Source organism: Carboxylicivirga marina (assembly GCF_016612505.1).
GTDB classification, from domain to species: Bacteria; Bacteroidota; Bacteroidia; order Bacteroidales; family Marinilabiliaceae; genus Carboxylicivirga; species Carboxylicivirga marina.
The window spans coordinates 1-57,671 of record NZ_JAENRR010000011.1 but is presented as its reverse complement, the minus strand read 5'-3'; the positions used below and the strand labels follow the sequence as shown (position 1 = coordinate 57,671).

Annotated in this window: 44 protein-coding genes (1 of these 44 running past the window's edge); 14 read left to right on the top strand and 30 right to left on the bottom strand. The window is 38.7% G+C overall.

Translation table 11 applies throughout. The features are described 5' to 3' along the window. A protein-coding gene (locus JIV24_RS06690) for a hypothetical protein (protein WP_200464253.1) crosses the window boundary here: on the top strand, positions 1-200 show its 3' end. It extends 259 nt beyond the left edge of the window; 200 of the gene's 459 nt are visible here — the last part of the coding sequence; the start codon falls outside the window, past its left edge; it ends in the stop codon at positions 198-200. Positions 201-294: 94 nt separating this feature from the next. Here JIV24_RS06690 and JIV24_RS06685 read toward each other — a convergent pair whose 3' ends face one another. After that, positions 295-684, bottom strand: a complete 390-nt coding sequence (locus tag JIV24_RS06685; protein WP_200464252.1) for a cupin domain-containing protein — start codon at positions 682-684, stop codon at positions 295-297. A 279-nt stretch (positions 685-963) separates the two neighbouring features. Beyond that, positions 964-2,067 carry a nickel-binding protein gene (locus JIV24_RS06680; protein WP_200464251.1) on the bottom strand — a complete coding sequence of 368 codons (1,104 nt, stop codon included), beginning with the start codon at positions 2,065-2,067 and terminating at the stop codon, positions 964-966. A 348-nt stretch (positions 2,068-2,415) separates the two neighbouring features. On the opposite strand from JIV24_RS06680, the gene JIV24_RS06675 reads away from it, so the two are divergent. The 4 genes from JIV24_RS06675 (at position 2,416) to JIV24_RS06660 (ending at position 10,097) form a co-directional block, all read left to right on the top strand. Beyond that, the gene (locus tag JIV24_RS06675) at positions 2,416-2,796 is read left to right on the top strand and encodes an HYC_CC_PP family protein (RefSeq protein ID WP_200464250.1); all 381 of its coding nucleotides are present in this window, start codon (positions 2,416-2,418) and stop codon (positions 2,794-2,796) included. A 99-nt stretch (positions 2,797-2,895) separates the two neighbouring features. After that, the gene (locus JIV24_RS06670; protein WP_200464249.1) at positions 2,896-6,699 is read left to right on the top strand and encodes an efflux RND transporter permease subunit; all 3,804 of its coding nucleotides are present in this window, start codon (positions 2,896-2,898) and stop codon (positions 6,697-6,699) included. A gap of 3 nt (positions 6,700-6,702) precedes the next feature. Further along, on the top strand, positions 6,703-7,935 hold the full coding sequence (locus JIV24_RS06665) for a TolC family protein (protein ID WP_200464248.1): 1,233 nt from the start codon (positions 6,703-6,705) through the stop codon (positions 7,933-7,935). Between the two features lie 41 nt (positions 7,936-7,976). Next, positions 7,977-10,097, top strand: a complete 2,121-nt coding sequence (locus JIV24_RS06660; RefSeq protein WP_200464247.1) for an efflux RND transporter periplasmic adaptor subunit — start codon at positions 7,977-7,979, stop codon at positions 10,095-10,097. 528 nt (positions 10,098-10,625) lie between these two features. Here the strand turns inward: JIV24_RS06660 and JIV24_RS06655 are convergent. Next, the gene (locus tag JIV24_RS06655) at positions 10,626-11,921 is read right to left on the bottom strand and encodes an amidohydrolase (RefSeq protein WP_200464246.1); all 1,296 of its coding nucleotides are present in this window, start codon (positions 11,919-11,921) and stop codon (positions 10,626-10,628) included. Between the two features lie 205 nt (positions 11,922-12,126). Here JIV24_RS06655 and JIV24_RS06650 point away from each other — a divergent pair, with 205 nt between their 5' ends. Next, on the top strand, positions 12,127-14,316 hold the full coding sequence (locus JIV24_RS06650) for an amino acid permease (RefSeq protein WP_200464245.1): 2,190 nt from the start codon (positions 12,127-12,129) through the stop codon (positions 14,314-14,316). A gap of 14 nt (positions 14,317-14,330) precedes the next feature. On the opposite strand, the gene JIV24_RS06645 is transcribed toward JIV24_RS06650, so the two are convergent. The 6 genes from JIV24_RS06645 to JIV24_RS06620 all read right to left on the bottom strand — a co-directional run bounded on the left by JIV24_RS06645 (position 14,331) and on the right by JIV24_RS06620 (position 20,170). Continuing rightward, positions 14,331-16,514, bottom strand: a complete 2,184-nt coding sequence (locus tag JIV24_RS06645) for a KamA family radical SAM protein (RefSeq protein WP_200464244.1) — start codon at positions 16,512-16,514, stop codon at positions 14,331-14,333. A gap of 185 nt (positions 16,515-16,699) precedes the next feature. Then, a complete protein-coding gene (locus JIV24_RS06640) occupies positions 16,700-17,497 on the bottom strand; it encodes a 4Fe-4S binding protein (protein WP_200464243.1) in 798 nt (265 codons plus the stop codon). Positions 17,498-17,700: 203 nt separating this feature from the next. Beyond that, positions 17,701-18,090 carry an SRPBCC domain-containing protein gene (locus JIV24_RS06635; RefSeq protein ID WP_200464242.1) on the bottom strand — a complete coding sequence of 130 codons (390 nt, stop codon included), beginning with the start codon at positions 18,088-18,090 and terminating at the stop codon, positions 17,701-17,703. Positions 18,091-18,339: 249 nt separating this feature from the next. Beyond that, entirely contained in the window at positions 18,340-18,711 is a 372-nt protein-coding gene (locus JIV24_RS06630; protein WP_200464241.1) for a hypothetical protein, read from the bottom strand. Between the two features lie 89 nt (positions 18,712-18,800). Beyond that, positions 18,801-19,760 carry a biotin synthase BioB gene (gene bioB / locus JIV24_RS06625; RefSeq protein ID WP_200464240.1) on the bottom strand — a complete coding sequence of 320 codons (960 nt, stop codon included), beginning with the start codon at positions 19,758-19,760 and terminating at the stop codon, positions 18,801-18,803. 53 nt (positions 19,761-19,813) lie between these two features. Further along, the gene (locus JIV24_RS06620) at positions 19,814-20,170 is read right to left on the bottom strand and encodes a hypothetical protein (RefSeq protein WP_200464239.1); all 357 of its coding nucleotides are present in this window, start codon (positions 20,168-20,170) and stop codon (positions 19,814-19,816) included. Between the two features lie 249 nt (positions 20,171-20,419). Here JIV24_RS06620 and JIV24_RS06615 point away from each other — a divergent pair, with 249 nt between their 5' ends. Continuing rightward, complete coding sequence (locus JIV24_RS06615; RefSeq protein ID WP_200464238.1) at positions 20,420-21,829, top strand: amidophosphoribosyltransferase; 1,410 nt, start codon at positions 20,420-20,422, stop codon at positions 21,827-21,829. Positions 21,830-21,899: 70 nt separating this feature from the next. Here JIV24_RS06615 and JIV24_RS06610 read toward each other — a convergent pair whose 3' ends face one another. From JIV24_RS06610 to JIV24_RS06575, 8 genes are all read right to left on the bottom strand, one after another. Further along, positions 21,900-22,454, bottom strand: a complete 555-nt coding sequence (locus JIV24_RS06610; RefSeq protein WP_200464237.1) for a 2-oxoacid:acceptor oxidoreductase family protein — start codon at positions 22,452-22,454, stop codon at positions 21,900-21,902. Between the two features lie 28 nt (positions 22,455-22,482). Continuing rightward, complete coding sequence (locus JIV24_RS06605; protein ID WP_200464236.1) at positions 22,483-23,247, bottom strand: thiamine pyrophosphate-dependent enzyme; 765 nt, start codon at positions 23,245-23,247, stop codon at positions 22,483-22,485. Positions 23,248-23,250: 3 nt separating this feature from the next. After that, on the bottom strand, positions 23,251-24,333 hold the full coding sequence (locus JIV24_RS06600) for a 3-methyl-2-oxobutanoate dehydrogenase subunit VorB (RefSeq protein ID WP_234445732.1): 1,083 nt from the start codon (positions 24,331-24,333) through the stop codon (positions 23,251-23,253). A gap of 31 nt (positions 24,334-24,364) precedes the next feature. Beyond that, a complete protein-coding gene (locus JIV24_RS06595; protein ID WP_200464235.1) occupies positions 24,365-24,601 on the bottom strand; it encodes a 4Fe-4S dicluster domain-containing protein in 237 nt (78 codons plus the stop codon). Between the two features lie 128 nt (positions 24,602-24,729). Then, positions 24,730-26,049 (bottom strand): aminotransferase class I/II-fold pyridoxal phosphate-dependent enzyme, encoded by a 1,320-nt coding sequence (locus JIV24_RS06590; RefSeq protein WP_200464234.1) that lies wholly within the window; start codon positions 26,047-26,049, stop codon positions 24,730-24,732. 90 nt (positions 26,050-26,139) lie between these two features. After that, complete coding sequence (locus JIV24_RS06585; RefSeq protein WP_200464233.1) at positions 26,140-26,664, bottom strand: flavodoxin; 525 nt, start codon at positions 26,662-26,664, stop codon at positions 26,140-26,142. A gap of 72 nt (positions 26,665-26,736) precedes the next feature. Then, positions 26,737-27,438 carry a hypothetical protein gene (locus JIV24_RS06580; RefSeq protein ID WP_200464232.1) on the bottom strand — a complete coding sequence of 234 codons (702 nt, stop codon included), beginning with the start codon at positions 27,436-27,438 and terminating at the stop codon, positions 26,737-26,739. A 347-nt stretch (positions 27,439-27,785) separates the two neighbouring features. Continuing rightward, positions 27,786-29,846: an acetate--CoA ligase family protein gene (locus tag JIV24_RS06575; protein ID WP_200464231.1), complete on the bottom strand. Its 2,061-nt coding sequence runs from the start codon at positions 29,844-29,846 to the stop codon at positions 27,786-27,788. A gap of 245 nt (positions 29,847-30,091) precedes the next feature. Between JIV24_RS06575 and hydE the strand changes: the two genes are divergently transcribed. Then, the gene (gene hydE, locus JIV24_RS06570) at positions 30,092-31,186 is read left to right on the top strand and encodes a [FeFe] hydrogenase H-cluster radical SAM maturase HydE (protein ID WP_200464230.1); all 1,095 of its coding nucleotides are present in this window, start codon (positions 30,092-30,094) and stop codon (positions 31,184-31,186) included. Positions 31,187-31,207: 21 nt separating this feature from the next. Continuing rightward, the gene (locus JIV24_RS06565; protein ID WP_200464229.1) at positions 31,208-32,437 is read left to right on the top strand and encodes an exo-beta-N-acetylmuramidase NamZ family protein; all 1,230 of its coding nucleotides are present in this window, start codon (positions 31,208-31,210) and stop codon (positions 32,435-32,437) included. Positions 32,438-32,836: 399 nt separating this feature from the next. On the opposite strand, the gene JIV24_RS06560 is transcribed toward JIV24_RS06565, so the two are convergent. Then, positions 32,837-33,040: a hypothetical protein gene (locus tag JIV24_RS06560; protein ID WP_200464228.1), complete on the bottom strand. Its 204-nt coding sequence runs from the start codon at positions 33,038-33,040 to the stop codon at positions 32,837-32,839. After that, complete coding sequence (locus JIV24_RS06555; RefSeq protein ID WP_200464227.1) at positions 33,033-34,574, bottom strand: Fic family protein; 1,542 nt, start codon at positions 34,572-34,574, stop codon at positions 33,033-33,035. The genes JIV24_RS06560 and JIV24_RS06555 overlap by 8 nt, the downstream gene beginning before the upstream one ends. A 378-nt stretch (positions 34,575-34,952) precedes the next feature. Between JIV24_RS06555 and JIV24_RS06550 the strand changes: the two genes are divergently transcribed. After that, a complete protein-coding gene (locus tag JIV24_RS06550; RefSeq protein WP_200464226.1) occupies positions 34,953-37,748 on the top strand; it encodes a T9SS type A sorting domain-containing protein in 2,796 nt (931 codons plus the stop codon). A 707-nt stretch (positions 37,749-38,455) separates the two neighbouring features. Here the strand turns inward: JIV24_RS06550 and JIV24_RS06545 are convergent. The 10 genes from JIV24_RS06545 to JIV24_RS06500 all read right to left on the bottom strand — a co-directional run bounded on the left by JIV24_RS06545 (position 38,456) and on the right by JIV24_RS06500 (position 52,375). Next, complete coding sequence (locus tag JIV24_RS06545; protein WP_200464225.1) at positions 38,456-39,319, bottom strand: S1 family peptidase; 864 nt, start codon at positions 39,317-39,319, stop codon at positions 38,456-38,458. Between the two features lie 126 nt (positions 39,320-39,445). Further along, a complete protein-coding gene (locus tag JIV24_RS06540) occupies positions 39,446-40,858 on the bottom strand; it encodes a TlpA family protein disulfide reductase (protein ID WP_200464224.1) in 1,413 nt (470 codons plus the stop codon). A gap of 44 nt (positions 40,859-40,902) precedes the next feature. Beyond that, a complete protein-coding gene (locus tag JIV24_RS06535; RefSeq protein WP_200464223.1) occupies positions 40,903-41,817 on the bottom strand; it encodes a S1 family peptidase in 915 nt (304 codons plus the stop codon). A 45-nt stretch (positions 41,818-41,862) separates the two neighbouring features. Then, complete coding sequence (locus tag JIV24_RS06530; protein WP_200464222.1) at positions 41,863-43,275, bottom strand: TlpA family protein disulfide reductase; 1,413 nt, start codon at positions 43,273-43,275, stop codon at positions 41,863-41,865. Positions 43,276-43,311: 36 nt separating this feature from the next. Next, positions 43,312-44,745 (bottom strand): PKD-like family lipoprotein, encoded by a 1,434-nt coding sequence (locus JIV24_RS06525; protein WP_200464221.1) that lies wholly within the window; start codon positions 44,743-44,745, stop codon positions 43,312-43,314. 20 nt (positions 44,746-44,765) lie between these two features. Next, positions 44,766-45,473: a DUF4843 domain-containing protein gene (locus JIV24_RS06520; RefSeq protein ID WP_200464220.1), complete on the bottom strand. Its 708-nt coding sequence runs from the start codon at positions 45,471-45,473 to the stop codon at positions 44,766-44,768. A gap of 3 nt (positions 45,474-45,476) precedes the next feature. Next, positions 45,477-46,916: a RagB/SusD family nutrient uptake outer membrane protein gene (locus JIV24_RS06515; protein WP_200464219.1), complete on the bottom strand. Its 1,440-nt coding sequence runs from the start codon at positions 46,914-46,916 to the stop codon at positions 45,477-45,479. Between the two features lie 17 nt (positions 46,917-46,933). Further along, the gene (locus tag JIV24_RS06510; protein WP_200464218.1) at positions 46,934-50,233 is read right to left on the bottom strand and encodes a SusC/RagA family TonB-linked outer membrane protein; all 3,300 of its coding nucleotides are present in this window, start codon (positions 50,231-50,233) and stop codon (positions 46,934-46,936) included. Between the two features lie 102 nt (positions 50,234-50,335). Continuing rightward, complete coding sequence (locus JIV24_RS06505) at positions 50,336-51,505, bottom strand: FecR family protein (RefSeq protein WP_200464217.1); 1,170 nt, start codon at positions 51,503-51,505, stop codon at positions 50,336-50,338. Positions 51,506-51,772: 267 nt separating this feature from the next. Beyond that, positions 51,773-52,375, bottom strand: a complete 603-nt coding sequence (locus tag JIV24_RS06500) for an RNA polymerase sigma-70 factor (RefSeq protein ID WP_200464216.1) — start codon at positions 52,373-52,375, stop codon at positions 51,773-51,775. A gap of 970 nt (positions 52,376-53,345) precedes the next feature. On the opposite strand from JIV24_RS06500, the gene JIV24_RS06495 reads away from it, so the two are divergent. The 4 genes from JIV24_RS06495 to JIV24_RS06480 all read left to right on the top strand — a co-directional run bounded on the left by JIV24_RS06495 (position 53,346) and on the right by JIV24_RS06480 (position 56,037). Beyond that, the gene (locus JIV24_RS06495) at positions 53,346-54,101 is read left to right on the top strand and encodes a hypothetical protein (RefSeq protein WP_200464215.1); all 756 of its coding nucleotides are present in this window, start codon (positions 53,346-53,348) and stop codon (positions 54,099-54,101) included. A gap of 231 nt (positions 54,102-54,332) precedes the next feature. Continuing rightward, positions 54,333-54,527 carry a hypothetical protein gene (locus JIV24_RS06490; protein WP_200464214.1) on the top strand — a complete coding sequence of 65 codons (195 nt, stop codon included), beginning with the start codon at positions 54,333-54,335 and terminating at the stop codon, positions 54,525-54,527. 411 nt (positions 54,528-54,938) lie between these two features. Next, a complete protein-coding gene (locus JIV24_RS06485; protein WP_200464213.1) occupies positions 54,939-55,412 on the top strand; it encodes a hypothetical protein in 474 nt (157 codons plus the stop codon). A gap of 169 nt (positions 55,413-55,581) precedes the next feature. After that, complete coding sequence (locus JIV24_RS06480) at positions 55,582-56,037, top strand: DUF5675 family protein (protein ID WP_200464212.1); 456 nt, start codon at positions 55,582-55,584, stop codon at positions 56,035-56,037. 351 nt (positions 56,038-56,388) lie between these two features. Here the strand turns inward: JIV24_RS06480 and JIV24_RS06475 are convergent, their stop codons facing one another. Continuing rightward, the gene (locus JIV24_RS06475) at positions 56,389-56,661 is read right to left on the bottom strand and encodes an HU family DNA-binding protein (RefSeq protein ID WP_200464211.1); all 273 of its coding nucleotides are present in this window, start codon (positions 56,659-56,661) and stop codon (positions 56,389-56,391) included. Between the last annotated feature and the right edge of the window lie 1,010 nt (positions 56,662-57,671).

Below are 57,671 nucleotides of genomic sequence, written 5' to 3'. Positions count from 1 at the left end.
AAACATCTATTGATGGTGTCATTCAAACGCATCAAATGCATAAAAATAAAGGATGGGGATATGTTGCCAGGCAACTTGGAATAAAACCTGGTTCAGAAGAGTTTCATCAGTTAAAAAACAACTCAAAAAATAAAGCTTCAAACCATAAGCATCCGAAAGCTAAAGGTAAAAGCAAAGGTAAAAGTAAGAAAAAAGCATAATAGGTTTTCTAATGATAATGCGAGTTAAAATATCGGCAGTATCCACTTTCCGGTATTTTAACTCGCATTATTAATCTGTGCATAAAGCTATATGTTACGATACAGCCATTTTACCAAGTATATGGTCAATCACTTCACAGTGTTCATCCTGAGGGCTAAACATGATAAAATTCGAATCTTCACCAGCCATTACCGTATGTCCAGGAGGCCAATAGAATAAATCACCTGTTGTTACGGTTTCTCTCGTATTGTCTGAAAAAAGAACTGTTATCTTACCTTCGAGTACATATCCCCAGTGAGGGGTTTGACACATATTTTCTTTCAGCCCTTCAAGGAGAGGCGAAATATCTGTGCCAGCTGAAAGGGTGAAAAACTCACCACTAATCTGGCCATAACCAGTAGAATCACCAAAGCCTGTTTTTTGACGTGCTATTGCTACCGGGGTATCAATCTTAACCGGTACATCTTCTTTTGCAATTTTCATAATATCTAGTTTTTGTGATTAACAATTTCAATGACGATTATTAAAGCTCCTTCCTCCTCCCTGTTTTTATTATACTCAGTATTGTCCGGAAGAATCAATCTTCCACAAAAACGAGTTTTAATTCAAATATTGATAACTGATTAATGCTATTTGTGGAATTTTTCATGATACCTGCTTTTATTTCTGCTAAGGTATGAGAGAATACAAATGAAGGATTACCAAATTCAATTCAAAGAATGGTAATTTTAGGTCAAGCAGGTCGGATAATATCTTTGCTGTTTAGATATCGTAATATAATGATGGTAGAATACCATATCGCTTTTTAAAACATTTTGAAAAATACGACGGACTACTAAAACCTGTTTCATATGCTATCTCTGAAATACTATGCTCTTGCTTATCAAGTAAACTCATTGCCTTATTCAGTCGAAACTCTTTGACAAAATCGTTCGGTGATAATGCTGTCAATGCGATTAGCTTACGATACAGTTGAGATTTACTAACCCCTATTTCCTGCGCCAGATTTTCCAGTCTGAAGCCCTCTATTTTCCATGACTTCTCCATAATAAGAAGCAACTGATCAATGAAGTTTTCTTGCGTACCATTCAGTATTACTATTGCACCTTCCTTCTCCAATCGCTGTAAATTATCATTACTGCAATGTTTAACGACAGTAGATGCCAGCGTTATTTGATCGCTATTCGACATATAACACAGGTGTTTGGCCAACTGTATCGTCTGACCAAAAAAATCATTGTTTTCTGTTATTGGGCTACCCGCACTGATACCTAATTGGATGGCCATTGGATTGAAATGTTTCTCATTTAAGCTGATGAAGCTGTTCCTGATCTCGATGGCACACATTACAGCTTGAGAAACAGAAATAAAAGAACACAAAACACATTGGGCGTTATGCACTGCTTCTCTTCCATTATGCTTAACAGTTATTTGTCTCACAATTTCTTCATGTCGTCGGCGGCTGGAAATGGTATCTTTTATATTCAAGCTCTGGTTTATAGCAGTTGAGTACTTTAAGTTAGTAGCTAAAATAACCCTGAATGCCGATTCATTATGTATAAAAGGCTCATTCGTATCTTTAACCTGACGGTCTTCAATTCTACCAAGAAAAGATTCCACTACCTGGTTGTTCACTTCAATAATCTGGTGCGGAACCAAACCGTGGGCATGTTCGTGCATTGCTTTTACTGCCCCTTTATCCGGTGCTTCAATTAAACAAAAAGCCGTTTGTCTCTCTTCATCAAACCAATAGGTGATTGCACGGCAACCATAATCATCTTGTATTTTTAAATCTTTCTGATGTGCTTCAGCCACATCTTTGGCTGTTACTCCCGGTAGGTCATGTCTATCCATGTAAATCGGCATATCGTCACTTTTAATGGATGAATACTTTATCAGTAGATATTTAAGCAAATAAAAACCTAACTAACAATGCAATATACTTAAATGAAAGCAGGAAGGAAACACCTGAGTCAGGCAGAGCAAGCGAAAGTAGATTTGTAATAGAAACCAGGCTGAAAACTAAATCAAAAAAACTCTAGTACTTTTAGAACAATTTGATGCTAAATAAGAATATTGTCTCAACAAACGCACATTCTTCTATTCTTGTCTAAATAGTTCTTATAAATTACGGTTAATGATTTGTTAAAGGTAATAGTTAACTCAACCTTTACTACCTTTTATTGTTTCTTTGTATAAAGCTTTACAAAAACTATGCTTAAACAAATCAGTCATATACTATTGATAAGCGTGTTGTTGATTTCCACAACAGGCATGACTGTTTCTAAACATTATTGTGGAGGCAGCTTGATTGACGTCAAAATTTTTAGTGAACTGAAGACTTGCTGTGATGACATAGGAACTTCAAAATGTTGTCATAATGAATCAGAACACTTTGAACTGGATGAAGATTTTGTAGTTGAAACAAATAATGTAGAATTTCAAGAAGCTATATTAGACCTTTTATTGCCATTTATTCAAAGTTTTGTTATCAATGAGAATGAGCAACAGGATTTTGAATTAGTGAGACTTAATCCACCGCCGCCCCAAAAGGTTCTTGCCTTTCTTTCTAATATACAAGTGTATCGTTTGTGATTTTTTCGATGTGATTATTAATTGACTTAACGCACTTTAATTGCGATACTTGTGTCAAATCAATAACTTATTTCGAATTTTAATCATAAATGAATTGATATGCTTAATTCTATCATTCGCTTTTTTCTAGAAAATAAGCTGGTTACTTTTTTAGTATTGCTTGTTTTTATTAGTTGGGGAATAATAACTTCTCCATTTGGCTGGGATACTGGTATTTTACCTACTGACCCGGTTCCTGTTGATGCAATACCAGATATCGGCGAAAATCAACAAATCGTATATACCGAGTGGTCTGGACGCTCACCACAGGACATTGAAGATCAAATCTCATATCCATTAACCACCTCCTTATTGGGGATACCTGGTGTTAAAACCATAAGAAGTAATTCTATATTTGGTGTATCTAGTATTTACATCATTTTTGACGAGGATGTGGAATTTTACTGGAGTAGAACCCGCATCCTGGAAAAACTAAATTCATTACCAAGTGGCACATTACCAGATGACGTATCTCCATCTTTAGGACCTGATGCAACTGCCTTAGGACAAATCTATTGGTACACTCTCGAAGGCCGGGATAAGGATGGAAAACCTGCAGGAGGATGGGATCCTCACGAACTACGAACCATACAAGATTTTTATGTGCGCTACTCATTAACATCAGCCAAAGGTGTTGCCGAAGTGGCTTCCATAGGTGGTTTTGTAAAGGAATATCAAGTTGATATAGACCCCAATGCAATGAAGGCACATGGTGTTAATATTGCGCAGATAATGAATGCTGTTAAAAGCAGTAATCTGGATATTGGAGCACGCACTATTGAGTTTAACAGAGCTGAGTATTTGGTACGTGCCATTGGTTACATTAAAAACCTGGAAGACCTTGAAAAAAGTGTTGTAACTGTGCGTGATAACGTGCCTATACGCCTGAAGGATGTGGCCAAGATAAATTTTGGTCCGGCTACAAGGCGAGGTGGACTGGATAAAGGAGGTGCTGAAGCTGTAGGTGGAGTTGTGGTTGCTCGTTATGGTGCCAACCCACTTCAGACCATTGAAAATATGAAGGCCAAGATTGCTGAGATAGCACCTGGCTTGCCTTCCAAAACATTGGCTGATGGTACTGTTTCCAAAGTAACCATTGTGCCGTTTTATGACCGTACCGGATTAATTAAGGAAACACTGGGAACATTGGAAGAAGCTATCTCGCTGGAATTGCTGATTAGTATTCTTGTAGTAATCGTCCTTGTCTTTAATTTGCGAGCTTCGTTTCTCATCTCCAGCTTACTGCCAATCGGTGTATTAATCACTTTTATCACCATGCGACAGTTTGGGGTTGATGCCAATATTGTAGCCCTTTCAGGTATTGCCATTGCCATAGGTGTGATGGTTGATGTGGGGGTGGTTTTTGTCGAAAATATAATCCGGCACATTGAGATGCCTGAAAACAAAGGGAAGCGTGGAAAGGAACTGTTAAATGTCGTATACCAGGCAACCATTGAAGTGGCCGGAGCTGTCATCACTGCATTATCAACCACCATTATTAGTTTCTTGCCTGTGTTTGCCATGGAAGCAGCCGAAGGAAAATTGTTTAAGCCATTAGCCTTTACAAAAACCTTTACGATGATTTCTGCTTTACTCATCGGACTTATTATAATCCCAACCTTATCGCACTTAATTTTTTCCATTAAGATTGATAAAAAGCGATATCAACGATTAGGTAACTTTATACTAATTGCTGCCGGAGTTGTTCTATCAATCGTTTCAGGCAATTATATTGCTTTAGCTATTTCTGCTTACGGCATTAATGGTTTATTGGCCTATCGATGGAAAGAGCATCAGAAAAAATGGATAAACCTGATTAATATAGCCATCACTATCGTTGTAGTTGTATTTTTCCTCACTAAGGCCTGGATGCCTCTTGGGGCGCAAAATAGCCTGTTTGCCAATTTCCTATTTGTAATAGCCATTATAACAACCGTATTGGGCAGTTTATCAATGGTGGTGGTGTTTTATTCCCGAATATTAAATTGGTGTTTAGATAATAAATGGACTTTTTTGGTTGTACCCATTTTTATTGTACTGTTTGGAATGACCAGCTGGCAAGGTTTTAATAAGCTGTTTGGTTTTATGCCTCAGTTTATTAAAGACACCGATTCATATGCTTATTTGGATAAAAAACTACCGGGTATAGGTAAGGAGTTTATGCCATCATTGGATGAAGGCTCATTTTTGTTAATGCCAACGACCATGCCGCATTCCGGTATCGAAGAAAACCTGGAAGTCATTCGGATACTGGATAAACAGGTTAACTCCATACCTGAAGTTGAAACGGTGGTTGGTAAATGGGGACGTGTGAATTCGGCACTGGACCCGGCTCCTACTTCTATGTATGAGAATGTTATTAACTATAAACCAGAATACATACTGAATAAAAAAGGGCATCGCATGCGCTTTAAAACCAATAAAGAAGGCGCCTTCTTATTAAAAGATGGTTCTGCTTACCATCCAAAGGAAGAAGCATTCCGTTTGATTGATAAGGAGGATTTGACGGAGGATAAAAACGGGGAGTATTTCAGGCAGTGGCGCGATGAAATTAAATCACCTGATGATATCTGGCAGGCTATTCTTGATAAAAGTAGCATACCGGGTCTGACATCCGCACCAAAGTTACAACCTATTTCCACACGTTTGGTAATGTTACAAACAGGTATGCGTGCGCCAATGGGTATTAAGGTGTATGGTCCCGACCTGGAAAGCATCGAAAAAGTAGGCTTTGAGCTGGAAAAACAATTAAAGCAGGTTGATGGAGTGCAAGGCATGTCTGTTTTTGCCGACCGTGTGGTAGGTAAACCGTATTTGGAGATGGAAATTGAACGAGACGCCATCGCCCGATATGGATTGACCGTTCAGAATTTACAAGCCGTTATTGGAAGTGCAATTGGAGGAATGCCCTTAACTACCACCGTTGAAGGACGTGAACGTTTTCCTGTACGACTGCGTTATGCCCGTGAGTTCAGGGATAATCCAGAGGATTTAAAACGCATTTTAATTCCTACACCTTCCGGAGCTCAAATACCTCTTGGTGAATTGGTCACTCTAAATTATGTCAGAGGCCCTCAGATGATAAAAAGTGAGGATACTTTCCTGGTGGGCTATGTGATTTTCGATAAAAAAGAAGGTTATGCCGAAGTCGATGTGGTTGAAAATGCCCAGGAATACTTAAAGAAAAAAATGAATAGTGGTGAATTTTCTCTACCTGCCGGGGTGAGTTATAAATTTACCGGAAACTATGAAAATCAGATACGTGCTACCAAGCGCCTAATGATAGTTATTCCAATTTCTTTAATTATCATCTTCCTGATACTGTTCTTCCAGTTCAGGTCGGTTATTTCAACCACTTTGATTTTCTCAGGCATTATTGTGGCATTATCGGGTGGATTCATCATGCTTTGGTTGTACGGTCAGCCTTGGTTTATGGATGGTTCTATAGCCGAAATGAGTTTACGCAATCTATTTCAGGTTAGCACCATCAACCTGAGTGTTGCGGTTTGGGTTGGGTTTATTGCTCTGTTTGGTGTAGCTACTGATGATGGAGTATTAATCAGTACTTACATCAAACAACTACAGGACAAACGACAACCAAAAACCGTTAAAGAAGTCAGGGCTTTGGTATTGGAAGCTGGTTCAAAAAGAGTACGCCCTGCCATCATGACCACTGCGACAACAATTATCGCACTATTACCCGTATTAACATCCACAGGAAAAGGGTCTGATATAATGGTACCAATGGCCATTCCTCTATTTGGTGGTATGACCATTGAGGTTTTAACCATGTTTGTTGTTCCGGTGCTTTACAGTATGTGGCAGGAAGCGAAAATAAAGAAGAATAACCCTGAAAAAGCATAAGACATGAAACGCATTAAGATTTATATATTATTTGTGCTATTAGGTTTGTCAGGTGTGAGTCATGCACAGGATGAACTCAATCACTATTTGGTAGAGGCCGCAGAGAATAATCCGGCTTTAAAAGCCTCATTCAACAAATACCTGGCTGCCCTCGAAAAGGCTCCACAGGTCGGCGCATTACCTGATCCGCAACTAGCCTTTGCCTATTTTATACAACCTGTTGAGACCAGAAACGGTCCTCAGGAGTTCAGGCTGTCAGCCACACAAATGTTTCCCTGGTTTGGAACATTAAAGGCTAAGGAAAATACCAGTATAGAAGAAGCCAAAGCCTTGTATGAATTATTTGAAGAAAACAAGTCGAAACTATTTAATGAGGTAAAGGCTAATTGGTATAATCTGTATTTCAATAACAAGGCTACTATTATCACCCTGGAAAACATAGAGATACTCAATACTTTTAAAAAGCTGGCTATTGTAAAGGTTGAAGCTGGCTTAGTGTCGGCGGTTGACCAGTACCGGATTGAGATGGAAATAAACGATTTGGAAAATCAACTGGCACTCTTAAAGGACAAGCAAGAGGTGTTGGAAGTCTCATTCAATAACCTTCTAAATTTAGATAAAAAGAGGCTTATCACTTTTCCTGATGAGTTGTGGTCGACAGATATTCTGTACACAAAGGTGGCAGTATTGGATTCTATTCAATTAAAGAATCACCAACTCTTAAGCATCGATTTGCAAAAGAGTGCGCTGGTATTTAAAAAGCAAGCGGCCAAAAAACATGGAGCTCCAACATTCAGCCTTGGTATTGATTATATTTCAATTGGAAAAGGTGATAATAATTTATCGGGTAAGGATGCCATCGCATTCCCAAAGGTAGGATTAACCATTCCCCTGTATCGAAATAAATATAAGAGCATGGTTCAAGAAGTCATTTACCTGGAAACTGCCAAGGATTATGAGCGTGCAGATAAGGTAAATGTGCTGGAAACCGTATTTGAGAATTCCTGGAAAGATTATCGTGATGCCCATCGTCGAATTAAGTTATTTGATAAGCAACTGACCATCGCTCGAAAATCCTTAAAATTATTGGAAACAGAATATGCTTACGCCAATAAAAGTTTTGAGGAAATTTTACGGATGGAAAGGCGCTTGTTAAAATACAATCTGGAATTGGAAAAGGCCAGAACAGATAAGCAGGCAGCCATAGCTTTTATCCATTACCTAATGGGTAAATAGCGAAAGTATTCATCAAGTGATAACGTTTTAATGACAGAGAAATGAAAACAATATTTCAAAATATAAAAAGCAATTACAAATTAGTCCTTGGCGTATTAATAGTCGGACTGGCTATTGGATGGATAGTTTCACCATCCGGTAATGCAAATGGTGCCGGAGACGAACATGCGGGCCATAACCACGATGAAGAACCCACTACCTGGACTTGTTCCATGCATCCGCAAATTAAACAGGACAAGTTTGGCTTATGCCCCATTTGTGCCATGGATTTAATTCCATTGTCGTCGATGGGGGGAGGTGAAAATGCTGACCCCAATGAAGTTGTCATGAGTGAAGCAGCCGCCAAACTGGCAGAGATACAAACATCAGTTGTGGCCATTGGAGAGCCCAATAAGTCCATCTATGTGCAGGGGAAATTACATGTAGATGAACGACGTATTGCCGAACTGACTGCTCGCTTTGGAGGACGTATCGAAGAGCTCTTTGTTAATTTTACAGGACAAGAAGTTCGTAAAGGTCAGAAGTTAGCCACTATTTACTCACCTAATTTGGTGAGTGCTCAACGTGAATTAATTGAAGCTTCCGAATTTAAAGAAGACAATCCCTCCTTATACAAGGCATCAAGAGCTAAACTTAAATCGTGGGGTTTGACTGAAAGACAAGTTAACAAAATTGAAGCCTCCGGTGAACCTGAAGTTAATTTTAACGTTCTGTCGCCAATAACCGGAACAGTAACTATGCGCCATGTAGCATTAGGAGACTATGTAAAAGAAGGAACAGCCTTATTAAAAGTTGCCGATTTAAGCAAATTGTGGGTTTTATTTGATGCCTATGAAACAGATTTACCGTGGATGAAAATTGGTGACAAGGTGAATTTTACTTTGCAGGCTCTGCCAGGTGAAAAATTCAAAACAAAGGTGACCTATGTTGACCCTTTTATTGATGCCAGAACAAGAGTTGCCAAGGTGCGGGCCGAAATCAACAACAAGGAACTACGCTTAAAACCTGAGATGTTTGCAAGCGGCGTACTGGAGTCTAAAATAGCGAATGAACAAAAGGCTGTTATTATTCCAAAGTCAGCGGTGCTATGGACAGGTAAAAGATCAGTGGTATACTCTAAAGTTCAAGACCGAGAATCACCCACATTCTTATATCGTGAAATTGTATTGGGACCTGAAGCAGGTGCTTTTTATGTGGTGAAGGAAGGATTGGAGCCAGGCGAGGAAATAGCCACAAATGGTGTATTTAAGATTGATGCTGCAGCCCAGTTAGTTGGATTGCCAAGCATGATGAATGCACCCGATTCGAAGAATCTTAAGAAGGAAACATTTATCGTCGCTGGCAATTGCGAAATGTGTAAAGACAGAATTGAGAAAGCCGCCAAAACGATTTATGGTGTTAGCTCTGCTATATGGAATGCGGATTCGCAGACCATAACTATCCAGTTTGACCCTGAGAAAGCTGAGCTCCATGACGTGCATAAAGTCATTGCCAATTCTGGTCATGATACTGAGATGCATAAGGCCGATGATAATGTCTATAGTAAATTGCCCGGCTGTTGCTTATATGAGCGATTGGATAATACATCAAAGGACTCTTCCGGTGCAGCTGCACACGCCATGCTACAAGTTTCAGGAAATTGTGATATGTGTAAAGAACGCATCGAAAAGGCTGCATTATCAGTTGTAGGCGTAACCAAGGCTAATTGGAATGCCGACAAGCAAGAGTTGCATGTTAATTATCAATCGAACAAAGCCAACACGGATAAAATACAAAAAGCCATTGCCAAGGTTGGTCATGACACTGAAAAGTATAAAGCCGATGATGCAGTTTACGATGCGCTTCACGGTTGTTGTCAATACCCTCGCATGGAACAACTAAAGAGCAATAATGAAAAACAGCATGTGATGTTTAATGTTGGAGGCAACTGTGGCATGTGTAAAGACCGTATTGAAACAGCAGCACTAACTGTTGAGGGCGTCCTTGATGCCAACTGGGATAAAGAAACTAAAAAGATACACATTAACTTTTCTGCCCCGGCTACAGAGGATGGCGTTCAGAAGGCAATAGCCAAAGCCGGACACGATACCGATAAATACAAAACCGATGATGCTGTATACGAACACTTACATAGCTGTTGTAAATATGAGCGATTAAAATAGTTACTGGAAAGTCCGGATAGTATTCAACAATTTGATGTTGTATTTCTATACTCAGGGGAGTGTCAGTTCCAAAACTGATTGCGCTCTATACGGAGTTAGGGCTTTAGGTATCTTGGTCGAAAAGAAATTTTATACTCTCTAGCCTCATTCTTCAGAATGAGGCTTTTTTCATTTTCGGCCAATCATCGTGGGCCATCTATCCAACCATAAAGGGCAATGTGCCCAAAGATATTGGGTAGCTTACCGAAAATGATTGGGCAGTGTACCCATGTCGAAGGGGTGCACCGCCCAATAAAAAAAATGTTACCATTAATTGCAGTTGGCTAAACAGCACAAGCTCAACTAGCAGGCCACCAAGCCGCAAGGTTTTTGATTTGTGATAAATACATATTACCTCAACAGTAAAAGTCCAGAGGGAGAGTTTTATATCACTAGCTGTACTCTTCGGAGTGAGGCTTTTTTTGTAATTATACTAGAAGTAGTTTATTACAGCCTCAGATAGCCCGCAAGTAATGAAACTCAAAACATTCATTTAGACATACTCAATTCTGCCAATACACTAACCATCTTCATCATCACCTCTTCGTCAATATCAAAGTTAGTTTGGTGATGGGTGCCTGCCTTATTGGATGCTCCAATACCCATAAACGCAGCTTTACCACCTGTATTCTGCACATGGTTCATCAGGGTACAGAAATCTTCACTATAAGTATTGTGTAATTCTCGTTCTGTGCAATGTGTAAATAAGCCAGTATCCGTCACAAATTGTTTAATGCTTTTGGCAAGATCGATTGAGCTGGAAGCACTTTCAGCTTCACCTACCAAATTGATATTGCAGGTACAAGCATATTTCTTTGTGATCTCTTCAATTATTCTGATGGAAGCATTGAATAGTTTATCTCGTGTGATTGTGTCACCTGCCCTTGTTTCAATCTTTAAAAGCGCATCAGGACAGATAATATTACGGGCTGTACCTGCTTGCATCTGACCAATATTTAATCGAATATGTGATGGAAAATCAGCTTTTAGCCTTTCTAAGCTTAATATAATTTCTGCAGCAGGAAGCATGGCATTTATTCCTTTTTCAGGTGCTAAAGCAGCATGAGAGGCCTTGCCTTTTATTTCCACATCGAACTTCTTACTGGCAAGCTGACCATAGGTTCCGCAAATAAACTCATTTGGTTCTTTATTTGCCCACACATGAAAGCCATATGCTTCATCCACTTTTTCGAAAATCGAATGTTTTACCACTGCAGCCATTCCACCCAAGCCTTCTTCTGCCGGTTGAAACAATATGATTATTTTTCCCTGAAGACTGCCTTTGCTTGTAGAAAGGTATTTTGCTAATCCCAAACCAATAGCGGTGTGAGCATCATGTCCACAAGCATGCATAAAGCCATTATGAACAGATGCAAACTTCTCTCTAACAGGATAATGATCATTTAATTGACTTTCATTAATGGGAAGTGCATCCATATCAACACGAAAAACTTTTACTGGGCCTTCACCATTGTTAAGTACGCCTGCAACAGCTGTGTAGCCTCCCTTCGTGTGTTCCAACAATTCTTTGTCCAAATCATATCTTTCCAGTGCTTGAGTATAGAATTTATTCAGGGTCTCCTGTGTAGGTAGGTTCATACGTTTATCACAAATCAAATCCTGCCCCATATATACAGTGAAGCCCCATTTTTTCAATGATTGTGCGACAAATGTAGCCGTTCTAAATTCACACCAGGCAGGCTCAGGATACTTGTGAAACAAGCGACGCCATTGAATCATTTCTTCCTGCAGTTGTTTAAAGTTGTTGGAAACACTACTCATCATACACAATTATTTTGTACAAAGATAAAGAGAATAGTGTATATTTATGGCTTAGGATTAAAGACCTCCACAAAGTCATACAAAAACCTACCACTGTTGCTCATTCTGCAATAAATTGACTGGATCTTCTACTAATTTTAGTGTCATTGTTTGCCATTATTTGAGTTTAGGTACAAAAAATTCCTATTTTAGATGTATCTAAAAGCCTATGGACAAAACACACACTCTTAAAAAGTTCGGGACCTTTGGAGGGGTTTTCACCCCTACTCTACTTACTATCATTGGTGTAATAATGTACCTGCGTTTGGGTTGGGTTGTTGGAAATGCAGGATTACTAGGGGCCTGGCTCATCATAATTATTTCGTTTTTAATAACACTAACCACGGCGCTATCCATGTCGTCCATCACCACCAACATAAAAATTGGGGCCGGTGGAGCTTATGCCATCATCTCGCAGTCATTGGGGCTCGAGATTGGTGGAAGCTTAGGTATACCGCGTTATGTTTCACAGGCCCTGGCCGTTACCATGTATATATTCGGATTCAGGGAAGGCTGGCTCTCAATTTTCCCCACTCACCCGGCTTTCCTGGTTGATGTTACGGTCTTTATCGTGCTCTATGCTATTGCTTATAAAAGTGCCAATTTGGCCATTCGTACCCAATACCTTATCATGTCCATAATTTTTGCTTCACTGGTAGGAATGGCATTGGCGGCTTATTACGGTTCGATGCAAAACAGTATCAACGATACACTCATCTGGGGTAATTTTGCTGGTTCTATTGAAAATAATTTTTCAGGCTCCAACTTCTGGATAGTCTTTGCAGTATTTTTCCCTGCTGCCACTGGTATTATGGCTGGCGCTAATATGTCAGGCGAATTAAAGAACCCCAAAAAGAGTATTCCGGTGGGCACCCTATCAGCTATAGGCGTTAGTTTTGTGGTGTATATGGCCGTAGCTTTCTGGTTAGCCAAGTCAGCCAGTACCGAAGAGTTATTAACAAACTACAATATATTAATTGATAAATCCTTTTTCCCACCTATGGCGATTGCCGGGGTCTTAGGTGCCACATTTTCATCTGCTTTGGCATCCATGGTCGGTTCCTCACGCATCTTATACGCCATGGGCCGCCATCATGTATTGCCTGCCGGGCCGTGGCTAGGACGAACCGACAAAATGGGACAGCCACGCAATTCAATGATTGTAACCGGCACACTGGTGTTTTTAACCATGTTACTGCGCGACCTTAATGCCGTAGCACCACTGGTAACCATGTTTTTCCTGATTACATATGCCATGTTAAACGTAGTGGTTATCATTGAGCAAAACCTTGGTTTAATAAGCTTCCGCCCCATGTTCAGGGTATTAAAATGGGTGCCTTGGTTAGGTTTAGTCAGTTCGGTTGTTGCTATGTTTATCATTAATTCAACCATCAGTCTGGTATCATTTGCCCTGGTATTTCTGGTTTATGCTGTATTGTTACAACGTAAACTAACCACACCTTTTGATGATGTTCGAAGTGGCTTTTTTGTATCTGTAGCCGAATGGGCAGCCAAGCGAAGTGCCCGCTTAACGCAGCGTCAGGAACGCTCCTGGAAACCAAACTTATTAGTTCCGATCAGACATCCCGACACTATTAAAAGTTATTTCTCATTTTTAAAGAATGTAGCTTATCCACAAGGCTCCATCAAACTGCTTGGTCTGGGTTCCAAAGAAAAGTGCCCCGAATTAGGAGATAGCATCAGTAAGCTTTCTGACGAATACAAAGACAGCAATGTGTTTTCATCGTGGGCTGTTATCCGTACTGAGGATTATTCGCAAGGCGTTAATTTTGCCAACCAGGCCTACCGCGGCTCTTTTATCAAGCCTAATATTACTTTTTTAAACAGGATGGACCTTAATGAGCATTCTGTGGATTTTAGTGAGATTATAAATGAGGCTGCACGCTTGCAGCTAGGTGTTCTTATTTATGCTCAACATCCCGATGCCGGCATGAGAAAGCGACAGGTAATTAACGTATGGATCAGAAACCGAGCGCCAGAATGGAAAATCTCCTGGGATATTGGCAACCTTGATCTCTCTATATTGGTGGCTTATAAACTAAAACGTAACTGGGGTGCCAAAATTCGTCTGGTTACAGTGGTCGATAACGAAGAGCAAAAAGCACAGGCTCATCATTTTATGACAGAATTGATTGACCATGCCCGATTACCTAAAACGGAGATTAGTATTTACATCAACAATTTTAATGAGCTGATTAAAAATGCGCCCGAAGCCGATCTAAACATTTTCGGTTTGGAACCTCATCCTAATTTTAAATTTATGGATAAGATGGTTGAAGAAACACATACCACTTGCTTGTTTATTCGTGATTCGGGTCTTGAAAATATTTTTGCCTAAGTGTTAGCCTCCTCTTACAGGTTAGTAAAGTCTTGTGTTAGCTGATAGTCGTAATCTGGGTAATCGTATATTGGAATCCGTTGCTCGGTTTCACCTATTGAGTATCCCCAAATGCTTTCATAATCTTCAAATTCCTCCCCCAGATCCTGCATCTGGCGTTGGTATTCACTAATAGATTTGGATTCGATAATAATGACCTTGCTCATTTGCTGCATAGCCGGACTGTGGTTTCTGGTGTGATCGAGTTCAAATTCGAGTATACGTCGACCATAGCGGGTAATACCAATGGTTCGAAAAGTAAGGCTTTTACCAACACCTGGCAGGTTGAGCACATTACGATCGGTACCTAAAAAGGGCAAGCCACTCTCTTTCATCAGCTTGGCCATCTCCTCTTCAATGGCATCGGCATTGTTCGGAAACTCTTTAATCACCGGATAATATTCCTTTGGAATTTTGCCAATCACCTTCTCCTCCATCTGCTCCTGTACAGCACGCTCATTGGTGGCAAAGTTGAAGCTATTTTCCATGTAGCCTTTCACGCTAAAGGTATAATAATTGATTACACCAATTTCGTTTAACACTTTACGCAATTTAGCTGCATGGCCGCGTCGAGAAGCCGCAGTGGTAAATACGTGCTGGTTTGTTACCGTCCATCCGGCCGAGTTTAACAGTTTAATGGCCCGATGCGCTTCAGGTGTTACTTCCATGGGTGACTCAAAATGGGTTTGCATAAAAAACTGCTTAACACCAATTTCAGAAGCCTTCTTTTTGAAATCACCCAGAATGCTAACCAGTTCTGGCGTTATTCGTTGTGGCAGATATACCGGTAAACGACTCCCTAATCGAATACGCAAAATATGTGCATACTTTTCGCCATTAACTCTGTTTTTATTGGCTTCTACCTTATTAAGTGCCATTTGATAAACCCTGTCCAGAATCTTTTTAAGTGACTTATCTGAGCTCATCAGTGCATCACCTCCGGTAATAAGGATATCGCGCAATTGCGAATCCTTTTCAAAATATTGTAGTAGGTTATCCAGTTTCTCATCCCAGGTTTGCTTCGGTTTTAACTTATCCAGATTAAAATTCAGGTTACCACGTTGAAAATCATACATACGCTGGCATGAGGCACATAAGCCGCCGCATGCCCGTCCCATGGTATCAGGTATCAGTATGGCCACTTCGGGGTAGCGCCGATGAATATTATGCTCGCTTGGCAAAAACCAGCCAGCAGCGTTGGGCTCACCTGGTTTTACTGTATCCTCCTTTTCCCAGGCCACAATTTTGCCGTATTCATCAATTAGCTTCTGACTGTAGATAACGTAATGTCGGATAGCCAAATCAGCGCCAACAGCAAAATAAGGCACCCTCACGTGCATTAGCGACAGGTAATAAGGGTTCACAAAAAAAGGAATGCCTTTGGAAGCTGCATCATACAGGACCTTCATCGTATCAGGGTCAAGCGAATTGTCGAGCATCTCATTTAACAAATCAGGCGAACGTACAGCAAAACGTAGATGAAATAAGTGATTATCCCACCAGTCGAGTGCATGTAGGTACTTTTGTTCTTTTGATAAGCCTTCTGCAAAATAGAATCGACTGTCATTAACCTCGCCCGAATCAATAAGACGGATGATTATTTTCAGTATCCGATCTTTATTTTCCTCTCTTAGCTTAACTATCCTTGGGTCACGGCCTGAACACCAACGTGCCATCCACTCTTCCACCTGTTCTTTTGTCGGAATACTTCTTTTATACTCCCCTCTGAACTGCTTAAAAAGCATTAGCATATCCTTAAAGAAAAATGGCTTGGCTCCACCGGTACCTTTACTAACAGCTAACCAAATCAAATGAATAGGATTACTTATGGCCATCTCGCCCCGCAGGTTAAGATCTTCAAATTCGCGCCCCGCATTATCGATGTAATCCAATATACGGATAGCGGCAAAATCTTTCCAACTTAACTTCTCAAAGGCTTCACGACCATGTGCTTCTCGCTTATAAAATTGATAAGCATCAGGATGCTTCTTTATTTCATCCAGCACCCAATTGCGTACACCAACTAATACTTCAGTCTCATTTCTGCCGTTACGCATTATTTCTTCCAGAATGGGATTTTCATGCAATAACTGTCGTAATAACATATGCGATTTAACAGAAATAGCAATGTGATCGAGTTGATGATTATTTGTTGACATAGAATAGGGAATTTAAAGAATTAACTGTAATTAAAGGTACAATATTTATAGAGTAAATAGAAGTAAGCACTTGAAAACGAATGGCACAGAACTCTATCTGTAAGACTCTCATTTATAAAAAAACCTGCAAGTGAACTTGCAGGCTATACTGTAGAGAATCGATTTATTGTAGTATTCTTTAACTTTTACAAGGGGATATTCACCTCAATCTCTTTACGCTCTTTGTTTTTATCCATCAAGCGCTTTTTAGTGATCAGATACATAAGCCCACTAAATTGGCGAGCACCATAAGGACATACATCTATACAACGCGTGCAGGATATGCATGCTTTTTTATCGGTCTTTTTGGGATTTTGAGTATCTATGGCACCTACAGGACATGCCTGCACACAGCGCCCACAAAAATTACAATCGCCATTAGCTTTGGCCACCAAAGGAACAATACCCTGTGGCCTCATTGAAGACTTCTCCTCTAACTTAAATGCACCACCATTCATAATTCTTGAATGTTGCACACTCTTTTTACCAAATTGCCTGGCGTTATCCAAATCCCTTGCATCAGGACGACCTTTACCCAGCTCTGGAAATAACGAATGACGCGACACAAAGGCACCTGAGCTGATAGGAATAAAACCAGCTTCAACACAAATATTACTTAACTCACTCAAGGTATTCTCGTAATGACAATTACCATATGCACAGGTTATAATGGCTCGTGCACCATTCCCTTTAATTTGAGATATGTATTGAGCCGCAATAGCAGGCACCTGACCCGAGAAGGCTGGTACACCAACAACAGCAATATCATTAGACGTCAGCTCAATGTTCTTGAATAAACCCTGTGTGATATCATGAACGATAAACTCTTCGGAAATACCGCTGGCGATAGCTTCTACAATTTTTTTGGTAGAGCGGGCCGGACTAAAAAAGATAGCATGCACCTTTCGGGTACTGACAGTGGGAGAATCTGCTTGCTGAAACATTGTTTAAACTGTGCTTTAACTGCATCAATAATCTGACACAAAAGTACGGCCTTACAATACCCCTATAATTGACCGAAGTCATGTTTCCATGATGTTACACAACATGTTCGGTTAAAAGAATTTAAAATTATCGGTTTATGAGTTCTTGAATACAAATTAGAAACAACTAAACTCGAAAAGAAACTGAAAGCAATAGCTGCAATCTATTGCACTTCCAGAAATGTTTTAATTGCACCGAGGTAATAGTCATTCCATCCTTCAACAATGTCGTCATAGGCTTCCTCCGGAATATTCGTGTGCAGCAAATCAATTTGCACTTTGCCACCACTCTGTGGAAAGAATTTTATAGTCGCAATTGATGACGCTTCCTGCTCACCAAAATACCATTCCTGTACAATCTTTTTCTCGTCCTCTACTTCTAAAACACGACCTGTAATATCACCTTCCCACAAAGAGAATTCAGAGTTGGCCTCTTTACTCATCACCGCCGGATATCCACTCCATAACTCAATGGTAAAGGGATTGATAAATGCAGCAAAAGCATCTTCCATTTCTGCATTTACCTTGATGCGTGTTTTATAGTCTTTGTACATGATGGTTTGTTTTGTGCAAAGATAGGTTTATGAATGAAATATATTGATACCGTGATAAGCTGATTAACTTGAAATATTGTACGAAAGCAAATTCAAGTTGAATAACATACTCAAAATCTACAAATTGCCATATTATTATAACTGAAATATAAATCAAAATTAAATTCCACTCGTTACTGACAGTAATAAAAAAAAGAACCTGCAACTAAGTGTTACAAGTTCTTACCAAAGCCAATTCTGATTTTATGCTTAAATACCTAATGCCTTTATCAGGTCGGCCACCCGATAAAAATGAATCTTTGAGATATCATCCATCTTTTCCCTTAGGAGCTCATGATCTTTATAATACTGGTGGTTTTGAGTAATTGGAAAATCCTTATTATAAAATTGCAACTCATTTTCCTGCACCTTAATGCGATTGGACAGTTTACTAAGTTGCTCGGTATGCTCATCGAGCACCATTAACTCAACAGTATTGAGCTCTACAATCGTTTGCTCATGCTTTACTTCTTCGTTCCGATTTTTTAATATTTCAATCTCTTTAATAAACAAAGTGAGACGGTTTTTCCACACTTTATATTCAAAATCAAGATCTATTAAGTTTATATTGCCTCCCTTCATAGTTCCAGAGTTTTATCGTTAACTCTAATAAGTTAGCAAAAAAGTATTTTAAATGCATTATAATATGACGAATGGTTAATTATGAGTGATTAACAACCAACAATAAAACCGGCATCCTTAAAAGTCTCTTTATCTTGCACAATATTTGTTCCGATGGTTGTTAAGTAATCACCAACCAATGCAGCACTCACTCCTGCTTTTAAAGCTTTATCCTGAATACGAGTAATTAAACTTCGTCCGCCAGCCAATCGAATATTGGCCATTGGATTAATAAGTCTGAACAGCGCAAATGTGGTCAGAATCTCCTCATCAGACAATGGTTCAATTTCAGCCAACTTCGTTCCTTTAACAGGCATAAGTACATTAATAGGGATGGATTCGATTCCTAATTCAGCTAAATAAAAAGCCATTTCAATGCGTTGCTCCATCGATTCGCCCATACCAATAATACCACCTGAGCATACGCCCATGCCGGCATCACGTGCTGCCTTAATGGTCTTGACTTTATCTTCAATAGTATGAGAGCTGCACATTTCAGGAAAGAAGGAAGGTGCCGTTTCGATATTACAATGGTAATGGCTTACACCTGAATCATACAATTTATCAAGTTGTTGTCGATTTAGTAAGCCCATTGATGCACACAGATGAATCGACGATTTTTGATTGATTTTTCGATATACACCACAAAGCTGGTCCAGGTTTTTATTTGATATGACACGTCCACTGGTCACCAATGAAAATCGATCAACACCCTTCTGAGCATTCTCCTCTGCCAGATTCTCAGCTTCTTTTAAATCAACTAACTCATACTCTTCTACATTGGTATTATGAAACATGGATTGCGAGCACCACTTACAATCTTGTGAGCACTTACCCGATTTAGCATTCATAATGGAACACAGTTCCATATAATCGCCTTTAAAATGCTGTCGAATAGTATTGGCCAAATCATACAATCCTTCTTTATTATCAATTTTGGCTAATGCAAGTGCTTCTGCTTGAGAAATCACACCTCCGTTTAATAGTCGTTTTTTAATTGTTTGTATCATATTGTATAAATAAAAAACCGCCAATAGAACAAGCCTATTGACGGTTAGAAATATCATCTTAATCTATTATAAACATCACTTACAATATCAGTACTTGCCTTCAATGTTAACAACACTGGCTCTGCAAGTCGATTCTCTTCCATACAGTCATCGTTAAAAGGTTGCAAAGCCCAAGACAACATGGTTTCGATATGGCCTAATAACAGCCCAATACACTGAAGAAGGGCCACTGATAAACAACCGATATGGACAACATTACCCAAGGATCCAAAAATAGCGTAGCCTTTACGGCTCCATTGTTTGAATATACTAAAAGCTTTTTTCTGATTATTTAAAATCTGACTTCCCATCACTACAAAACTAAAACTTAGTTTTATATCTGAACAGCAATCAGCATTGCTTTGTAACATACCGGCATAAATTGTTCATAACTTTTTTGAAGTACCAAAGCATCATTCTTTCATCGCAAACAGACCAAGTGGTCACATCAGATAACAACATAAACTAAGCTTCAAACAGATTCTACAAAACATAACACATCCAACCTACTACATTTAGAATAAAACCAAATAAGATACGGTGCTAAATATTGGCTTTTTAAGCACTTAGAATTAATTAAATTAGTCAGCTTATTACCTCAATCACAAATATTAATACACATGAGCGGATTTTTTGGCAGCATTTCAAAAAGTGACTGCGTAACAGATGTTTTCTATGGGACAGATTATCATTCTCATTTAGGAACCAAAAGGGCTGGAATGGCATTTTTTGACCCTCAAAAAGGATTTCAGCGAGCAATTCATAGCCTGGAAGATGGTTATTTCAGAAACAAATTTGAAGCAGACATTGAAGAGTTTGATGGTACAAGCGGCATTGGCGTTATCTCCGACACCGAAGCGCAACCTATTATTGTCACATCGCATCTAGGACGTTTTGCGGTCGCCACAGTTTCAAAGATTAATAACATTGACGAACTGGAAGAACGTTTTATTAAGCAACATCGTACTTTCTCAGAAACCAGTCAGAATAGCATTAACCCTACTGAATTGGTGGCCATGTTAATAGCTGAAGGCAAAACCTTTAAAGAAGGTGTTGAGAATGTATATGATAGCATTAAGGGCTCTTGCTCAATGCTTATATTAACCGAGGAAGGCTTGCTGGCTGCCAGAGATAAACTGGGCCGAACACCAATTATAATTGGCAAGAAAAAGGATGGCTATGCTGCATCTTTTGAAACTTGTGCTTTTTCCAACCTTGATTATGAAATCGAGAAATACTTAGGCCCTGGTGAAATCGTTCAAATTACGGCCGATGGGTACAAACAGCTACGCCAAGCTAACAAAAAAATGCAGGTTTGCTCATTCCTTTGGGTTTATTACGGGTATCCGCCATCGTTTTACGAAGGCATTAATGTAGATGAAAGTCGTTACCGTTGCGGTGCTGCCCTGGCTAAAAGAAATGGTACCGATGCCGATTTTTGTGCTGGCATTCCAGACTCCGGTGTTGGTCATGCGATGGGTTATAGCCATGCAACAGGTGTTCCATTAAAACGCCCTTACTCAAAATACACCCCAACATGGCCTCGAAGCTTTATGCCACAAAGTCAGAAAACACGTGATTTGGTAGCCAAGATGAAGCTTCTTCCAAACAAAGCTCTGATTGAGGGTGGCCGAGGTATTTTTCTGGATGATTCAATCGTGCGTGGAACACAGCTAAAAGACAACGTTCAGGATTTACACAAAGCTGGTATTAAAGAGGTACATGTGCGCATTGCTTGTCCTCCCCTTACCTATCCTTGTGAATTCCTAAATTTCAGTCGTTCTCGTTCAAACATGGATTTAGCCACCATTAAAGCAGCTTGCAAACTGGAAGGCAGAGAAGATGTGGATATGAAGGAATACTCCGATTGCAATTCGGAGAAATACAATGCCATGATTGAGGAAATACGCGAAACACTCGATTTAACCTCATTGAAGTTTCAAAGATTGGACGATTTGGTTGAAGCCATAGGCCTGCCAAAAGAAAAGCTGTGTACCCATTGTTGGGATGGCTCAAGCTATTTTGAATAACATACAAATGCATGCATACAAAAAGAGCGCACCCAATTGGATGCGCTCTTTTGTTTTATGAGTAGTTGGATTATTTAACCAACGAAACTTCTTTAATAACCTCACCACCACGTGTAATGGCTTTCTCATTCATTGGAATAAGATGATGATGACGTTCTGGCAATGACTTTTTCAAACCAGCTACCACATTCTCCATTTTCACAATAGGCTTCACCTCAAGATAACCACCCAATACAATCATGTTAAATGTTTTTACAGCATGCATGCGTGCAGCTTCATCGGTTGCATCAACTCGATAAATATTAATATCGGTACGCTCAGGATGACGTGTGATACCATTGCCATCGTAAATTAAAGTACCACCTGGCTTTACATCGTTCTCAAACTTATCCATCGACTGCTGGTTAAGAATGATAGCTGTATCATATTCATGTAGAATTGGTGAGCTAATACGGTCTTCACTCAGAATAACCGTTACGTTAGCTGTACCACCTCTCATTTCCGGACCGTAAGCTGGCATCCACGACACTTCCATATCTTGCATAACGCCTGAGTAAGCAAGAATCTTACCCATTGAAAGTACACCCTGTCCACCAAATCCGGCTATAATAATTTCTTCTTTCATTTTGTCAATTTTAAAAGATTAAACCGAACTACTCGCTCTTAATATCACCAAGTGGGTAGTAAGGGAACATGTTTTCTTCCATCCATTCATTGGCTTTAATAGGTGTCATTTTCCATCCTGAGTTACAGTTTGAAACCACCTCAACCAACGATGTACCCTTATTTGCCTGCTGGTTTTCAAATGCCTTACGTAACGCTTTCTTGGTTTTACGTACATTGGCAGCTGTGTGTACCGACTGACGAGTGACATAACAAGTCCCTGGTAATTGTGCTAAAATTTCAGAAATTTTGATTGGCTCACCATCGTGGCTTACGTCACGACCAGCAGGACAAGTAGAAGCTGCCATACCTGGCAAAGTAGTTGGTGCCATCTGACCACCTGTCATACCGTAAATACCATTGTTAATGAAAATCATAACGATATTTTCGCCACGGTTACATGCGTGAATCGTTTCAGCAGTACCGATAGCTGCTAAATCGCCATCGCCCTGGTATGAGAATACATTTTTCTCAGGCATTAGACGCTTAACGGCTGTAGCCAATGCTGGTGCACGACCGTGAGCAGCCTGCTGCCAGTCAATCTCTAAAAAGTTATAGGCTAACACAGAACAACCAACAGGTGCAATACCAATGGTTGTATCCTGAATATCCATTTCTTCGATTACCTCAGCAATTAGCTTATGAACTGTACCGTGTCCACAACCCGGACAGTAGCTTAAATCATTATCTGAAAGAACCTCGGTTCTTTTATAGATAAGATTTTCAGGTTTTATAATTGAATTAATTTCTGACATTGCTTAACCTCCTATTAATTTTTGTTCTAATGCTTCTACAACTTCACCTGGTGAGTGTACTGAACCACCAAAACGACCAAAATGCTCAACCGGTACTTTACCATTTACAGCTAATCGTACATCCTCAACCATTTGCCCGGCACTCATCTCAACAGAAAGCATACCCTTTACCTTTTCGGCATATTTCTGAATTGGTTGTGTTGGGAACGGATATAAAGTAATCGGACGAAGCATACCAACCTTGATACCTTTTTCGCGAGCAATTTCAACTGATTTTTGACAAATACGAGCACTTGAACCATAAGCTACGATAAGATACTCAGCATCATCACACATTACTTCTTCGAACAATACTTCATTTTCTTCTACAGCCTTGTACTTAGCCTGCAGCTTATGATTGAAAGCCTCCTGAACAGATGCTTCCAACTGTACAGATGTAATGATATTTTTAGCTCTGTCTTTCTTTTTACCGGTTGTCGCCCAAGGATAATTTTCTTCAATATGTTCCATGGTCCAACGTGGCTTGAATTCTTTCAACTCCACTTTTTCCATCATCTGACCAATAACACCGTCAGATAAAATCATAACCGGATTGCGATATTTAAACGCTAAATCAAACGCATCTTCAACAAAGTCAGCCATTTCCTGAACTGAAGCCGGCGCCAGAGTAATTAATTTATAATCACCGTGACCACCACCTTTTACAGTCTGAAAATAATCGGACTGAGCAGGCTGAATAGTTCCTAATCCTGGTCCTCCTCTTACTACGTTTACAACAACACAAGGTAACTCTGCTCCTGCCAGGTAGGTAATACCTTCCTGCATCAAACTCATACCCGGACTTGAAGAAGAAGTCATAACACGCTTACCACATCCGGCACCACCATATACCATATTAATCGATGCGATTTCACTTTCTGCCTGCAATACAACCATCCCGGTTGTTTTCCAAGGCTGCTCGGCCATGAGGGTCTCCATTACTTCCGATTGAGGAGTAATAGGGTAACCAAAGTAACCATCCACACCTGCGCGGATAGCGGCTTCAGCAATCGCCTCATTACCTTTCATTAATTTTAATTCTCTCATGTGTGACTAAATTTCCTTTATGAGTTTTACATTAAGCAGTAGCACCTGCCTTAGCGCGATAAACAGTAATACATGTATCGGGACAAATAATCCCGCAATTAGAACAACCGATACAAGCATCGGGATTTGCCATGTAGGCGTAATGATACCCTTTGCCGTTAACCTCGGCAGCCAATTCAATTACCTTTGTGGGACATACGGTTGTGCAAACGCCACAGCCTTTACACCTCGCTTTTTCCACCACAATTGCACCTTTTGCTTTTGCCATATTATTGAGTCTTTAATAGATGTTACAAATTTAAACCAATAGCTCAAAAAACCACATGACTACTATCAGTATACCCTTGTTTATAAACAGTATAAACAAGCTTTCAATTTATCACCAAATACCTAAAATCAGGCATTATCAGCTTTAAATGCTTCTAATCTATTCTTTAATTCGTCAAAGCGCTCCTTACCTGTTTGCGATACACAAGCACGCAAACTCTCTTGCTTACTTCCTGTTTTACCTAAAGTAATAGCACTAATTCCGTAATACAACAGCTTCTCCAATAACTGTCCACCTGTCATATCACCATACGAAACTGTGAAATAGAAACCATCAGCCAATGGCTCGTCAATATCTTTATCGTAGGTAAGGTTAAACCCATTTGCTAAAAACAAATCCTTCATGACCTTACCACGTTCTTTATAATCTTTTACTTCTTCCAAAAAGTTAAAATCACCATCATTGGCAGCCTTTAACATGGCAGCCAAGGCATACTGTGCCGAATGTCCTGTACCGGAAGAAAGCGCATATAATACACGAGTTACCAACACCTGACCGTACTTATCTACACCAAAGCGTTCTTCCAGATTTTCGTAACGACGATTATACAATGAATCAGACATGCAGGTTAAACTCATGCGCTGCCCGGCATAACTAAAGGCTTTGGAACTCGATATTAACAATACATAGTTGTCGGTATAATGCCCTACAGACACCTGATATGGCGCCTCAAACGGCTTAGACAAATCCTGACGGAAATCCATCGCAAAATACGCCAAATCTTCAATAACAACCACATCGTATTGTGTAGCTAACTCACCAATTATCTTTAGTTCTGATTCGGTAAAACACACCCATGTTGGGTTGTTAGGATTTGAATACACAACCGCATTAATCTTACCTGTTTTGAAGTACGACTCTAACTTTTCACGAAGTGCTTCACCTCGATAGTCATAGACATCAAACGAATCATATTTATAGCCCAGTACATCAAGCTGCTGTTTTTGAACCGGAAAACCAGGATCGATAAACAGTAAAGTGTCACGTTCTTTATAAAGCTGGCCCGAAACCAAGAAGTTAGCATACGAACCTTGCATTGAACCAACAGTTGGCACGCAACACTCAGGTGAAATATCTAAATTAAGAAATGCTTTTACAAAGCGACTTGCTTCTTCCTTTAGCGGTTTAATCCCCTCAAGCATCGGGTATTTTGAAGCTACCCCTCTCTTCAAGGCATCAATTTCTGCATTCGTTGCTATGTCAGAAGGCATAAGCCCCGGAACACCCATTTCCATTCGGATGAACTTCTCGCCACTTTGCTCTTCAATATCATTTACAATGGAAACAATTTCACGAATTGTAGCATTGTTAAGGTCGCCAATTTGATATTTTGCCAGAACTGCATCAACAATTTTGGCGTCAATTGGTGTATTAGTGTATGATTGCATGTGTTTTATTTTCAGCAGAAACGCTAAACGCTCCTTAACTTATGAAAACAAAAAGGGTGGTACAATGCACCACCCTATCTGTTAAATATTTTAAAATCCAAACTCGTTAATGAGTCGGTTAATCCAATTTTCAACACGAACATCCGTTTTACCGGCTTCGTTATCTTCATCTACAGGTAATCCCAGAAACTGACCATCCTTAATACCTTCAGACTCTTCATAAACATATCCTTCTGTTGAGCAGAATCCAACCACTTCAGCTGCTGTATTTTCTAAGCGTTCATACACCCAACCCAATGCATCAACAAAGTGCTGTGGATATTGAATATGATCACCCAAACAATACATGGCCACTTTCTTACCTTCCCAGTTTACTTTTCCAACCTTCGTCGCAAAAACATCCCAATCAGTATCCTTATACTCAGAGTCCCAATTTGTTTTACCAATGGTTGACATACCAAAGATTAACTTATCGAATTGTTCCAATGCAGATTCATCTACATTTTTAACAGCAATAAGTTCCACCTTATCAGCACCAAACTTTCCTTCGATGACATGCGCAACCTTCTCTACGCTACCCAATTCAGGACCATAAAAAATACCAATCTTAGACATAGTTAATGATTTTTACAGAGGTTTTTATATTATTCAAATATGCTTTTTTTAGCCGAGATATGCAACCAGCCTTTATTCTGATACTTTCTTATTAGCCGCTATAGCCAGCAATATCCCCAATATTATTCCTAAAAGTGCAGCAAACAACACACGGTATTCTGCTGGCATCAAGAAAGTGATGGTATGAGCAGGAATCCAAAAAAATGGTATCGTTTTTTTGAAAACAAAATTCCATTGCATGCCCCAATCCAATTCCTTCATTATCTTCCCAAAAGCAATAGGTTTTAGCAAACAAGCAAGCTTGCCCTCATTCGCAACAATGTGCGTATCCGTTATGCGATGCAGCGTCATCATCACCGGAGCATAAACCAGATTCATGGCTGCACTAATACTGAAAGCTACTAACAATTTGGAAGCTGAAAATGGTTGCGCCATAACTTCAAGTGCATTTTCGAGCCCCATTTTTTGTAAAAACACTGGTACCCCAGATGCAAAAACAACAAATGCCATTTTAATAGTCAAGCCCAACAATCCCCATATAACAGCTCGCGGAATGACTCCAAACCCTGCCGCAATAAATTTGCCAGTTCGAATACGTAATCCGATTACTTCTCCCAAGGTTGCCAAAATAGCAAACTTAAGAAAACTCATAACCATTGGATGTTCCAGATTAAATGAAGCATACCAATTATACACATAATCACTAAGGAAAAATGGCAGAAAAAACACCACAACCATGGCGGCAAAAATAATATCTCTTATTGTCTTGTTCATTTGTTAACTCTTTAGCCCATTACCATTTATTAATTATCATCAAATCCCGATAAAAAACTCACAACCCCTCTCCTAATCCTTAATTAGCAGGCATTTCAAACAATAACAATCTGTAAGGCATTACAAAAATAGTAGCTTTTTATATTATTTTATCATTCACAATAATGATTTAAATCAAGTTTAGCACTAATTTTCTTTAAATGTAGATTGAGTAACTTCTTTTGCTCGAAATTATTTAACGAAAACCTTCATTTAAGGATATTTTTCTTTATTCACGACACTAACAATAAAAAAGCCGGCCTTCCATTGAAGTGCCGACTTTTTCATCATTATCAATACACAAACAGTTACTTCTCAATCCGAATACGGGCATCTACAGCAATTACTTTTTCGCCTTCTCCCAACAACGGATTTATATCCATTTCTTTAATTTCAGGTGCATGACACAACATATTCGATAAACGAACAACGATTTCAGCATATTTGTTCTCATCAATACCTTGCTGCCCTCTAACACCCTGAATTATTTTATAACTCTTCAAATTATGAATCATTTCTAAAGCCTCTGATTGGTTCAATGGTGCCAATCCAGAACTCACATCCTTCAATACCTCAATAAAGATACCTCCCATACCGCATAACACCATGTGACCAAAACCAGGCTCGTAAGTTGCACCAACAAACAGCTCCTTACCGCTCAACATCGCCTGCAACATTACCCCAGTAGCATCTTGAATTTGCATCATACGCTCAAACTCAGCAACTAGTTGCTCATCTGAATCAACATTCAGAACCACACCTCCAACATCGGACTTATGTACCGGTCCAACCACTTTCATCACCACTGGAAAACCAACCTCTTTGGCAGCATTTTTTAAATCCCCAACCTTATCGCTCACAAATTCCCTTACCCGTGGAATACTCGCCGCATCCAACAACGATTGAACGACCTCTGGTGATGCATAACCATCTTGTTGCGATTCAATAATGCGGCGCACCTCAGCTACATCAACACCATCATTATTAAGCCCAGTCATCACAGGCTTTGGTGTATTATATATTTTCGTAAGCGCATTACCAAACATCACCTCATCCGGGAAATTAACATTACCCATATTAATGAACATCTCAATATCATCCTTCACATTTACCACAGAAGGCAAAATTGGATAGATTGGCTTTTTACAATCTCTTATTTTTTGATGCAGCAGCTTGTACACTTCAGCATTGGAGAATAAACCCGGACTACCAAACACAACCGCCATTGCATCAATGTGCTCAAAATCATTCTCGCACGCTTCGATAATATCGCCGAGCTGCTCGGCCGTTCCTGTTGCTAAAAAATCAATTGGATTAGCCACACTTGAACCTGGGTACAATTTCTCCAACAAAGCATCCGCTTTAGGCCCGTCAATTGCCGGCACTTCTAACCCACCGTTTGACAAAGCATCAGTTAACATCACAGCAGGTCCTCCCGCATGAGTGATGATAGCTACATTCTTACCCTTTAGTTCCTCCAACATAAATACTGCTGCCACATTGGCCAGCTCTTCTCGACCATAACAACGAACAATACCCGCTTTTTTAAATAAAGCATCAACCGCCAAATCACTACTTGCTAATGCACCTGTATGACTTGAGGCAGCACGACTACCTGCATCTGAACTACCCGCTTTAATCGCAGCAATCTTACATCCTTTATTTATTAATGAAGAAGCATGCTTCAATAACTTCTGTGGATTATTTACACTTTCGAGATACAAAAGCTTAATCTTTGAACTTTCACCCTCAACATAAGTATTATCAAGATATTCTAAAACCTCTTCAACACCCGTTTGAGCACTATTACCAACCGAATAAACACTATTAAATTTAAGCCCCTTGGCCATTCCGGCTTCAATGATAAACACAGCAGTAGCTCCTGAACCTGATATAAAATCAGCACCCATTGGCTCTAAAGCAGGTATCGGAGTTGTAAACACACTACTATGGTTCGTAGTTAATACACCTACGCAGTTAGGACCAATCAAACAGCCTCCAACTTCATTTATTGTTTCAACAATTTGATGCTCCAACGCAGCACCTTCTTCATTTTCTTCACTAAAACCAGCAGATATAATAATAAAAGCCTTTGTACCTTTTTGCTTAGCCAAAACTTCAACAGTTTGCGGACAGAACTTGGCAGCAATAGCCAATACAGCTAAATCAACATTCTGAGGCAAATCCGCCACATCACGATATGACTTGATACCTTGCACTTCGTCACTCTTAAGGTTGGTAACATACAAATCTCCTTTATAATCACCATCTACTATATTCTTAAGAATTTTGCCCCCTGGCTTCATGACATCATCAGAAGCTCCAACCACCACGATGCTTTTAGGATTGAGCAATTGTTCGTTTATCATTTGTCTACTCTTTTTGTCGGTCAAATATTAAATAATTGAGTTTTTAAAGAAAGTCATGTTTAAATATGATTAAAATCATAAGCTACTAAAAAGCCCATAAACAAAGCCACTAATACAACTAACACATTAACCCAAATAACTTTTAGTAACAATTTGTTACCTGCGCAAAAATACACGAATGATTCAATTTTCAAACCATAAGCTATTGTTTTTTTCTTATTTTTACCCAATCTAAAAAGGGAAAGATGAGCACAGAAAGAATCCGGAAAATCATTAATAATAAAGACTTTACAAAAGAAAACCTAAGCTATCTGATTAGTCTGGAAGGAGATGAACGAGATTATTTTTTAAAGCAGGTAGGTAACACCTATACAGAAAGCCTAGGAAAAAAAGTCTATTTCAGAGGCCTGGTCGAATTTTCAAATTTTTGCACCAAAGATTGCTACTACTGTGGTATTCGAAAAAGCAACACACACTCCGAAAGGTACGATATTGATAACAAAGCAATTGTTGACGCTGCTATTTTTGCACATGAAAACAAATACGGCTCACTGGTACTTCAATCAGGCGAAAGAAGCGACAAAGCTTTTACGGTGCGCATCACAAGCCTTCTAAAAAAAATAAAAGAGGCCACAAATGGTGAATTAGGCATCACTATTTCTCTTGGCGAACAAAGTGAAGAAACTTACAGAGATTGGTTTGAAGCCGGCGCTCACCGCTACCTCTTACGAATTGAAAGTTCAAACCAGGATTTATACTATAAAATTCACCCTAAAGATGAAAAGCACAACTTTGAAACCCGCATCAAATGCCTTAAAACACTACAAAAAATAGGTTATCAAACAGGAACAGGCGTTATGATTGGTCTACCCTTTCAGAGCTATAATGATCTGGCCGATGATTTACTTTTTTTTAAAAACACGAACATTGACATGGTAGGCATGGGACCATTTATCGAGCATACCGAAACACCTCTATACGAACACAAGGATGCCCTATGGTCATTACAGCGACGCTTTGATGTATCGTTGAACATGATTGCCACACTTCGCATATTAATGCCCGACATCAATATGGCTGCAGCCACTGCACTTCAAGCGATTGACCCTATGGGAAGAGAAAAAGCATTACGCTATGGTGCCAACGTAATCATGCCTAACATTACGCCAACTGCCAACAGAAAGGATTACACCTTATATGAAAACAAACCGTGCACCGATGAGGGAGCTGACGATTGTGCCAATTGCCTGAGCATACGGGTTGAAATGGCAGGGCGTGAGATTGGCTATAACGAATGGGGCGACTCGAAGCATTTTTTTAAGAGACAAGAAAAAAAATAAGCAAACTCAATACCATGACCAATGAAATACCTTATCCTAGTTTTAACACTCATACTTCAAATTAATTCAATACCTGCTCAAAAAGTAAAAACTGGCATTGAAGTATTACAAGATTTAAAATTTAAAGCACTTACCGGCAAGCGGATTGGTTTAATTACCAATCCAACAGGCGTTAACAGCCAACTTAAATCAACCATTGATATTTTATTTGATACTCAAGATATTGAGCTAGTTGCCTTGTTTGGACCAGAGCATGGTGTCCGTGGCGATTATTCAGCAGGCGACAAAGTCAACTTTTTTACTGACCCGAAAACAAACCTTCCGGTATATAGCCTGTATGGGAAGAACAAAAAACCAAGCCCAGAAATGCTAAAAGGAATTGATGTACTGGTGTACGACATACAAGATATTGGTTCTCGTTCATACACCTACATAAGCACACTAGGACTTGCTATGGAAGCTGCAGCTGAAAACAATATTAAGGTGGTTGTACTTGATCGTCCCAACCCACTTAATGGGATAAAAATGGAAGGCTTAGTAACAGAGCCGGAGTTTATTTCGTTTGTTAGTCAATTCCCGATTCCATATGTACATGGCTTAACCGTTGGTGAACTAGCAAAATTGCTCAATGGCGAGAAAATGCTCAAAGGAGGTGTACAGTGTGAGCTTGAAGTAATTAAAATGAATGGCTGGAAGCGTCCAATGACCTTTGAAGAAACAGGATTACCTTGGATTCCTTCTTCGCCTCACATACCACATGCCCATTCATCCTATTTTTATCCGGTAAGTGGTATCCTTGGTGAACTATACGTTTATAATATAGGCGTTGGTTACACTTTACCTTTTCAGTTATTTGCTGCAGAATGGATAAACGCAGATAGCCTTGCGAACAATTTGAATGCACTGCAAATAGACGGCATTACATTCAGGCCCGTTCATTTCAAACCCTATTATAGTGTGTCAAAAGGCAAGATGGTGCATGGTGTTCAGGTGCATTTTACCAATTACGAGAAGGCTCCTCTTTCCCTTATCCAATTTTACATCTTACAAGAAGCCTATGCTTTATGGCCGGAGCACAATGTATTTGAACTCTGTGATGAGTCAAGAATCAGCATGTTTGATAAAGTTTGCGGAAGCAACAAAGTCAGGAAAACATTCACTAAACGATGGCAAGTAGCTGATATTGAAGAAATGTGGCATAAGGACATTCAGGCATATCAGGAAAAAGCTCAAAAATATTTTATCTATTAATAAACAAGGGTATCAAAAACTTAAAACTACAGAGTTTTTAAGTTTAAATTGTCGGGATGACAAGATGAGTGTCGTCCTCTGTAAATCTCTTATATACAGCATGTCGTGAAAATCAAATTTTAGCGATTCCCGAGGGATTCCCGATTTAAATGATTGAATTTGATTGTCTTTGATATCCTTTGACAGTGACAAAGTTACGAAATAAAACCATGCGATTTTTGTCAAAATTGGCTAATTTTTTGTGAAGAGGAAGTATAAAAATATCGTTAAATAGCTATTTTATGAATAAAGGTTGACTGTGGATGATATTAAAGAATTCAAACAAGGTGTTTCAATTTTATTCAAATTGGTTAGGAATAGAGTATGATGATACCGATGGAAATAAAAAGTTCACCTTCATTAATCAACCAAGTATTCTCGAACCAGGTTGGCATCGATGCCAGTATAGCTAGCAAACTCTTCGCTTGTAATGAACTGGTGCTCCTTCTTCCCCAATGTTTCTTTGATGTTTTGCAGAATGCGCCGGCTTGACTTTTCACTCTTACCGGTGATGCGCTTCACATCTTTTGGGTATATACATAGCCTTGTTAGTGCTTTAGTCATTGCTCATAAATATCTCTTGGTATTGCGTTTCTAAATCCTTTATTTCAGTCTCAGTGAGTTCTTTGAACTCTTTAGAACGTGCTCTTTTGGATAATCGCCCATTGTTTTGTTCAAGGAAGCGAACCAATGTGGCTATTAACTTATCAGGCATCTCCAGCTGATTATCAATGTAACGCTTAAAGTCATCGTAGTGCTTTAGGTAATTGACTTCTTCGGGAATGACATTGTTAATTGTGTCAAGGACACAGTCGTATAAGAACTCTGCTTGCGCTGTTGCATCAAAGTAGCGGTAGTAATCAATCGTTTCGTTGATTACCTGCACATTATTATCCTCGGTGGTTTCCCACTCAATAAAGTCTAGAACGGGATGTGAGTAGGACTCTAGCACAAGCCGATAATCATCGATGTGATTGAGTATGGATGCGGATACCGGGAAGATAATACCTTGTTGTGAGAACCTCATCTTAGCCAGAATGTGGTGAATGAGGTAGCGATGAAGGCGTCCGTTACCATCCACAAACGGGTGGATGAATACAAAGCCAAAAGCAATACATGTGGCTGCCAGCACTGCATCAAAGTCAGATGCTTCGAGTTGCTTATTTGTGGCGATTAGTCCATCTATCAATTGCTCTAAATCTTCATGCCTGGCGGATATGTGATCCGGCAATGGTTCCCCTGTTGAGCGGTCATGCTCGCCAACGAAGCCTCCATACTGACGTAAGCCCATCTGGGTAAAACGCTTGCTGTCGATGACGAGCTGCTGTAGTCGAATCAATTCCTCAAGACTGAGGTCTTTGGAGCCAGCCTGCCCAATGGCTTTTCCCCATCTAAGGGCACGCTTGGTACCCGGGTTTTCACCCTCGATGGTAAAAGATGCTTTCGAATCTTTTAAAAGCAGAAAAGATGATGCACGTTGCAGTACATCTTTATGAATGGACTGTAGGTATGTATTCTGACTGTTGGCCAGGTTCGCTTCAATGTGAGCTTGCAGCTTTGGTGTTTTATAAATGAGTGGGCAGAATTCCGGAGTACCTGGCAGGTTATTAATGATACGGTGACGAGAAGAGCGCTGTCCTTCAATAGTAAACTGCAGCTTGTCATCGAGTAAGGGTACAAAATTCTTTACACCAAGGTTAGGCATGTCGAGTGTGGTACCTGTAAACCACTCGTAAAGAAACCATATTTTACGACTGTATTGTCCAGTCGGTTCAATTGCAAGTAATTCAATGACCTCATCATTGGTCATGGTGTTGAAAAGGCATTTAAAACATAGTAAGTTGATACCTTCGTATTTGAGTGCAAACACTAAATGTTTGTATAGCGAATCTTCGGGTTGATGCTTGGGGGTGAAAACTTGCCAACCATCTTTCTCATAACGCCTGTTTTTGGTGCTAATTAATGACAAGCGATTAGGCAAAGGAACCGGAAGTTCCAAGGTATTGATAATGGCAGCATAGCCCACAATGTTGCCCTCTTCAGGAGCTGTGCGTCCTTGAAAAACGGTTATTGTTTGAGAAAAATGGTTCTTTTTCATGGCAATTTGTGAATAATAGGTATTCAAATATAGGAGAATAATAGGCACTAAGCATGAAAAATAGGTAATATATTAAGATTTTCAGGAAAAATGGGTTGGACAGATGGTTGCTTATTTATTCAAATGGAACAACTGAGGTTATAGTTGACTATTACTTTATCTATACTTCATCGACGCTTGAGGAGTACTTAAGTAATGCAAGTACCCTCTCTTGGATTAAAATCTTCATTAAGCAAGCCAAACATGGTTAAGTCAATATTTTCATAAAAAAATCACCCCTCTTTTCACCTAATTGAAATTTTCAAGGTATTTATAATATAAAGGTCTGAAATAACAAACCTGAGTTCGTTAATAAATTATTAACATAAAGTTTAAAGCATGAAAAAATTATTTACATTATTATCAATTTATTTTGCATTAACTGCTGCTATTATGGCACAGACAGTTGCAGAACTTCCTTCAGGAGAAGGAACAGAGGCAAATCCATATCAAATATCCACACTCGCCCATCTTCGCTGGATATCTGAGGGTGTGGATGGCACTGATGATATAGTCACCAGGATGAGCTCTTACTATATCCTGACAGCAGATATCGATGCTACAGAAACAGCCACCTGGAACCCTGTTGACCCATCGGCAGATCCAATTGTTTATGAAGGTTTTAATCCCATTGGTGATAACAAAGGGCCAGACAATACCTTTACTGGTACTTTTGATGGTAATAACAAGTCCATCAGCAATATCACCATCAATCGGCCAGCAACAAATTGGGTAGGTTTTTTTGGTTCAACCAGAGTCTCATCCATAACAGATTTAGGTCTGACTAACGTTACAGTAGCAGGGCAGACATTTGTTGGTGGTTTAATTGGTAGCGTGGGTAGTACGGCCGATATAATAACAAGGTGCTCTACCACTGGAACTGTTTCCGGTAATGGCACAGGAATTAATGGAACTAGTATTGGTGGGCTTATTGGTTCAAGCCCATCTCTTATTTTAGAATGTAACTCTTCTGCAACTGTAACTGGAACTAATTCAGATACAGGTGGACTTGTTGGTAAGTCAACAGGCGAGCTTCGATTTTGTTATTCAACAGGTACAGTTACTTCTGCAGGTCAAAATACCGGAGGTCTTGTTGGCCAGTCGAATAAAGTGACCTTATGCTACTCCACAGCAACAGTATCCAGTACAAGTATTTATGCCGGGGGCTTAATTGGTTTGTCAAACGGTTCAACAACAAGTTGTTTTAGCTCTGGTTCTGTTCACTCTTTAACAGAGGCAGGTGGCATCGTTGGATATATGAAATCGACGGTTCAGGATTCATATTCTTTTGCAGCAGTGAGCGTAGATGGCAAGCCTGACATTGTCTTCGGAGGAATGATCTATAATCAGGGAGGTATTGCCGGGATTGGAAATGAAACCTATATAAACAATTGTTATTGGGATACAGAAGCTACCGGACAAACAGCCATCTTAGGTCAAACCCATACTGGCGATTACACAAGTTTCGGATTAACAACTGCTCAATTTGCCAGCATGGCAAACCTGCCAGGCTTAAATGCCAATATTTGGGAAATAAGTACCATTACCGAAATAGACGCCAATGCCCGCCCATATTTCAAATGGTTTAACGGTGGTATAACCATAGTTGTTGATGGAGTTCCTGCTTCAAAAATAAGCGCATTAAGTGGTACAGGCACTTATGCAATTGGAGATATTGTGAGCCTTTCAGCTACTGTTGTTAACAATCATGTTCTTCTCAATTGGACTGCCAATGGAGCAGAGTTAAGCACAGAAAACCCGTATACCTTAACTGTGGCTGCAGACTCGCCTACGAGTATTACAGCCAATGTTGGTTTCGATCCATCTGTATTCACCGGAGGTACCGGTACAGATATTGATCCTTTTATAATCACAACTTTAGAGCAGTTAGAGGTTGTCAGCTCCAACAATAGCCTTTGGACTAATCATTTTAAACTTGGTGCAGATATTGATGCAAGTACCACAAGCGCCTCTAATGGAGGTGAAGGATTTATCCCTATTGGTACAAGTGCCATTAAGTTTACTGGCTCTTTTGATGGCGATGTTTATTCAATTAATAACTTAACAATTAATCGTCCAACAATTGACTATATTGGACTGTTTGGATATACAAAAGGGGCCACAATTAAGAATATAAAACTAATAAATGCCACAATATCCGGTGATAGCTATATTGGTGGAATTGCAGGTTATTCACTTACCACTACTATGGATAATTGTTCAACATCAGGAGCAATTGATGGAACTGATTATATTGGCGGATTGGTTGGATATGCAGCTACTGGAACATATACAAATAATGTTTCATCAGCAAATGTATTGGGAGAAGGAGCATCAATGAGTTCTTACGCAGGTGGTTTGATTGGGAGATTAGGCAATACCTCAATGACGGTATTAGTTTCTCAATGTTATGCCACAGGGTCTGTAACTGCTAATAAAAGCTATGTTGGAGGGTTGATTGGTTATATTTCTTATCCTGGTGAAACTCTAGTTTATAAAGGCGTGGCTAATTCATATGCAACAGGCAATGTTGAAGGAAGTGATAGAGTTGGCGGTTTTGCAGGTGATGCGAGATTTGGTGCCGGACGCCTCAATCACTGCTATTCGACCGGTACTGTAACTCTTACTAATGGGATCAATAAGGGTGGTTTTGCTGGCATCTGCTCAGTTGCCCCTACCAACTGCTATTGGAATGTAACCACCTCATCAGAGACATCAATGTATAACGGGGCAGCTGCCAATGAAAATGCAAATGGCCTAACTACAACACAATTCGAGTCTTCTGTAAACTTTACAGGTTTCAACTTTTCTGATGTATGGCACATAGGCGTTATCAGTGAAATAAGTTCCGATACCCGTCCATACCTTAAATGGCAAACACTTGATACACCTACTGCTGTTAAAAAGGATTATTTATTGACTATCAGCATAAGTCCAAACCCTACAACAGGGATGATTAAAATTAACAATATAGGTCAAGGAAGCAAAGTGATGATTTATAGTGTTACTGGAGCATTAATCAACTCTGTTTACGCGAACACAAATGAACTTACCATTGATCTATCTTCTCAGCCGGCAGGTATATATATCGTATCTGTAGAAGGTGAAAAAGTTCATAAAGTGATTAAAAAATAAGTAAGTTGGAGAATTTGAAAGAAGTGGTTGCTTATAAAGGGAGTACTTCTTGATTTAATTGATAGTATCGGAAAACAAACTATAATTCTAATTAATAAAAGGTGGATAACTAAAAGGTTATCCACCTTTTATTTGCTTTATAATTCAAAAACACACCCGTATTAATCCGAATTCAACGTAATATTTTGAATTCATTACGTATACAAACATTAAGTCTCAAGTGTATATTAGCTAGAGAAGAGCGGGCTTTATTTTAAGACAACTATATGAAGAAGATTGCTGTTAGTTAGTTGAATTAGATTATAAAATGATTGACAAAACAGTATACAAATAACAACGATAATTTTGTAATTATATAACCAAATATTATCAAAGCAATATTACTGAAGAACAATGTCTGAATAGTAAAAATTAACTTTTATAAGAGTAAATCAGTTACGGCCTAATTCAACCCGTTTTATGCATTAGGAATGAAACGAACTAAAGTATTAGGCGGATTTAATCCCGATATAGAGAATCTTAGCTTTAAACCTATAGGAATCTTTCGATTTTAATAGAACATTCTGCTTAAAAGCTTAGATGAGTTTTATCGTTTTAGCTATCAAAATATGGGTTCAATAAAGTTACCTTTTAAGATATGAGCATAAAAAAAGTTGTCTGATTTAGTTTCAGACAACTCTTAACACATTCTGTACAAAATGTAAATATCAGTTTATCAGGGCCCTCAAACGACTCACGGGCACTATCTCATTAACTATCATTTGATGGCCTTCGCTCGGATTGCCATTTCTGAAAACGGGCGATGTACCTGCTACTATACCAACCACTTTACCAGTACTATCCAGGACAGGAGCACCACTTGAGCCCCTGGCAAATGCTGCTGACATACTTTGCCTCAAAATTCCTTCCTTTGGCTTAATATAGGTCCTGTTTAGTATGCCCTGAGTAAAAGTATAATAACGACTGTCGGGATGGGAAATTAAACAAACGTCTCCACCATTGACCAAATCATTGCCTAAAACCAAAGGTTTGATAGTATTCGGTTCACAGTTAATCCTGAATATTGCTAGATCATCCTTCTTACTGGCAGCAAGTACTTCAACAATCGGATAAATATTTTTCTTGAGGTCCATAACAAATGATGTTTCATAATCTTCCGAGCTATCAGGATTATAAGAATCAAATACATGGTAATTTGATGCACAGATACCGTCATCACTAATTGGGAAAGCTGTAGCAGCTGAGATATGCCATTCCGGACAGTTCCCACAATTGTACATTTTCCCATATATTAGAACTTGATGTTTATGTGTTGTATAGAAGTTTTGGCTTCCGTTTGCTTCATGTAAAATACTATCCAATTTCACTTCACATTTTTCATTAAGCAACTGTTTTTTATATGTATCAGATGATGTACCTCCATTTTTCGAATAGTAATCGGATGCTTTAGACTCAAATATCTTTGTATAACGGATGTCCTCTATTACCTCTTCTACTCCGGAGGTTTTATAATTATTACAGGCATATAAGTAACACAATAATATACAAGTCAGATATAATGTTGGTTTCATTTTAAAAAATATTTAACCCAATGTATGCGGTAGTAATTAAAACTAGCAATAGGATGTTAAAATAGCGAAAAATGCATGATGCATTCGTGGAATTAAAAAATGCATCATGCTCTATATATCCCAATACTATAGATGCGAATTGATCAAATCTTCAATCACTTTTCCACTTGATGGACGTGGTGCATTCACACTAATAATTTTCATATCCTGATCAAAAAGCATGAAACGAGGTATTGACGAAATGGCGTAATCCTGAGCTATGTCAGATCCAAAGCCCTTATCTCCTACTAATTGTAGTCCACTCATATTATGTTTATTGACATAAGCTTGCCACTTTTTCAAGTCCCTTGGCTTATCTAAAGAATAACTTATAAATTTCACTTTCTTCCCGTGAAACTTCTTTTCCAGTTTTTCCAGGTGAGGTATTTCTTGCGTGCAAGGTCCGCACCATGTCGCCCACACATCTACATATATCAGGCTACCTTTGTAATCATACAGACTATGTTCTTTGCCTTCCGTATCTGTTCCTACAAAATTGAAGGCTTTTGTGCCTTTGGCAAATTGGCGAATTGACAAATCATGCTTCCTCGCTTCATCTTTCAGATAATCTGTGATCAAATATGGAGTCATATCTTCCTTAAATTCCAGATATTGTGGATTATAGGCTTGTTTCCTTTTTAGGAAATAAAGTGCAATATGACCTTTGAACACCTCATTATTTGTCAGCTCAATATATTTATGAACACTTCTACCCCAGGCTGGTTGTTCAGGAAGTTCTTTAACAGCAAAACGCGCATAACTAAGTATGTAGTCAAATCCAGTTGGCAACTCAAACATTCGGGGAGAAACAGGAGCCTTTTGTTCACGTATAACATCATAATAATCAGGATAATCACCTCGCTTTGGGTGCTTTTTTCGCATTGATTGAACAAATTTTAATGAAGCAGAATTAATATCCGTCTCAGCCATCAAAGTTAAAAGCTCATCAAAATCTTTATCTCCCGTATTAATGCGTTTTTGAAACTGTTGATTATTAGCAACATATTCAGGTAGTAGCGGAAAGAATTCTTCATATGTTGAAAAGGAGAAAAACTGACCATGGGAATAGGTAAAGACGGTATCCATCAATGTATTAAGCTCTGTTAGCCATTCATTTTTATGGTTATTCGTTTCTCGCAACTCATATTTGTCTCCCCAAAGATCAAGATCTATGGTCGTTCCTTTTTCCAGAAAAAAGCGATTCAAACCTACATCTCTGCTGTAAATACCTCCGTTCTTAATTACATTGATTACATAAATACCTGATTCATTTATGGGACAGGTAAAACCAAACCGACCTTCATTTCCAGGCGTACAGTTAGAAACAGCCAAAGTTTTACCATTAACAACTTTACTCAAATTGATCTTTATACCCTTTGTGTCACCATGAAACCTGCCTTCTATGTAGGCAAAATTCCCTTTTTCTGCCTGACAGGCTGATGCCATCAGAAGGATAGCAATCAATCCCGAAATCAAATTCCTCATCGTGTTTTTCATCATAATATTATCTGTTTTATCTTGAGTTATCAGAAATTATCTGCTAATTAATTTGACGGTGTATTGATTAGTTTCAACAATTGGCTAACAGGAACAATTTCTTTAACCGTCATTTGATAGCCCTTGTTACCCGGCAAATAATAGACATTTTCTGTTCCTGTGACAATCCCGGCAACTTTGCCTTCAATATCAAATACAGGCGCGCCACATGATCCTGTACCTATATCTGCTGAAATACTCTGCCTGATTTTAGATGTTCCAGCTTTGAGGTACTTACGCGTAATATGTCCTTTACTTAATCTAAAAAATCGCCTGTCGGGATGACTAATTAACTGTACTTCATCCCCGGTGCGAAGATCAGCTCCTAACTTCAAGGGTTTAAAATTTGAAGGCGGACACTCTATCTTAAATATACACAAATCATCTTGTTTACTGGCTGCGATAATTTCGGTCACCGGATAAACTTCCCCCTTGAAATCCATTACAAAAGAAGTAATGTAATCATTTGGCTTTGAGGGATCGTATGACTTAAATACATGATAGTTGGATACACACAAACCATCCTCTGTAATAGGAAAGGCAGTTTCTATTCTTAGGTGAAAATCAGGACAATGATCACATTTATAAAGATTTCCTTGAATAAGTACGTGCTCCTTAGTATGGTTATAAAAGCTAAAAGGAACATCCCTTTGACCAGAACTAAAAAGTTTAATATTACAATCGCCTGACAGCATTTGCTTCTTTAAAACATCTGAAGTAATTCCTCCGTTTTTTTCATAGTAACCAGACGCTTTATCCAGAAACTTTTTAAACACTTCATAATCATCCACCGGTGCAGATGTTTCTTCAGAAACTCTGTTTACTTCATTTGGCTGCTCCTTTGTTGCTCTCGACAGACATCCAACTACAACAAGCATTAATACCAAAGAGAAAAGAATAAACTTTATTTTTAAATATGTCATCAACACAGAATTATATTAAAGGCCTATAAATAATTATCATCAAGGTTATAGTAATGAGTTAAGCAAGGCTTCTGTATTTTCTTCAGAAGGTCTTACTGCATTAGAAGAAATAATCTTACCTTGTTTGTCAATCAGTAAGAATCGGGGTATTGATGTAATACTATAGGCTTTCGCTATATCAGAATCAAAACCTTTGTCACTCATTAGCTGAATTCCACCAAGCTCTTTTGATTCTACAAATTCTTCCCATTTCTTTCTATCTCTTAGATCATCTAATGAGAGGCTAAGAAAAGTAATTGGCTTACCCTGAAATTTTTTCTCAAGTTTTTTGAGATAAGGAATCTGGTCGGTACATGGCTTGCACCAAGTGGCCCAAATATCAACATATACAATCTGGTCTTTAAAATCTGATAATTTAACCGCCTGATTGGTCATATCATATCCTGTAAAATCGAAAGCCAGCGCTCCACGTTCAAATTTACGAATTGAGATTTCATAATCCTGCATCTTTTGCTTGAGGTAATCAGATACTAAAAATGGCTCAACCTTCTTTCTGTACGTTAAAAATTCGGAATCATAAGTTTTGAAACTATGAAGATTGTACAGAGCATAGTATCCTTTTAACAAGTCGGTACCAAACCGTTCGGAAAAAATATCAAAACGCTTATTGACTGTTGAAGGAATGGATGATAATGAAGTTTGAGCAAACATATTAAAAATATGCATGTATGCACTTCCAATTGGCAGATGAAGCAACAGATCCGATTTAGGATTATACATCTCAATAATTTTATCGTAGAACTCTGGATAATCAGCTCGATCAGCATGTTTTGGTCTTGGAGTAAACAAAAAATTTAGACATGAATAACTCAGGTCTGTTTCAACCAATAATTTCAACAGTTCATTAAAATGCTTATCACTTGTTTTTATTTTCCCCTGAAATGAAATCATTTCAGCTTCAAAATTCTCAATTAACGGAAAAAACTCCTGGTAATCAGCCCTGGTATAGGCGAAGCCATGTGAGAATGTATAAAGACTATCGACCTGGTTATTCCATTCGGTTAATAACTTATTGGCTGCTGTATTAGTCTGTATTAATTCGTATTTATCATCCCATAAATTAATATTTAATTCATCACCGTTCGCGAGGTAAAAGCGAGTGAGATTATGATCTCTGTTAATAGTTTTTTGACTTTTTTTCCACACTATATTAGTCACATATAACGCCGGCTCATCCACAGAATATGTAAATCCAAACCGTCCATCTGCTCCAAGTGAAGTAACGGCAATTTTTTCAAGCTGGCCATGAGCCACTTTGCTAAGGTGAATTTCCTTTCCCTCAGGAATTCCTTTGTAAACTCCTTTTATTGATGCATATTCATTTTTTTTTGTGCATGAAGCAAGTAGGAATCCAATGGTCAAAAGACCTAGTATTAATTTAGATAAGTTATTATTCATATATCATTTATTTTAGCATTTCTCTTTATTATTCACTTACAATGGTCTTTTGTCCATTACATCTACAATTTTTCCACCTACATTAGGATATGTTTTCGTCAGGATTGTTGCACCGTCAAAAGAAACAGATAAATAGTGCAGGTTGCCTTGTTTTTTCGAAACTGAATTTGAATCACTGGTACCTACATACAAAAGGTTTGAATTATAAACGTCGAATTCCAGGTAATCAATTGACAATGATTCATCAAAGGTATAGCCTGCAATGATTTCCCTTTTTGATTGATCCCAATAGTAAAGGATATTATCGACTGCAAAATAAAGCAAAGGGGATTGTGTATAAACTGCAAAAGCAGTGGCCTGATCTATTCCTGAACCCTTAGATAACAATGTTTTTTGCCCCGGAGTAACGGATGATGTTGACAATGTATAACTCAAAATATAATATTCGCTTAAATTATCATCGTAGAAAACGCCATAACCAAGCCCCTTATACCCTTTACCTCCATAAATCATCTGCATTCCGACGTCGGCCGGATTAAAAGCACCAGTTTTTTCTGGAACAACATTCGCATAATTCATTCCTTTGGCCATAAATCGCTCATTTGCATTGTCGTAAACAACCAATCCAGACCAGCCTCCTTTAAATATAGCTGGGTAAAGTTTGGTCTCTTGTGTTTGTGGTGCTTGATAACGTACAGGAGGCATACTAAACCAGGTTCTGAAGTATAACTGACCATTATCTATGACTGCATCATCATAAAAACTTCCAAAAGAATAATATGCCATTGGTTTCGATTCTGAAGGAGGAATCCAAAATAAATCTGAATATTCACCTATATGCATGAATCCTATTGGTTCAGTGACTACTCCACCTACTTCATCATTACATAAGATCATAATAACTCCGTTATCTGATCGGTCATGAAAATGACCATGACCAAGTGCTGTTGGATTTCGACCTGCATAGCTTCCATTTACTTTAAAATACAAATCATGAAATAGGTCTCCGGCAGTATTGATGAAAGTGACATTAGCGAGCTCATCTATATTACTTAGAATCATCAAGCCATCAGAGTAATTACTGATCACTTTAATAAAAAATTCATGCTTATAAAAAACACCTGTCTCTGAATCCGTAACCTCAAAAGCAGCCATATACAACCCAGGTGGGGAGCCAATGATTTTTTCCATGTCTCTATCAAATGACAATGTATCTGAATAATTAATACGATTCTCAGGATACATATGCCAAAAATATTCTAGCTTACTTTCGTCAGCCTCGATCTTTTGAGAAATAAAAGGAGTGATAGACAAAGTATCAAACTGCTTTACAACGTATAAACTATCTATACCAGAAAGGCTTATATCATTCAGTTCCATATAATCGTAATTCCCCAAATCGTCGTAACACGAATGTAGAATAATCGTTAAACTAATAATCCATAAAGCAAAGTAATTAGATCTTCTCATAGCTTTCATCAATATTATCGTTATTGCCAAGGTTCAATGACTGATCCTTTTTCATCATATACCGGATAGTTCTCTTTAAAATAATTATTAAGTATAGTTCCATAACTTCTCCACAAACCATCTTCTGTCATTTCACTCATAGATTGAGGCACATCAATGTTAAAAAGCTCCAAAAAAACCCGGTGCTTCACCCGACTGTATGTGCCAAAATAATATTTTAACCATATATCCCATATGGGAGATTTCATCAGGAAATCTGAGAAAATAATTCGTGCCGTAAGTTTCTCTTGCAAACCAATTTTGAAATCAACCGATTCCTCTACACGTAGTCCAACACACACAGATTGTTCCTGTAGTTTTAAACTGTTATTTAAAACCAAAGACACAAAACCAGTAAATGAATTAGCCGGCAGTTTATACTGACCTGCCAATTCATTAAAATCAACACCTTCTACTGCTGTTGTCAGCGATTCGTCAACAGAAACTTTAAAATAGCGATCATAATTTGTCGTCTCTCCAATTATTTTCACATTCACATGTACAGTATCCGATTGTTTAAACCCCTTTGCAAAAGAATAAATGAGGCTATCGGACTCTTCCTCTCCAGGGTTGTCAGATACGTTGAAATAAATGGCTGCTTGAGAATTAAATAGCATGCGCTCGCTCTCCTGACAGGCACAAAAAATGATAAAAGCAAACGCCGGCAAATATTTAAATAGTATCTTCATAATTTAGTCGTTAATGTTTCCAAATTCCTTTTCAATTGATGGTATAGGCAATACATAAACTTTATCAGAACCAGTAATGGAAGAATATGGAATAACTGTAGCATTCCTTCTTTTGAAAAAATAAAAGAGTTGCCCTTCTCCTATAAATTCTTTTCGATATTCTTTCTGCAATTCGGCATTAAAGTCTGTACTGGCTGATAAGTCTTCGTACCCTCTGCTCTTACGAACGGTATTTAGCATGTCCAATGCTTCTTCGTTGCTATCAGCGCACTCTGCTGCTATATAATACATTTCAGCCAGGCGAATAAGCGGAATTGTCCGATCCCTATTGCCATATTTAGCAAGAACTTCAACAGTGGCACTGTTAGGTATTTCAAATTGATATCGGTACCTTTCATCAATTGTTCCATAGCTTGGAATCTCGAAATACATTTTCAGTCTCTCGGGTGGTATGAAAAGTCCACCGTCAGTGGCAAACAGCCATCGGCTCATTTCACCCAGCTTATCATTATACAAACCAAAAATTATTTCTTCATAGAAGATCTGATCTCTAATTTCACTGATATCCAAATTATTATTTTCCCCATCATCATCATATACGGTTTGAAAATTAAATTTTTGTGAATCAATCACCTCAACGGCCATTTTTGCAGCAGCGTTTTTATCTCCTTTGTATAAATAAACCCTTGCGAGCAGTCCTGTTATTGCATAATAATTTAACCTATTCTTTCTGTGGAGCAGAAATCCCTTATCATAAACGACATCTTCAATGGCAACCTCTTCCTCACTGTATTCTGTATATCTAGGACCTATAGGATCAATATCTGCCAACAATCCTCTGGCCACTAACAATTCTGATATAATTCTTTCTAAGACCTCATTAGCTGACAACTGAGGAAAGGGAACATTGGTCAATTGATCAACAAAAGGGATAGCTGGCTGATCGCCTATGACATTTGCAGAAGGAGCATATAAGCGCAATAAGTCAAAATGCAGAAACGCTCTGAGAGCCTTTGTCTCGGCCAAAAAGAAACTATAATTATGATCCTTAAATAGCTTTTCTTTGCCGTCTAATGCATTCAATAAACTATTACAATTTGCAATCACATTATACATGCCAGCCCATATTGAAGCGATTCTATTTTCAACGTTTTGCTCATTATAGTCATAAATGGATTCATAATAAAAGGCATCCTCATTATGATTGATGACATAATTCTGAGCTAATACATCAAGAAAACTCATGGTCAAATTTTCGCCATAAAGCGTTCGTTGCGATGCAGATGTATAAATTCCAAAGAGTGCTTCCCTAAAACCGGACTCTGTTTCAAATAGTTCTTCTGCTCGCACTCGAGACTTGGGCATAATATCAAGCCAGCTTTCACAAGATGAAAACAGGGCACTAAGCAAAACAACCATCGTTATATAACTTATATATTTCATAATCTGTCTTTTAAAGTTTACATTTTTAAACGTACTGAAAACGTTGCAGATCGTGCAAATGGGTAGTTTAGTCCTCTCTCCATTTTTATTGTGGAGATGCGGAGAAGATCGTTCATAAAGAAGGTAAGATCCATGTATTTAACCCCTATCTTTTTAATGGCTGGATAAGTCAAATCATATGAAAATGACAAAGATGTTATATTGATAAAACTATAATCTTCAACAAATCGAGATGTTGGTTTTGTTTGTGAATGGTCAGCTACATTTTTGAAAAAGGTAATATCACCAGGTTTTTTCCACCTTTCCTCAAACACCCGTCGGTCAACATTGTAACGTTTATCAGCATTTTCAACTCTACTTACAAGCGTAGAATTATATTGTTGGCCTCCTAGTCTATAGCTGAATATTGATCTTAATTCCAATCTTTTCACCTTCAGCCTGGTTCCAAAATTTCCTCGCAAAATTGCATCAGACGTTCCAACAGGCACTTGATCTTTGGAATTCCAGATATTCGTAAGTTGCTTATCCTTTGTCAGATAAACTTCCTTTCCAGTGATTGGATCAATCCCTAATGAACGAACTGCCCAGATGGTATTGGCAGATTCTCCTTCAATATATCTGACTATTGGCCTATTTACTTCAATCGGGTTATAGTTTTCATCCCTATCCGGACCATCCAGTATTTTATCGTTTGATTCATTAATAGACTTCAGGCTATTGGATAATTTCTTTAATGTATTGATATTTCTGACGGCTGAGAAATTAAGCGTCCAATTGACATTGGACGAGGTGTTTTTTATTAATACCAGCGTAACCTTTGCATCAAAGCCCTTATTTTCTATCTGTCCCAAATTTTCAAGATAGGTGTTAAACCCCAGTGATGTAGGAAGGGTTACAGGCGTTAACACATCCTTGGAAAGTTTCTTGTAAACATTGCCAGACAAAGATAAACGACCGTTAAAAAAATCAGCGTCAATACCTACATTGGACTGTACAGTCTGTTGCCAGCTAAGGTTCTTATTTCCTAATCCAAGTAAAGTTGAACCATAACCATAGTGATATCTTGTATCATCATAATATTGATAAGTCGTTAATGACTGGTAAGGATTAAAATTCTGAGATCCGGTAATACCATAAGAACCTCTTATTTTTAAACGGCTAAGAACGCTTTGAGATTTCATAAACGTTTCTTTATGAACATTCCAGCCTCCTCCAATGGACCAAAATGGTGCCCAACGACTATTTGCACCAAAACGAGAAGAACCGTCAATGCGGTAAGAAACATCAAAGAGGTAACGACTATCATAAGCATAATTGAATATGCCTATGGAGCTAAGAGCTCTACTGCTGTATTCACTTCCAGAAGGTTTACCAACAGAATATTCCTTTCCAAAAAATACGGCGTCTAATTTTTCATTTGGAAACCCTATTACTTTGATTGAATAATCCTGACTAGAATTTTCCTGTATTTCACCTCCCAAATTTAAGTAGAAAAGATGATTAGCGATAGTTTTTGAAAAAGTATATCTTAGGTTACCCTGATAGCCAAAGGACACTCCACTTCCTGCAATATAGCTTCCCCTTTTTGAAAAATCTTTCATATTGGCAAAGGAGGTATGATCTCCAGGTAAAAATTTATCACGGTTATTTGTTTGCTGATTTAAAGCCAATGAACCCCTGATTATTGAAGATTGTCCAATTTGCCAGTCAATGCTAAAATTATTGCTAAAGTTCCTAATTTTCCTTTCATCAATAGTATTAAGAGTTGTATTAAAAAGAGGATTATACACCTTTTGGTTTGCTCCAATACGATCAAAAGCATACAAATAGTTTCCTTCGTCATCTTTATCTCTGTAATACGGATTTATTCGGGCATATTGACTGAATGAACCATAAGGTGAATTCATTGAAACAACATTACTGTAGGATGATATGTTTCTGAAAGTAAAATTCTGAAGCACGTATTGAAGAGATACGGCAAAACCATAGCGATTCCGACCTGAACCTTTAAGAACACCTTTATTATCTTCATATGTTAATATCAGACCATAGCGTAAACTTTCGTTACCGCCTCCAAGTGTAGTCGAATGCTTATGGCTCATCGCAGTTTGGACGGGCTTTGCTAACCAGTAGGTATCATAACCTTTTTCAACAAACATTAATTTCCGGTTATATTCCTCTTTAGCTTTCTCTATATCATCAATGAAACTTGTCCCATTAAAATAACCGGCCTCTTTTTCCAGTTGCAGTTTTTCGCTTGCATTTAATAAATCGTAATCGGTCAGATCAGGAGCAGAAAGGGCTAAGCTGTATTTATAATCAACGTTCATTTTTCCAGCTTCAGGTGCCTTGGTTGTGATTACAACCACCCCGTTAGCACCTTTCGATCCATAAATTGCAGTCGCAGAAGCATCTTTAAGTAAGGTAATGGACTCCACTCTGTTAGGATCCATATCAAATATTACCTGTGGAGTAACCTGGAAGCCATCCAATATAAATGTTGGCATATTAGGGCTTCCATCAAACTCATCTTCCAAGCCTGGAATACTGGCTTCTCCTCTTATCTCAAATTCAGGTATAATGTTCGGATCAGATCCTATTTCATTGTTTTCAACCATTTCAAATGATGGATCCAAAGCCTGCAAAGTACTAAGGATGTTAGCACTGCTAACTTTAACCAAGTCTGAACCACTATATGAACTTACTGCTCCCGTGTAACTTTCTTTACTTCTTTTCCCATAACCTGTAACAATTACACCTTCAATATCATTAACTGAAACACTTAGACTCACATTCACCTTATCCCTTCCTCTTATTTTTTCCTCGAGTTTCTGAAAACCAATGAATGAAAACACTAAAGTTCCCTTTCCATCCGGTACATTCATTTCGTATTTACCATTGTTATCTGTGACAGTTCCCGTATTTAGTTCTTTTAAAATAATATTAACCCCAGGTATTGGCAATCCACTATCATCCAAAACCTGTCCACGTATTGCTACCATTTTTTGAGGCTCTTCAACTTGCGTTACAGGTCTAATGATGATTACCTCATCTTGAATTTTATAAGATAAATTACTTTTAGCAAGACATATGTCAAGTATTTTGTCTATAGATATTTCATCAGCATTTACACTAACTGTGCTTAGCTTATTTATATCCGCATCACTGTAAAGAAAAGTATACTCACTTTGCGACATAATTGCATTAAAAACCTGCTTAATTGTGGCATTATGCTGATTGATAGACAATTTAGGAGTTTGACTATTTGCATCTTGACAAACAAGCACTACAAATAGAAATAGAAACAGTACTTTCATAAATTTAAAAATATTGTACATTGAAAACTATTCTGAGATTTGTGGATTATTAAACTGATTTCGGCTCGGTATCCCTCCTATGATTATGAATCATGGTGTTGCTTAATGCGAAAATTTACTTACAGTAACTACTCCTTTATCATTAATGTCAAATTTGGCCTTTTGGGTATATTCAAACATCTCTAAAATTGTGTTTAGGTCTTCATACTTTTCAACATCCATACTAAATGGAATATCTTTTATTTTCGGGTGCAAATAATTAACATCAACACCATACCAACGACTTAATGATTGCATAATTTTAAAGAGAGGCTCCCCATCAAATACAAAACGGCCGTCTTTCCATGCTGTATAATTTTCTGTTCGAACTGATTTTACATCAATTTGAGTTCCATTTACTTCATAACTTAAGAGCTGCTCAGGTTCCAGAATTCTTTCCTGTCCTCCTTTAGTTTTCCATAATACACTTCCTTCTACCAAAACAGTGTGGAATATTTTCTCTGTCAGATAGGCATTTACATTAAAAGAAGTGCCCAATACGCGTATTGAATTTTCTCCTGGCACATTCACTGTAAAGGGCCTATCGCTGTCATGTTTTACCTCAAAATAAGCCTCACCCTCGAGTATCACATTCCTTTTGTCATCACTAAAAGGCTGTTGAAGGGTCAGTCTACTTCCTGCATTTAGCCAGACAACAGAACCATCTGATAAGGTAAACATGAACTCTGAACGTTCTGGCACCTGAATATCTATATTTGAAGGTGTTATGGATGTATTATTTTCATATACCAATTGTCCCTTGTCTATTTTAGCCAGTAAAGACTCCTGTCTCTTTACATCGTATGTTAGCGTATCCCGGATAATAATATCTTCACTGCCATCAATTTTAAGAACAGCCTTAAAATCACCTGCCTTGATGGTTTTATTTGACATAAATGATTCATCGGTAGACTCCGAAATAAATAATTGCATAGATAACTTGACTGAAACAATCAATAATACTACAGCAGCCACTCTGATTAAATAGTTCAGGCCAGTGGCTACTTTCCTTTGCGGATTAATTCTCTTTTCCACTTTCAACCATGTCTCATCTTTCCGAAAAGAGCTATACCTACATAATTCTTTGGATACCTGATTTATATCAGTCAATTCCTCCATTAATTCAGCATGTTTCTTTTTATTTCTCCAACTGTCAAGAAACTCTCTCTCTTCTTCAGAGATCTTACCTTTAATATGCTTTATAATTAATTTTGAAAGTTCAATTGGGTTCATATTCACAACTTATTTATAATATAATCTCATGGGAAAACGACATAGGTGAAAGGATGTAAAAAAAAATTAGAATTAATTCTAAGAATCCACACTAAGCACCATATCTCAAGAACATTCAAGCGTAACTTAGCAATCTCCGGTTTTAACCTCAATTATCGATACACAAAGGCTTTTATTATAAAGTAACTGTTCAAGATGCGTTTTTCGAATGATTTATGCAGAATTATTACATCTTATTGGGAACTAATATTTACTTAGAAGTCGTTTTTAGGATAAAAACTTAAACAATAAAATCAATGAGAACAGATGTTGAAGATCCTTTTTTAATATCTCTTTAGCTCTTTTTTTATGAGTTTTGACCGAATTGACTGAAATATTTAATCGATCAGCAATATCCGACTCAGTCATCTGGGTCAGATAACTAAGACGAAATACCATCCTGGCGCGTTCAGGCAACTTCTCCAAGCTTTCTAATATCTCATTGTAAACCTCCGACTTAATAATTCGTAAACTCTCAGTATCATCAAACTCAATTAGATGATTATGGTGGTTCTTATAATTAATAGCCTGTCGAATACTTCGATTGGTATTAAGGCATTTATTCTTAACAACCATATACATGTATCCTAATATATTGATACTATCATCAATCTTATGCCTCCTTTCCCATATCAAAACCAAAGCATCCTGAACAACATCTTCAACATCCTGCTTGTCAGCAAGTAGAGACTCTGCAAAGAAACACAATCTTCTGAAGCTACTGTCATATAACAACTTGAAAGATTTTAAATCTTTATTTTTCAGAAATTGACTTGCGATTATTTCTATATTATTCACCCTTCTTAAAATTATTATTTCAATAATATCCATTCACCAGAATTGAACTGTTGATAGAATTTCATACAGTTTCATCAAACATCGATTAAGCATACTTATATAAGTACTTCATACAATACTAATCCTAAAAAACTGGATAACAAATCATCACCTAGGGTATGGATTTTGATTATTGATTTTAATCAAACCTTATTAAATGTAAAGACAGAGTATTGAAGATTCTCCTTCAAGAAGTTGTAAAAGTATGTTTTTTACTTTTTTATTACAAATCCAAACAATATTTATACATGTTAGTCTAATCTATTAGGTGGCTAAATTGTATCAATTAAATCCTAAAAACGTATTATTGGAATCAAAAGGTTTTCCAAATAATAAAGCTGCAAATAATAACGTTCAAGAACTCACATTCTTTTCTTTTTTAGCTGGAAAGAAGAATCTGCTTTTAGTAACTCCATAATGAGACTCAAGAAATATTTATTTCCTGTTTGAGATAAAAGGCTTAATCAAAACTCATAAAGAACACCAATAAAAAGCCAATTTGTGAAATCTATTAATAATACCCGTTTATTATACTGCTAATAACAGCGTAGATTACATAAGCAAAAATCTCCTCACCAAAACGTGGTTTGATGTAGTTAAATATATTTATCAATAAAACAAGTTAAAGATGGTGAAATGATCTTGCAAATATGCACACAGAAAAATGACACTAAGGTGACGGTTCGGATTGTTTATGCTCAAAGGAATTACACTCCTATCCCCCTATAGAGATAAAATGTAGATATACAAACACAAACAACATTTATTAACGAGTGTTTGAAAGGTGATAATAGTTAGTACTTCATCCATGCTTGAGGAGTACTTAAGCTGTATTCCATTACAGGCTAACTTTTGCGGAAGTTTAAGGACAAAAGTGACCAACAGGGACAAGACGGACACTGTTATTTGAATTGCTATTTATGGGATTGTACTTTGAGCTTATTAACCCATAAAAATTGATGTTATGGCAAGGCAAAAAGGAGTGATTAAGTTGGAAGGTCGTGTTGGTGATTTATCGTTTTACAAGAGCAATGGCCAGTACATGGCGCGTGAAAAAGGTGGTGTGGACGGAGAACGCATCAAAAAGGATCCGGCATATGCCCGAACACGAGAGAATGGTGCTGAGTTTGGTCGTGCCGGCAAAGCTGGAAAAGAATTACGAAATGCTTTGAATGAGGTATTGGTGAGAGCTGCTGATAAGCGAGTTTCTAATCGATTGGCTTCGGCTATCTTGAAGGCTATTCAGGCTGATACCACTAATAGACGTGGCGAGCGTAATGTTTTGGATGGTGATCTGACATTATTGACAGGTTTTGAGTTAAATGCAGCTGCTCCATTGGAATCGATTTTGAAATTGAGCCATACAATTGCATTTGACCGTGCAGCTGGCACAACCCAGTTGGCTATCGATGCTTTTAATCCGAGTGAAGAGATTCCTCAGGTCGAAGGTGCAACGCATGTGCGTTTCATCCTTGCTACTGCCGCTGTTGATTTTGGAAATCAGAGCTATGAAGTGGATGTGAAGGATGGTGCTGATGTGGATCTAACTGCATTGGAACAGGCCGCAATCAATGTGGATAGTGCGATTTCCGCAGATTCACCTCATCCGGTATTTATTGTAGTTGGCGTTGAGTACCACCAGGAGGTGAATGGGCATATGTATCCTATTCAGACGAAGACGCATAATCCGATGGCGATAGTGGAGGTTAGCAAGGTGTAGTTTTTCGCTTATGCCGCGAGGGCACAAACTTTTTCCTTGATGAAAAAGTTCGCAAAAAATCATTGACTACAGCACTCGCTGACCCGCTAATGACTTGCTCCGGGGAAGATTTAAAGACTTACATCTTGGCACCAAATCTTCCTACCCTTCGCTTCATCAAGTGGGTGCCCAGCTACGTTGCTGAGGTCGAAGGGATTTACAGCTTGGATAAGATGATTAAAACACAGAATTATGAGTGAGGCTTCATTGAATGGCAGTGGCAAGGTTGGTTTTCTGGGCGGGACGTTGATTAGTGTGCTGAACGGAATATCGTTTGAGGGGATGGTTGAAACTGTGTTTTATACTATTCTTGGAACGGTCGTGAGTTTTGGGGTGTCGTGGTTGCTGAAGTATTTTTTGAAGAATCATTCGAAGAATAGTCAGTAGCTTTTAGTCAGTAGTGATTTAGAGCTTGGTAATGGAGATGTATACCTATTAGGCTTACCCGATTAAGTTCATTAAAGATTCTCCTATTCGGGATAGGTTGGTTTGGCGACAACGGTCGTTGATAATGTGTGTTGGAGGGCTCTTGGATTTAAGGATTCAAGAGCCTTTTTTATAGTTGTCTTACCAGACAGGTTTGCTTAAGCCGCAAAGGCTCAGACTTTTTCCTTGATGAAAAAGTTGGCAAAAAATCATTGACTGCAGCACTCGCTGACCCATCACGATTTTTCATCAGGAAAAGAAAGAACTCACTACGTTCAAACAACTTTCTTTTCTATCTGATTTCAAATCTATGGGTGCCCCAGCTGCGTTGCTGAGGTCGGGTGGATTTACATGATGTCAAAAAAAAAGATTATGAAATTTTTTGAGAAGGTGACTGCCTTGTTAGGCAATAGTGTTTTTAAGGATGTGGGTGAGCTAATCGACCGATTTGTGACGACCGGTGCAGAGAAGCAGGAAATGAAAAAGCAGTTGTTGGAATTGCAACACCGACATGAGGTGGAGACTGTGAAGTTATCTCTGGAGGCGGAGCAGGAATTTAATCAGCGTATTAAAGACCTGGAGGGAACGGCTAAGGATTTGCAGCAATCGGGTTGGTTGGGTAAGGTGGTGCTGTTTATGCGTGGTGCCCAACGGCCTTTATGGGGTTATTTTGTGGCGTATATGGATTATATGGTGTTTGCCGGGAATTGGACGCTGAAGGGAAATGAAAAGCTGGAATCCGCATTTTGGATTATTAATTTTTTGGTGTTGGGGTTCTTGTTTGGTGAGAGGGCAGTGAAGAATGTAGCGCCGTTGGTGAGTGAGATGATGAGTAAAAAGAAGTGAGAGGTGAGTAGTGAGAGGTGAGATGATTTACATGATGGTTACTCCCCACTATCTGTTGGCATCTCCCCAAGTGGAGAAATGATTTACATGATGAATAACCCCCTCTGCTTTCAGCATCTCCCCCTGAATGGGGAGAACTGATTTGCATGGTGGCTAAAAGTGATAGAAAATGGAATTGAAGGTTGTGAGATATAGTAGTTCTGAGGAGAGTACGTTGGGGCTATTGTTTATTGATGGGGTGTTTGCTTGTTATACATTGGAGGATGAACACCGAGATGTTAAGGTGATGGGAGAAACCAGAATCCCATCTGGGCGATACCGGATTGTGTTGCGTGCTTATGGAGGGCACCATTGGCGCTATCTGCGAAAATACGGTGCGGATTTTCACAAAGGGATGTTGCAGATTATGGATGTTCCTGGATTTACCGATATCCTGATTCATAAGGGTAATGACAATGATGATACGGCTGGTTGCTTATTGCTTGGCGATAGTGCCAACAATAACCAGGTGAAGGATGGTTTTATCGGTAGTAGTACAGTGGCGTATAATCGGATTTATGCAGTAGTGAGTGATGCTCTAATTAATGGTGACTCAGTCTATCTGCAAGTTTGCGATATTAATTAAAACTTGAATACTTCTAGCCTTAAACCCTTAAACCACCTTTTTTACAGGCTGGCAAATAAGTCAAGGTTGAGGGCGTAGCCAGAACCCGAAGGGCTTGACCTTTACTATTTGGCAGGCTGGGAGACCTTTGTTTAAGGATTTGAAGGCGGGTGCAGGATGTAAGATGTTCGATGTGAGGAAGTTTGACGTATGGAATTATGATGTTCGATTTGCTTTTACTAGAGTGATAAAGTAATATAACGCAATTACAGTGTTGGTTACCTATTTCATCTTGTGTACCCAAACTAAATGATACTAAAATGGAGGCTTCCAAGGTAGGTAGCCTCCATTAATTTCTTTATAAAGAATGCATTAGTTTATGCTGTCGTCTAAAGCTTTACCGGCTTTGAATTTAGCAACATTCTTTGCTGCTATTTGAATTTCTTTACCGGTTTGTGGATTACGGCCTGTGCGAGCTGAGCGCTCAGATACTGAAAATGCACCAAAACCAATTAATTGGATGCTTTCTTTTTTAGCCAGTGTTGCTTTGGTTGTTTCAACGAAGGCATTAATGGCTTTTTCCGCGTCAACTTTTGTGATTCCTGCTTCTTCAGCAATTGCTGATACTAATTCTTGTTTATTCATATTCGAGTTATTTTATTGCTACTAAACTATGAAATTTTATTTAGAAACCCTTTGTTCATAAAGATTACAGAGGTAATTTATTGAAGGCTGTTTGAATTATAACGTTTGATATAGGGACAAGCGCCTGCGGCTAGTGTGGGGATGGAAGCGCAATGAACCCGAGGTATCGAGGGTGGTTTGCGGTGGAATGGCGGGTCGAGCCGACTGCGAGTGGAGCAAGGGTGGCAGGTTGAGAACTATGAAATAGTGGAAACTGGCATAGCTTGGTAGTGGAGAGCCTGTCCCGTAGGGCGGGATACGAAACGGACAAGCCGAGGGCTGGCGGATTATTTGCTGTGGCTGTAGTGAATATGGAGCGTGGGTAGGACGTCGTAGCGTGACGCTACGCCGAACGAGGGAAAAGTAAGTTTGCACTTTGATTTAGTTCAGTGACAGCTTGGTTGAAAATGTTGGGTTAGTGCTATTAAAAAGACGTTAGAAGTGCATACTTGCGTGGGGTGGCGAAGCTGCTGAGGCGAGTGAGTGGTTACCAGGTGAAGTATGAGACTGGTAAATGCAAATGAGATGAGGCTACTGCAGGCACCGGGGAGTGGAATGTGAACGGAGGCCAGTGCAAATAATGTGACAGCCCGATGCCCGCAGCGACTAGCAGGCGAGCCTAACTCTGGCAGCGGTTGTGATTTTTAGTGGCTGCGTGGAGGAACGGAACAAAGCGGCTAAAAACACAAAGGAGCTGCCGTGAGGAAGACCGTTGGAGTTGCAAAGGGCATGACAGGCTCATCTCGACTCCGCTCGATGACCGGGTATTGTCGGTTAGAGCGAGGAGAGTGACTATAGTGAGCAGCGCTATTTGAGTGCCTTTGAAGGGAAGACTGAAAATAGGGCTGCGAAAGCCTGGCATGATCTTTTGCTGACAAGGGATGACTCACACCTATAAACCAATAATCCGACAAATACTGGATTTAGTACCACCTTGGCTGTTTAAAAGTTGTACCAATACTTACAAAACC

What these genes read in the sequence shown, in the direction of transcription:
- JIV24_RS06530 (WP_200464222.1), bottom strand. Translation starts at nt 43,275, where the DNA reads ATGAATAATAACTTATCTAAATTAATACTAGGTCTTTTGACCATTGGA.
- JIV24_RS06655 (WP_200464246.1), bottom strand. Translation starts at nt 11,921, where the DNA reads ATGATGAGTAGTGTTTCCAACAACTTTAAACAACTGCAGGAAGAAATG.
- JIV24_RS06645 (WP_200464244.1), bottom strand. Translation starts at nt 16,514, where the DNA reads ATGTCAACAAATAATCATCAACTCGATCACATTGCTATTTCTGTTAAA.
- JIV24_RS06630 (WP_200464241.1), bottom strand. Translation starts at nt 18,711, where the DNA reads ATGAAGGGAGGCAATATAAACTTAATAGATCTTGATTTTGAATATAAA.
- JIV24_RS06555 (WP_200464227.1), bottom strand. Translation starts at nt 34,574, where the DNA reads ATGAAAAAGAACCATTTTTCTCAAACAATAACCGTTTTTCAAGGACGC.
- JIV24_RS06660 (WP_200464247.1), top strand. Translation starts at nt 7,977, where the DNA reads ATGAAAACAATATTTCAAAATATAAAAAGCAATTACAAATTAGTCCTT.
- JIV24_RS06560 (WP_200464228.1), bottom strand. Translation starts at nt 33,040, where the DNA reads ATGACTAAAGCACTAACAAGGCTATGTATATACCCAAAAGATGTGAAG.
- JIV24_RS06685 (WP_200464252.1), bottom strand. Translation starts at nt 684, where the DNA reads ATGAAAATTGCAAAAGAAGATGTACCGGTTAAGATTGATACCCCGGTA.
- JIV24_RS06600 (WP_234445732.1), bottom strand. Translation starts at nt 24,333, where the DNA reads ATGAGAGAATTAAAATTAATGAAAGGTAATGAGGCGATTGCTGAAGCC.
- JIV24_RS06550 (WP_200464226.1), top strand. Translation starts at nt 34,953, where the DNA reads ATGAAAAAATTATTTACATTATTATCAATTTATTTTGCATTAACTGCT.
- JIV24_RS06615 (WP_200464238.1), top strand. Translation starts at nt 20,420, where the DNA reads ATGAGCGGATTTTTTGGCAGCATTTCAAAAAGTGACTGCGTAACAGAT.
- JIV24_RS06605 (WP_200464236.1), bottom strand. Translation starts at nt 23,247, where the DNA reads ATGTCAGAAATTAATTCAATTATAAAACCTGAAAATCTTATCTATAAA.
- JIV24_RS06510 (WP_200464218.1), bottom strand. Translation starts at nt 50,233, where the DNA reads ATGAAAGTACTGTTTCTATTTCTATTTGTAGTGCTTGTTTGTCAAGAT.
- JIV24_RS06545 (WP_200464225.1), bottom strand. Translation starts at nt 39,319, where the DNA reads ATGAAACCAACATTATATCTGACTTGTATATTATTGTGTTACTTATAT.
- JIV24_RS06500 (WP_200464216.1), bottom strand. Translation starts at nt 52,375, where the DNA reads ATGGATATTATTGAAATAATAATTTTAAGAAGGGTGAATAATATAGAA.
- JIV24_RS06485 (WP_200464213.1), top strand. Translation starts at nt 54,939, where the DNA reads ATGAAATTTTTTGAGAAGGTGACTGCCTTGTTAGGCAATAGTGTTTTT.
- JIV24_RS06585 (WP_200464233.1), bottom strand. Translation starts at nt 26,664, where the DNA reads ATGTCTAAGATTGGTATTTTTTATGGTCCTGAATTGGGTAGCGTAGAG.
- JIV24_RS06520 (WP_200464220.1), bottom strand. Translation starts at nt 45,473, where the DNA reads ATGAAGATACTATTTAAATATTTGCCGGCGTTTGCTTTTATCATTTTT.
- JIV24_RS06515 (WP_200464219.1), bottom strand. Translation starts at nt 46,916, where the DNA reads ATGAAATATATAAGTTATATAACGATGGTTGTTTTGCTTAGTGCCCTG.
- JIV24_RS06575 (WP_200464231.1), bottom strand. Translation starts at nt 29,846, where the DNA reads ATGATAAACGAACAATTGCTCAATCCTAAAAGCATCGTGGTGGTTGGA.
- JIV24_RS06675 (WP_200464250.1), top strand. Translation starts at nt 2,416, where the DNA reads ATGCTTAAACAAATCAGTCATATACTATTGATAAGCGTGTTGTTGATT.
- bioB (WP_200464240.1), bottom strand. Translation starts at nt 19,760, where the DNA reads ATGATACAAACAATTAAAAAACGACTATTAAACGGAGGTGTGATTTCT.
- JIV24_RS06680 (WP_200464251.1), bottom strand. Translation starts at nt 2,067, where the DNA reads ATGCCGATTTACATGGATAGACATGACCTACCGGGAGTAACAGCCAAA.
- JIV24_RS06480 (WP_200464212.1), top strand. Translation starts at nt 55,582, where the DNA reads ATGGAATTGAAGGTTGTGAGATATAGTAGTTCTGAGGAGAGTACGTTG.
- JIV24_RS06595 (WP_200464235.1), bottom strand. Translation starts at nt 24,601, where the DNA reads ATGGCAAAAGCAAAAGGTGCAATTGTGGTGGAAAAAGCGAGGTGTAAA.
- JIV24_RS06525 (WP_200464221.1), bottom strand. Translation starts at nt 44,745, where the DNA reads ATGAGAAGATCTAATTACTTTGCTTTATGGATTATTAGTTTAACGATT.
- JIV24_RS06590 (WP_200464234.1), bottom strand. Translation starts at nt 26,049, where the DNA reads ATGCAATCATACACTAATACACCAATTGACGCCAAAATTGTTGATGCA.
- JIV24_RS06650 (WP_200464245.1), top strand. Translation starts at nt 12,127, where the DNA reads ATGGACAAAACACACACTCTTAAAAAGTTCGGGACCTTTGGAGGGGTT.
- JIV24_RS06610 (WP_200464237.1), bottom strand. Translation starts at nt 22,454, where the DNA reads ATGAAAGAAGAAATTATTATAGCCGGATTTGGTGGACAGGGTGTACTT.
- JIV24_RS06665 (WP_200464248.1), top strand. Translation starts at nt 6,703, where the DNA reads ATGAAACGCATTAAGATTTATATATTATTTGTGCTATTAGGTTTGTCA.
- JIV24_RS06670 (WP_200464249.1), top strand. Translation starts at nt 2,896, where the DNA reads ATGCTTAATTCTATCATTCGCTTTTTTCTAGAAAATAAGCTGGTTACT.
- JIV24_RS06495 (WP_200464215.1), top strand. Translation starts at nt 53,346, where the DNA reads ATGGCAAGGCAAAAAGGAGTGATTAAGTTGGAAGGTCGTGTTGGTGAT.
- JIV24_RS06565 (WP_200464229.1), top strand. Translation starts at nt 31,208, where the DNA reads ATGAAATACCTTATCCTAGTTTTAACACTCATACTTCAAATTAATTCA.
- JIV24_RS06580 (WP_200464232.1), bottom strand. Translation starts at nt 27,438, where the DNA reads ATGAACAAGACAATAAGAGATATTATTTTTGCCGCCATGGTTGTGGTG.
- JIV24_RS06505 (WP_200464217.1), bottom strand. Translation starts at nt 51,505, where the DNA reads ATGAACCCAATTGAACTTTCAAAATTAATTATAAAGCATATTAAAGGT.
- JIV24_RS06535 (WP_200464223.1), bottom strand. Translation starts at nt 41,817, where the DNA reads ATGACATATTTAAAAATAAAGTTTATTCTTTTCTCTTTGGTATTAATG.
- JIV24_RS06635 (WP_200464242.1), bottom strand. Translation starts at nt 18,090, where the DNA reads ATGTACAAAGACTATAAAACACGCATCAAGGTAAATGCAGAAATGGAA.
- hydE (WP_200464230.1), top strand. Translation starts at nt 30,092, where the DNA reads ATGAGCACAGAAAGAATCCGGAAAATCATTAATAATAAAGACTTTACA.
- JIV24_RS06490 (WP_200464214.1), top strand. Translation starts at nt 54,333, where the DNA reads ATGAGTGAGGCTTCATTGAATGGCAGTGGCAAGGTTGGTTTTCTGGGC.
- JIV24_RS06640 (WP_200464243.1), bottom strand. Translation starts at nt 17,497, where the DNA reads ATGTTTCAGCAAGCAGATTCTCCCACTGTCAGTACCCGAAAGGTGCAT.
- JIV24_RS06475 (WP_200464211.1), bottom strand. Translation starts at nt 56,661, where the DNA reads ATGAATAAACAAGAATTAGTATCAGCAATTGCTGAAGAAGCAGGAATC.
- JIV24_RS06540 (WP_200464224.1), bottom strand. Translation starts at nt 40,858, where the DNA reads ATGATGAAAAACACGATGAGGAATTTGATTTCGGGATTGATTGCTATC.
- JIV24_RS06620 (WP_200464239.1), bottom strand. Translation starts at nt 20,170, where the DNA reads ATGTTACAAAGCAATGCTGATTGCTGTTCAGATATAAAACTAAGTTTT.